This is a genomic window from Bradyrhizobium elkanii WSM2783, assembly GCF_000472865.1.
GTDB lineage: Bacteria > Pseudomonadota > Alphaproteobacteria > Rhizobiales > Xanthobacteraceae > Bradyrhizobium > Bradyrhizobium elkanii_A.
Map to the genome: position 1 here is coordinate 1 of NZ_AXAP01000010.1, position 57,077 is coordinate 57,077.

Annotated in this window: 48 protein-coding genes and 1 pseudogene; 23 read left to right on the top strand and 26 right to left on the bottom strand. The window is 63.5% G+C overall.

Annotation, left to right across the window (positions count from 1 at the left end):
• Positions 1–168: pseudogene (locus YY7_RS60240) on the top strand (IS5/IS1182 family transposase); the annotation flags it as partial.
• A 279-nt stretch (positions 169–447) separates the two neighbouring features.
• Here YY7_RS60240 and YY7_RS0111485 read toward each other — a convergent pair.
• Positions 448–1,398, bottom strand: coding sequence for an ATP-grasp domain-containing protein (locus YY7_RS0111485; protein WP_349642657.1), 951 nt, complete (start codon positions 1,396–1,398; stop codon positions 448–450).
• Between the two features lie 290 nt (positions 1,399–1,688).
• Between YY7_RS0111485 and YY7_RS0111490 the strand changes: the two genes are divergently transcribed.
• A complete protein-coding gene (locus tag YY7_RS0111490) occupies positions 1,689–2,462 on the top strand; it encodes a ferredoxin--NADP reductase (RefSeq protein ID WP_028163358.1) in 774 nt (257 codons plus the stop codon).
• 319 nt (positions 2,463–2,781) lie between these two features.
• Positions 2,782–4,407: an FMN-binding glutamate synthase family protein gene (locus YY7_RS0111495; RefSeq protein ID WP_028163359.1), complete on the top strand. Its 1,626-nt coding sequence runs from the start codon at positions 2,782–2,784 to the stop codon at positions 4,405–4,407.
• Between the two features lie 220 nt (positions 4,408–4,627).
• Here the strand turns inward: YY7_RS0111495 and YY7_RS0111500 are convergent, their stop codons facing one another.
• From YY7_RS0111500 to YY7_RS0111515, 4 genes are all read right to left on the bottom strand, one after another.
• Positions 4,628–5,941, bottom strand: a complete 1,314-nt coding sequence (locus YY7_RS0111500; protein WP_028163360.1) for an ABC transporter ATP-binding protein — start codon at positions 5,939–5,941, stop codon at positions 4,628–4,630.
• A 104-nt stretch (positions 5,942–6,045) separates the two neighbouring features.
• On the bottom strand, positions 6,046–8,046 hold the full coding sequence (locus YY7_RS0111505) for a carbohydrate porin (RefSeq protein ID WP_051396673.1): 2,001 nt from the start codon (positions 8,044–8,046) through the stop codon (positions 6,046–6,048).
• A gap of 474 nt (positions 8,047–8,520) precedes the next feature.
• Positions 8,521–8,796, bottom strand: coding sequence for a hypothetical protein (locus tag YY7_RS0111510; RefSeq protein WP_028163362.1), 276 nt, complete (start codon positions 8,794–8,796; stop codon positions 8,521–8,523).
• 119 nt (positions 8,797–8,915) lie between these two features.
• Positions 8,916–9,749 (bottom strand): creatininase family protein, encoded by an 834-nt coding sequence (locus YY7_RS0111515; RefSeq protein WP_028163363.1) that lies wholly within the window; start codon positions 9,747–9,749, stop codon positions 8,916–8,918.
• Between the two features lie 114 nt (positions 9,750–9,863).
• On the opposite strand from YY7_RS0111515, the gene YY7_RS0111520 reads away from it, so the two are divergent.
• From YY7_RS0111520 to YY7_RS0111540, 5 genes are read left to right on the top strand one after another with little or no spacing between them, the layout of a single operon-like run.
• Positions 9,864–10,883: an ABC transporter substrate-binding protein gene (locus YY7_RS0111520; RefSeq protein ID WP_028163364.1), complete on the top strand. Its 1,020-nt coding sequence runs from the start codon at positions 9,864–9,866 to the stop codon at positions 10,881–10,883.
• Positions 10,884–10,903: 20 nt separating this feature from the next.
• On the top strand, positions 10,904–11,713 hold the full coding sequence (locus YY7_RS0111525; RefSeq protein WP_028163365.1) for an ABC transporter ATP-binding protein: 810 nt from the start codon (positions 10,904–10,906) through the stop codon (positions 11,711–11,713).
• A complete protein-coding gene (locus YY7_RS0111530) occupies positions 11,710–12,498 on the top strand; it encodes an ABC transporter permease (protein WP_028163366.1) in 789 nt (262 codons plus the stop codon). The genes YY7_RS0111525 and YY7_RS0111530 overlap by 4 nt, the downstream gene beginning before the upstream one ends.
• Positions 12,498–13,484 carry a 2-hydroxyacid dehydrogenase gene (locus YY7_RS0111535; protein WP_028163367.1) on the top strand — a complete coding sequence of 329 codons (987 nt, stop codon included), beginning with the start codon at positions 12,498–12,500 and terminating at the stop codon, positions 13,482–13,484. The genes YY7_RS0111530 and YY7_RS0111535 overlap by 1 nt, the downstream gene beginning before the upstream one ends.
• Before the next feature lie 13 nt (positions 13,485–13,497).
• A complete protein-coding gene (locus YY7_RS0111540; RefSeq protein WP_028163368.1) occupies positions 13,498–14,196 on the top strand; it encodes an AprI/Inh family metalloprotease inhibitor in 699 nt (232 codons plus the stop codon).
• A 249-nt stretch (positions 14,197–14,445) separates the two neighbouring features.
• On the opposite strand, the gene YY7_RS0111545 is transcribed toward YY7_RS0111540, so the two are convergent.
• Positions 14,446–16,116: a methyl-accepting chemotaxis protein gene (locus YY7_RS0111545; RefSeq protein WP_028163369.1), complete on the bottom strand. Its 1,671-nt coding sequence runs from the start codon at positions 16,114–16,116 to the stop codon at positions 14,446–14,448.
• 318 nt (positions 16,117–16,434) lie between these two features.
• Here YY7_RS0111545 and YY7_RS0111550 point away from each other — a divergent pair, with 318 nt between their 5' ends.
• Together YY7_RS0111550 and YY7_RS51395 are read left to right on the top strand one after the other, a co-directional pair.
• Positions 16,435–16,809 carry a hypothetical protein gene (locus YY7_RS0111550; RefSeq protein ID WP_028163370.1) on the top strand — a complete coding sequence of 125 codons (375 nt, stop codon included), beginning with the start codon at positions 16,435–16,437 and terminating at the stop codon, positions 16,807–16,809.
• A gap of 483 nt (positions 16,810–17,292) precedes the next feature.
• On the top strand, positions 17,293–21,159 hold the full coding sequence (locus tag YY7_RS51395) for a DUF4082 domain-containing protein (RefSeq protein WP_051396674.1): 3,867 nt from the start codon (positions 17,293–17,295) through the stop codon (positions 21,157–21,159).
• A 60-nt stretch (positions 21,160–21,219) separates the two neighbouring features.
• Here YY7_RS51395 and YY7_RS0111560 read toward each other — a convergent pair whose 3' ends face one another.
• The 3 genes from YY7_RS0111560 to YY7_RS0111570 all read right to left on the bottom strand — a co-directional run bounded on the left by YY7_RS0111560 (position 21,220) and on the right by YY7_RS0111570 (position 22,894).
• Positions 21,220–21,651, bottom strand: coding sequence for a GNAT family N-acetyltransferase (locus tag YY7_RS0111560; protein WP_028163371.1), 432 nt, complete (start codon positions 21,649–21,651; stop codon positions 21,220–21,222).
• A gap of 81 nt (positions 21,652–21,732) precedes the next feature.
• Entirely contained in the window at positions 21,733–22,266 is a 534-nt protein-coding gene (locus tag YY7_RS0111565; protein WP_028163372.1) for an isochorismatase family protein, read from the bottom strand.
• 4 nt (positions 22,267–22,270) lie between these two features.
• Complete coding sequence (locus tag YY7_RS0111570) at positions 22,271–22,894, bottom strand: TetR/AcrR family transcriptional regulator (RefSeq protein ID WP_028163373.1); 624 nt, start codon at positions 22,892–22,894, stop codon at positions 22,271–22,273.
• Positions 22,895–22,980: 86 nt separating this feature from the next.
• Here YY7_RS0111570 and YY7_RS0111575 point away from each other — a divergent pair, with 86 nt between their 5' ends.
• A complete protein-coding gene (locus YY7_RS0111575) occupies positions 22,981–24,501 on the top strand; it encodes a 4-hydroxyphenylacetate 3-hydroxylase family protein (protein ID WP_028163374.1) in 1,521 nt (506 codons plus the stop codon).
• A gap of 28 nt (positions 24,502–24,529) precedes the next feature.
• On the opposite strand, the gene radC is transcribed toward YY7_RS0111575, so the two are convergent.
• On the bottom strand, positions 24,530–25,243 hold the full coding sequence (gene radC, locus YY7_RS0111580) for a RadC family protein (RefSeq protein ID WP_028163375.1): 714 nt from the start codon (positions 25,241–25,243) through the stop codon (positions 24,530–24,532).
• A 207-nt stretch (positions 25,244–25,450) separates the two neighbouring features.
• Between radC and YY7_RS51400 the strand changes: the two genes are divergently transcribed.
• The 4 genes from YY7_RS51400 to YY7_RS51405 all read left to right on the top strand — a co-directional run bounded on the left by YY7_RS51400 (position 25,451) and on the right by YY7_RS51405 (position 29,155).
• Positions 25,451–26,398 carry an AraC family transcriptional regulator gene (locus YY7_RS51400; RefSeq protein WP_080663674.1) on the top strand — a complete coding sequence of 316 codons (948 nt, stop codon included), beginning with the start codon at positions 25,451–25,453 and terminating at the stop codon, positions 26,396–26,398.
• Positions 26,399–26,543: 145 nt separating this feature from the next.
• Positions 26,544–27,257 (top strand): SDR family NAD(P)-dependent oxidoreductase, encoded by a 714-nt coding sequence (locus YY7_RS0111590; protein ID WP_028163376.1) that lies wholly within the window; start codon positions 26,544–26,546, stop codon positions 27,255–27,257.
• A 10-nt stretch (positions 27,258–27,267) separates the two neighbouring features.
• Positions 27,268–28,359 (top strand): NAD(P)H-dependent flavin oxidoreductase, encoded by a 1,092-nt coding sequence (locus tag YY7_RS0111595; RefSeq protein ID WP_028163377.1) that lies wholly within the window; start codon positions 27,268–27,270, stop codon positions 28,357–28,359.
• A gap of 76 nt (positions 28,360–28,435) precedes the next feature.
• A complete protein-coding gene (locus YY7_RS51405; protein ID WP_035689916.1) occupies positions 28,436–29,155 on the top strand; it encodes a DNA-3-methyladenine glycosylase I in 720 nt (239 codons plus the stop codon).
• Positions 29,156–29,227: 72 nt separating this feature from the next.
• Here YY7_RS51405 and map read toward each other — a convergent pair whose 3' ends face one another.
• Positions 29,228–30,052, bottom strand: coding sequence for a type I methionyl aminopeptidase (map, locus tag YY7_RS0111605; protein WP_028163378.1), 825 nt, complete (start codon positions 30,050–30,052; stop codon positions 29,228–29,230).
• Between the two features lie 113 nt (positions 30,053–30,165).
• Positions 30,166–31,479, bottom strand: a complete 1,314-nt coding sequence (locus YY7_RS0111610) for a mechanosensitive ion channel family protein (RefSeq protein WP_028163379.1) — start codon at positions 31,477–31,479, stop codon at positions 30,166–30,168.
• A 214-nt stretch (positions 31,480–31,693) separates the two neighbouring features.
• Between YY7_RS0111610 and YY7_RS0111615 the strand changes: the two genes are divergently transcribed.
• Positions 31,694–33,487, top strand: coding sequence for a potassium/proton antiporter (locus tag YY7_RS0111615; protein ID WP_028163380.1), 1,794 nt, complete (start codon positions 31,694–31,696; stop codon positions 33,485–33,487).
• A gap of 155 nt (positions 33,488–33,642) precedes the next feature.
• Here YY7_RS0111615 and YY7_RS0111620 read toward each other — a convergent pair whose 3' ends face one another.
• Positions 33,643–34,374, bottom strand: coding sequence for a hypothetical protein (locus YY7_RS0111620; RefSeq protein WP_155255132.1), 732 nt, complete (start codon positions 34,372–34,374; stop codon positions 33,643–33,645).
• Positions 34,375–34,476: 102 nt separating this feature from the next.
• Between YY7_RS0111620 and YY7_RS65015 the strand changes: the two genes are divergently transcribed.
• Positions 34,477–34,896 (top strand): PepSY domain-containing protein, encoded by a 420-nt coding sequence (locus YY7_RS65015; RefSeq protein ID WP_433994495.1) that lies wholly within the window; start codon positions 34,477–34,479, stop codon positions 34,894–34,896.
• Between the two features lie 180 nt (positions 34,897–35,076).
• On the opposite strand, the gene modC is transcribed toward YY7_RS65015, so the two are convergent.
• From modC to YY7_RS0111660, 7 genes are all read right to left on the bottom strand, one after another.
• Positions 35,077–35,748 (bottom strand): molybdenum ABC transporter ATP-binding protein, encoded by a 672-nt coding sequence (modC, locus tag YY7_RS0111630; RefSeq protein ID WP_028163383.1) that lies wholly within the window; start codon positions 35,746–35,748, stop codon positions 35,077–35,079.
• 2 nt (positions 35,749–35,750) lie between these two features.
• Entirely contained in the window at positions 35,751–36,446 is a 696-nt protein-coding gene (modB, locus tag YY7_RS0111635) for a molybdate ABC transporter permease subunit (RefSeq protein ID WP_028163384.1), read from the bottom strand.
• Between the two features lie 38 nt (positions 36,447–36,484).
• Positions 36,485–37,270, bottom strand: a complete 786-nt coding sequence (modA, locus tag YY7_RS0111640) for a molybdate ABC transporter substrate-binding protein (protein WP_028163385.1) — start codon at positions 37,268–37,270, stop codon at positions 36,485–36,487.
• Positions 37,271–37,478: 208 nt separating this feature from the next.
• Positions 37,479–37,988 (bottom strand): hypothetical protein, encoded by a 510-nt coding sequence (locus tag YY7_RS0111645; RefSeq protein ID WP_035689919.1) that lies wholly within the window; start codon positions 37,986–37,988, stop codon positions 37,479–37,481.
• Positions 37,989–37,990: 2 nt separating this feature from the next.
• Positions 37,991–38,197, bottom strand: a complete 207-nt coding sequence (locus YY7_RS0111650; RefSeq protein WP_028163387.1) for a TOBE domain-containing protein — start codon at positions 38,195–38,197, stop codon at positions 37,991–37,993.
• 220 nt (positions 38,198–38,417) lie between these two features.
• Positions 38,418–39,365: a penicillin-insensitive murein endopeptidase gene (mepA, locus tag YY7_RS0111655; protein ID WP_028163388.1), complete on the bottom strand. Its 948-nt coding sequence runs from the start codon at positions 39,363–39,365 to the stop codon at positions 38,418–38,420.
• A gap of 214 nt (positions 39,366–39,579) precedes the next feature.
• The gene (locus YY7_RS0111660; RefSeq protein ID WP_035689921.1) at positions 39,580–40,572 is read right to left on the bottom strand and encodes a Bug family tripartite tricarboxylate transporter substrate binding protein; all 993 of its coding nucleotides are present in this window, start codon (positions 40,570–40,572) and stop codon (positions 39,580–39,582) included.
• Positions 40,573–41,041: 469 nt separating this feature from the next.
• On the opposite strand from YY7_RS0111660, the gene YY7_RS0111665 reads away from it, so the two are divergent.
• A complete protein-coding gene (locus tag YY7_RS0111665) occupies positions 41,042–43,258 on the top strand; it encodes a putative bifunctional diguanylate cyclase/phosphodiesterase (protein ID WP_080663675.1) in 2,217 nt (738 codons plus the stop codon).
• 54 nt (positions 43,259–43,312) lie between these two features.
• On the opposite strand, the gene YY7_RS0111670 is transcribed toward YY7_RS0111665, so the two are convergent.
• A complete protein-coding gene (locus tag YY7_RS0111670) occupies positions 43,313–44,485 on the bottom strand; it encodes an acyl-CoA dehydrogenase family protein (protein ID WP_028163391.1) in 1,173 nt (390 codons plus the stop codon).
• 199 nt (positions 44,486–44,684) lie between these two features.
• Positions 44,685–46,496, bottom strand: a complete 1,812-nt coding sequence (lepA, locus tag YY7_RS0111680; RefSeq protein WP_028163392.1) for a translation elongation factor 4 — start codon at positions 46,494–46,496, stop codon at positions 44,685–44,687.
• Positions 46,497–46,701: 205 nt separating this feature from the next.
• Here lepA and YY7_RS0111685 point away from each other — a divergent pair, with 205 nt between their 5' ends.
• The 3 genes from YY7_RS0111685 (at position 46,702) to YY7_RS0111695 (ending at position 51,118) form a co-directional block, all read left to right on the top strand.
• Complete coding sequence (locus tag YY7_RS0111685; RefSeq protein WP_028163393.1) at positions 46,702–48,336, top strand: glycosyltransferase family 39 protein; 1,635 nt, start codon at positions 46,702–46,704, stop codon at positions 48,334–48,336.
• 215 nt (positions 48,337–48,551) lie between these two features.
• Positions 48,552–49,793 (top strand): MFS transporter, encoded by a 1,242-nt coding sequence (locus tag YY7_RS0111690; RefSeq protein WP_035689923.1) that lies wholly within the window; start codon positions 48,552–48,554, stop codon positions 49,791–49,793.
• A 101-nt stretch (positions 49,794–49,894) separates the two neighbouring features.
• Complete coding sequence (locus YY7_RS0111695) at positions 49,895–51,118, top strand: MFS transporter (protein WP_028163395.1); 1,224 nt, start codon at positions 49,895–49,897, stop codon at positions 51,116–51,118.
• A gap of 130 nt (positions 51,119–51,248) precedes the next feature.
• Here the strand turns inward: YY7_RS0111695 and YY7_RS0111700 are convergent, their stop codons facing one another.
• Together YY7_RS0111700 and YY7_RS0111705 are read right to left on the bottom strand one after the other, a co-directional pair.
• Entirely contained in the window at positions 51,249–51,743 is a 495-nt protein-coding gene (locus YY7_RS0111700) for a VOC family protein (protein ID WP_028163396.1), read from the bottom strand.
• A 95-nt stretch (positions 51,744–51,838) separates the two neighbouring features.
• Complete coding sequence (locus YY7_RS0111705; protein ID WP_028163397.1) at positions 51,839–52,384, bottom strand: carboxymuconolactone decarboxylase family protein; 546 nt, start codon at positions 52,382–52,384, stop codon at positions 51,839–51,841.
• Positions 52,385–52,535: 151 nt separating this feature from the next.
• Here YY7_RS0111705 and YY7_RS0111710 point away from each other — a divergent pair, with 151 nt between their 5' ends.
• Together YY7_RS0111710 and YY7_RS0111715 are read left to right on the top strand one after the other, a co-directional pair.
• Positions 52,536–53,720: an acyl-CoA dehydrogenase family protein gene (locus YY7_RS0111710; RefSeq protein WP_028163398.1), complete on the top strand. Its 1,185-nt coding sequence runs from the start codon at positions 52,536–52,538 to the stop codon at positions 53,718–53,720.
• A 181-nt stretch (positions 53,721–53,901) separates the two neighbouring features.
• Positions 53,902–55,041: an acyl-CoA dehydrogenase family protein gene (locus tag YY7_RS0111715; RefSeq protein WP_028163399.1), complete on the top strand. Its 1,140-nt coding sequence runs from the start codon at positions 53,902–53,904 to the stop codon at positions 55,039–55,041.
• Between the two features lie 257 nt (positions 55,042–55,298).
• Here YY7_RS0111715 and YY7_RS0111720 read toward each other — a convergent pair whose 3' ends face one another.
• Together YY7_RS0111720 and YY7_RS0111725 are read right to left on the bottom strand one after the other, a co-directional pair.
• Positions 55,299–56,339 carry an amino acid ABC transporter substrate-binding protein gene (locus YY7_RS0111720; protein ID WP_028163400.1) on the bottom strand — a complete coding sequence of 347 codons (1,041 nt, stop codon included), beginning with the start codon at positions 56,337–56,339 and terminating at the stop codon, positions 55,299–55,301.
• Positions 56,340–56,390: 51 nt separating this feature from the next.
• Positions 56,391–56,984: a L,D-transpeptidase gene (locus YY7_RS0111725; protein ID WP_028163401.1), complete on the bottom strand. Its 594-nt coding sequence runs from the start codon at positions 56,982–56,984 to the stop codon at positions 56,391–56,393.
• Between the last annotated feature and the right edge of the window lie 93 nt (positions 56,985–57,077).

Genomic DNA, 57,077 nt, shown 5'->3' on the forward strand with positions numbered 1-57,077 from the left:
AAGGCACAGTACCAGGCCCGCTCGATCTGCGAATGCATCCATGCCCGCTGGCGCAACTGGGACCTCAGGCAATTGACGGTGCGCGGCATCGAAAAGGTCCGAGCCGTCGTGCTCTGGTACGCCCTCACCAACAACATCCTGCAGGGACATCGCCTCGCCAACCCATAGCTGCGCCAAACCATAGCGGCGCGCAAATCCCGCCCCGCTCCACCGTCGAGGTCTTCAACATCCGCTACTTCGGATGCCGTCTACCCGAAAACCGAATTGGTTCTCAGGCTCTACGGCACTGACGTGGACGAGAGCGACGCATTCCGACCTCTCCCCTCACCCTGAGGAGGCCGCGTCGCGGCCGTCTCGAAGGGCGAGGCCTGCGGCGGGGCCTCATGGTTCGAGACGCGCGTTCCGCGCTCCTCACCATGAGGGTCTGACAGTGTCGCTGCCGCCTCGTTACGCAAACACCCTATCCAGCGCCGCTTCATACGCGGCATAAGCCAATTCCGGGTGCGAGCGGCTCAGCGCTTCCATCTTCACGCCGGCGTTGACTTCGAGGATCCGCCAGGCGCCATCGGTGCGTACGACGTCGATCGAGCCGAAGCGGATGCCGATCGCGCGGGCGGCCTTGATCGCGATCTCGATGCAGGTGTCGCGCGTCTCGCCCTGCTTCAGCAGCACCGGTCGCGCGCCGGAATCGAGGTTGTGGCGCCAGTTGAGGATGCGCCGCTCGCCCTCCGGGACGATCGCATCGAGCTCGGCCCGCCCGATCGCCGCGATCAGGCCGGACAGCGCCGTCGATCGCCGCTCGGCAGGCATGGCCGCGAGCGCAAGCTCGAGCAGCGAATGCCTGCCGTCGCCGATCACGAACGGGCGCTCCTTGCTGTAGACGACGACCGGGAGATCATCGACCAGGACAACACGAATCTCGTCCTCGATCTCGACATAGGGCGAGATGGCGAGGCTTGGGTAGGCCGCCAGGATCCTGCCCACCGCGAGCTCGAGCGCATGCTTGGTCGTCACCCGGAAGACTCCCTCGCCCGACGTGCCCTCGTTTGGCTTGACGACGAGCCCGTTGGGATGCTCGGCCAGCAGGCGGAGCATCGTTTCCCAGGAGCCGGCCGACCGCGTATAGGCCGCAAGCTTCGGCCCAAGGAACAGGGTATGGGGGATGCAGGGCACCCCAAAACATTGTAGCACCTCGGCGGTAGCCGCCTTGTCGTTGGCGATCTGGTGCGCGACCGCGCTGTTCAGCCCGACGTCATAGGCGAAGGCGAGGTGCCGCCGCTGCCCACGTTGCATGACGATCAGCCAGGCCTCCGACCGCACCTCGACCGTAATGTTACGGGCCAGGCAATATTTCGTGACCGCGTCGACAAAAATCCGCTGGCTGATCGGGATCGCCAAGTCGATTTTCCTCTCTCAATGTTACCGTGTGGAATTAATTGCTCTACCGGCATCGTTTCCGGCAAGTTAATTGCGCCGCGTCGGAAACCTTAACAACGATGTTTTGAACCATTCTGCGAAATCAATCGACAGCCATGCTGAGTTCGCAATTGCACAATGGATGAATTCCATTATGTGTGTCAGCGGCGCGACGGGCAGGCGGGCTTCCCCTTGATGTCAGTCAATTACGTGCGGTCGAGTAGCCGCTACTCGGCCTCGTTTATGTAAGGTCAATCGGAAAAACCAGACACATGAGCGCGTTCTATCGAGAGAAGGTCCTTTCTGTTCGTCACTGGACCGATACGCTTTTCAGCTTCCGAGCCACCCGCGATTCCGGCTTCCGCTTCCAGAACGGCCAGTTCGCCATGATCGGCCTCGAGATCGATGGCCGGCCGCTGCTGCGCGCCTATTCGATGGCGAGCGCGAATCACGAGGAAGAGCTCGAGTTCTTCTCGATCAAGGTGCAGGACGGTCCGCTGACCTCCAAGCTGCAGAAGATCCGGGAAGGCGACATCATCCTGGTCGGCCGCAAGGCGACCGGCACGCTGATCACCGACAATCTCATCCCCGGCAAGCGGCTGCTGCTGCTGTCGACCGGCACGGGTCTGGCTCCCTTCGCGAGCCTGATCAAAGACCCCGAGGTCTATGACCGCTACGAGACCATTGTGCTGGTCCATGGCTGCCGCCAGGTCGCCGAGCTCGCCTATGGCGAGGATCTGGTCGCCAATCTGCGCGACGACGAATTGTTCGGTCCGCTGCTCGCCGAGAAGCTGCTCTATTATCCGACCGTGACCCGCGAGCCGTTCCGCAACCGCGGCCGCATCACCGACCTGATCACGTCGGATCAGCTCTTCAACGACATCCACCAGCCGCCGCTCGATCTTGAGACCGACCGCATCATGATGTGCGGCAGCCCGGCGATGCTGGAGGACCTGCGCAAGCTGTTCGAGGGCCGCGGCTTCACCGAAGGCAGCCACAGCACGCCCGGCCATTTCGTGATTGAAAAGGCCTTCGTCGAGCGCTGATCGGCTTCGAGTTTTAAGCCAACTCTCTCGCCCGTCATTCCGGGGCGCGCGCAGCGCGAGCCCGGAATCCATTTCTCCGCGGCGTTTGTGGCCCGATGGATTCCGGGCCCGATGCTTCGCATCGACCCGGAATGACGGCGGGGGTGCCTCTTCCCCCTTTCGTTGCAGCGCAATACACCACCCCGGATCGTGTAGCGTCGGTGTCACATCCGTGAACCCGAAGACCCATTATACCGTATAGCGTGTGGCGGACGGCGCGGGATCGATTAGGCTCTCCGCCCGCCGATAACCAGTTCGGCAGGATCCGCTGAGGGGTTTCATGGCAACGCTGCTGCTTCCGTTCTCGCCGCGCTTCATCGTGCTCACGATCTGCTCGGTGGTCACTGCGCTCCTGCTCGTGTTCGGCATCGTCGACCGGAAGCTGATCGACGTCATCCTGATCCCCTTACTGATCTTCGGCGCGCTGACGCTGCTGGGTGTCCGCGACCTCATGCAGAAGCATCACGCGGTGCTGCGCAACTATCCGATCTCGGCGCATCTGCGCTTCCTGCTCGAAGAGATCCGCCCCGAGATGCGGCAGTATTTCTTCGAGAGCGAGAAGGACGGCATGCCGTTCTCCCGCGACACCCGCGCCGTCGTCTATCAGCGCGCCAAGATGGTGCTGGACAAGCGGCCGTTCGGCACCCAGGAGGACGTCTACCGCGAGGGCTATGAGTGGATGCATCATTCGGTCGCGCCGAAGCCCCATTCGAACGAGAAATTCCGCATCACCATCGGCGGCCCCGATTGCGCCAAGCCTTATTCCGCCTCGGTCTTCAACATCTCCGCGATGAGCTTCGGCGCGCTCAGCCCGAACGCGGTGCGCGCGCTGAATGCCGGCGCCAGGAAGGGCGGCTTTGCGCATGACACCGGCGAAGGCGGCGTCAGCCCGTATCACCGCGAGAAGGGCGGCGACATTATCTGGGAGATCGGCTCCGGCTATTTCGGCTGCCGTAATCTCGACGGCACGTTCAATGCGGACGAGTTCGCGCGTATCGCCACTGAGGAACCGATCAAGATGGTCGAGCTCAAGATGAGCCAGGGCGCCAAGCCCGGCCATGGCGGCGTGCTGCCGGCGGCAAAAGTCTCGGAGGAGATCGCCAAGATCAGGGGCGTTCCCCTAGGGGAAGATTGCATTTCGCCGGCCTCGCACAAGGCGTTCTCGACGCCGCTTGAGATGATGGCCTTCGTCGGCGAGATGCGCAGGCTGTCGGGCGGCAAGCCGGCCGGCTTCAAGCTGTGCATCGGCCATCCCTGGGAATTCCTCGCGATCTGCAAGGCGATGCTCGAGAGCGGGATCTATCCCGACTTCATCGTGATCGACGGCAATGAGGGCGGTACCGGCGCTGCGCCGCTCGAATTCATGGATCATCTGGGCATGCCGATGCGCGAAGGCGTCAATTTTGCCCACAATGCGCTGGTCGGCATCAATGCGCGGAACCGCATCAAGATCGGCGCCTCCGGCAAGATCGCGACTGCCTTCGACATGGCGCGCGCGATGTCGATCGGCGCCGACTGGTGCAATTCGGCGCGCGGCTTCATGTTTGCGCTCGGCTGCATCCAGTCCTTGAGCTGCCACACTGACCGCTGCCCGACCGGAGTGACCTCGCAGGACCCGATCCGCAACCGCGCGCTCTATGTGCCCGACAAGATCGAGCGCGTCTGCAATTATCACCACGCGACGCTGCATGCGCTGGCCGAGCTGCTCGCCGCCGCCGGCCTCGAGCATCCGCAGGAGTTGCGGCCGATCCATTTCACCCAGCGGACATCGACCACGGAAGTCCGCACCTTTGCCGAACTCTACCCGGCGCTGCGCCCGGGCGAATTGCTCGAAGGCACCCAGGACCGCCGCTTCCGCGACGCCTGGGCCATGGCCCGCCCCGATTCGTTCCAGCCGGCGGGGTGAGCACGTTTCCCTCTCCCCGCAAGAACGTGGAGAAGGCGAACCGCCCATCCCGGTCATTCCGGGGCGCCACGCAGTGGCGAGCTATGATGTGCAATTGCACATCAGAGAATCCATGTTTCCACCCACATCTGCTGCTCGATGGATTCCGGGCTCGCCGCTTCGCGTCGCCCCGGAATGACAGGGTTTGTTGCGGCGGCGAGGTAGGGACAGGCCGCGTCGGCTAATGCGGGTTCTCCAGGCTGAACGTCTCCGACTGTTCGTCATAGGCGAACAGCTCGGCATAGCGGCCCCATGAGACGATGGTCTTCAGCGTCTCATCCGCATAATCCTCGGACATGTAGTCCTCGAGCTCGTTGCGGAATCGCGCGGCGGGGGCCGTGTGGGACGGGCGTTCGTCAAGCACGCGTTTGATCAGGCCCATCACCGGCACGTAGCTGATCAGATGCTCGGCGAACAGTTTCTTGCGCGCGTCGGTTTCGAGATTGGCAAAGCGCAGACCGGCTTCGGTCAGCACCAGGTCGCCCTCGCTTAAGCGCGCGAACCGCAACAGCTGCAGCGCCTCGCCGAGATGCAGGATCTCGTCCGTCTCCATTTGCAGGCTGCCGGCGAGAACCGGCAGGTCGGCGTGGCCGTGATAGGGCGGCCCTGCCAGCGTCTCGATCAAGCCGGACAGTTCGTTGGACGAGACATGGCCGAGCGCCGTGCCGACGCCCGCGCCGGAAGCCGCCTCGGTTGCTGGGCTCGACTTGGCGTCGGTCCGCTGCGTCATGCGGCCATAGATGCTGTCGACGAGCTGCCGGAACGCCGGATCGAGACGGTTGCGCGGATGCGGGAAGTCGACCTTGATCTCGGTCGCCACCCTGCCGGGATTGGACGAGAACACCAGAATGCGGTCGCACATCAGCACCGCCTCCTCGATATTGTGCGTCACCATCAGCACCGATTTGATCGGCAGGCGGCCGTCGGTCCACAGATCGATCAAATCGGTGCGCAGCGTTTCGGCGGTCAGGACGTCGAGCGCCGAGAACGGCTCGTCCATCAGCAAGAGGTCCGGATGCACCACCAGGGCGCGCGCGAACCCGACGCGCTGGCGCATGCCGCCGGACAATTCCTTGGGGTAGGCGGATTCGAAACCATCGAGGCCGATCAGGTCGATCGCGGCGAGCGCGCGGGTGCGTCGTTCGGCGGCATCGATGCCGAGTGCTTCGAGCCCGAGCTCGACATTCTGCAGCACCGTGAGCCAGGGAAACAGCGCAAACGACTGGAACACCATCGCGACGCCGTTGGGGGGACCTGCGATCTTCTTGCCGCGGCAGACCGCCTCTCCCGAGGACGGGTCGACGAGGCCGGCGATGATCCGGAGCAGCGTCGATTTGCCGGAGCCGGAGCGGCCGAGCAGGCCGACGATCTCGCCGGCGCGGATGGTCAGGTCGACGTTTTCGAGCACCAGCAGGTTCTCGCCGCTGCCCTTGGGAAAGGAGCGACAGACGCCGCGGATATCGATGAGGTTAGGCTGAGCGGATTGTTCGAGCATGGCGGCTCCTCATCACCCGAGGCGAAGGCGGGACAATGGCTGTTTAAACCGACCTCCCGCACCGTCGTTTCGTGTGAGCACGATCTTGCATGGGAAGATATGCTCTAGAATTCCCCGTGCAGCCTTCCTGAGAAGATGTGCACCGGCCCACGGTCGGCGTTGTAGGCCGGGTTTGTGATGAACTGATAGTCCGCCGTCAAGGTGACCTGCTTGGTCAGGGCGTAGGCATAGTAGGCTTCGAGGATGCGCTCGCGGCGGTAGTTGAGCGCGCCGTCACCGATCAGAATGCCGAGACCCCCGGCGGCGATGAAATCGCGGTGGTCATTTGACAGCGAATTGATCGCGCCGCCAATGCCGATGACGTCATCCGGCCGGCCCCATTTGGTGCCCTTGATCGAGGCGCCCAGCGACAGCGAGGCGTCGATGTCGGTGAAGGCCATGATCTCGGTCTTGCCGTTATTCCAGCTCCAGCGGCTGAACACGCCGAGATCGTCGGAGAGCGCCTGTTCCAGATTAATGACATAGCCGTATTTGATGCGGCCGGTACGGGTCAGCGCGATGTCGAGATTGAGGGCGGGATTGTCCAGCGTCTCGCGATAGCTGCCGGAGAAGGCGCTGTTCAGCCAGGCGATCGTGCGTATCTTGCCCGGCAGCGAGAACACTGAATAGCGTCCCTCATATTCGAGCACGTAAGTTCCGCGCTCGAACACGGCTGTATCGAAGCTGTTGGCGTTCGATACCGACGGGATCAGGAAATATCCGCCGCGCAATGCCCATCGTTTCTGATTGAGCTCGGCGGTGATGCCATAGGTGAGGCCGACCTTGTCGGCGGAATAGTCGAAGGCGCCCGGCGCCCACATGGCCCAGTTCATGAAATCCTTGCGCGTGTCCTTGGCGTAGGCGTTGCCGTCGAACACGTCGAGCACGGCGAATTTGCCGGCCTGCAGTGTCAATCTTGAAACGTCGACCTTGCCGCCGAGCTGGAGCGGCCCGCTCGGCAATTCCTCCTGCTCGCCGCCGAAGCCGAAGGTCTGGCGCACGAACAGGCGCGAGGTGTTGTAATGCGGGTAGGGGAAGTTCGATTTCTGCGCTTCCCCGCTGGAAAAGCCGCCGAGACCGACGGTGTCGTTCAAGCCGAAGCCATGCAGCAGCTCGGGATTGTAATAGATCTCGCCGCCTTCCCAGAGCCGTGCATTCAGGAACAGGCTGTTGCTCCAGGTCGACTGCGCCTGCCGGGCCGGCGTCAGGCTGTTCGTGCCGCTGTAGGGCGCGTAGAACGCCGGATAGCCCTGCGGCAGGTAGGTGGTCTGGCCGTGGATCTCCCAGCGATCGGATTCGGGATCGGTGATGTCGGTGTTCGGTGTCAGGCCCGGGGCGCCCGGCCACTCGATCTTGCGATTGAGGCCGATGCGCACCGACTGGAAGTCGAGGCTGGAGGAATACCGCGTGCCCGACGGCAGGAACTGGATGTTGGCCCTGTCGAACCGGCTGTACAGATATTCGAGTCGCGCGGTCCAGTGCGGGGCGAAGGCATACTCGAATCCCGCGCCGGCAGCCCAGCCAAGGCGGACATGAATCTCCTTCTCCTCGTCGCCGATCGCCGTCGGCGTGTTGAGGAAGCGCCCGCCGGTATAGGCGAAGCCGCCGGTCACGTAAGCGAGCCATGGGCCGCTCGCATAGCCGAGGCGGCCGCGTATCGTGCCGACATAATCCCATTGCTCGACGAAGTCGGTGCGCGGCGTCGCAAGCGACGTCACCACCGAATTCGAGGGCAGATAGTTCGGAAAGCTCACATCGCCTTCGACACCCACGAGCAGGCCGGACGGCAGGCGAACATTGTAGCCCGCCTGCACCCCGCCAATCACGCCGCTCACATTGCTGCTGCTGGTGCTGACTAGGGGATCGGCCAGCACTGCATTCGAGGAGCCGAAGCCGTAGCCCGTATGCGCGCCGATATAGAGCCCGGTCCAGTCGAACAGCGGCTGTGCGTACGGCGCCTTGACCGGCAGTTTGATATCGGCCGCAACCGCCGCGCCGCTCAAGGCCAAGGTCGCGGCCGCCGCATGGCCGAGAATCTGCTCAAGGGATCGGCTGCGGCGCGGCATGGCGGAGATGCTTCCAAACTGGACGTCGCGACGGTTCGGCGTGCCCGTTCCCGAAGCGCTGCTACGACGCCTTCCCGCACACGAAATCATCACGCCGCCTTTGCCCCAGTCGCATGTCCTGATTCCCCTCCATCGCGCAGATCGGGGAAGCCACACCGTACCACAATCCTTATTGCGAATAATTCGCAATAGCAAGAAACGGCGAGTCATTACCGCTGGATGGCATCGCTCAATGACAGTTTTGCAACAGAAGGCGCGATCATCTTGTCGCGGCCAGATCCGAACGTGGATGACCCGCCCGGGGGGACAGCCGGGCGGGTCGGGGTACGACACGGGGTGGATGAGGCGCCCGTGCCGGACGCACAATCCACGGTCGACGTGTTTTCGAGCGAAGCTTGTCCCGCCTAACATCGCGGGAAGGTTTACCGGTTCGCGTCAAGAAAACGGGTCAACCAAAACCGCTCCGTCGATCGATCAGAAATTGCAGGTACGCACGCGGCCCATGTAATTGCCGAACGCATCGTACTGGCGAACCCAGCCGCAGCGGCGATAGCCGTCGTAGTAGTAGCCGTTGTTCGCGGCGATGGCGCTGCCGACAACCGCTGCGCCGACGAGGCCGGCTCCGACGCCCCAGCCCCAGTGGTGGTGGTGGAACGGCTTGGCTTGCGCTTGGGTGGTCGACGTCGCGATCGTGCCGGTGACAGCGAGCGCGGCGAGGGCGAGAGCAGCAATCTTGGTCTTGATCGACATGGATAACTCCATCCTGTTGAAGGCGGCGCCGGGATGGCCCGCACGCACCGTTGGACGGAGCCTCCGCGATTTGGGTTCGAAGCGGAGGAGGAAGGCTATGGCTGTCGATTATTTTGCTGTCAGAACAGCGGCTTAGTGGATGAGCGCGGCCCGGCTGCGAGCTTGTTCACGTCGAAGTTATCGACGTCGATAAGCAGCTCGCAGAACGCGCGTGCGCCGTGATCGAGCAGGCGCTCGCCCTTCTCCGCGGAAGCCTTGGTCGCATCGCCGACCGCGCCGCTTGCGTGCAGGTCTTGCGTTTGCCAGGCGAAAGGCGCGGGCCGTTGCGTCGATAGCCAGCGGTGATCCTTTTCGATCGCGATGCTGGCGGGATGAAAATCCGAGATCGCGCCCCTAAGCACCGTCTGCGGATAGCGCGCCAGCATGATCGAGGTCTCGACCGCGCCGCCATGAATGCCGTGACGCACTTCTTCCGCATCGAACAGCTTTTCCGCCGCGCTCAGCCGCGACCAGCTTGTGGTGACCACCAGCATCTCGTGTTGCGCACGCAGATCCTGCGCGACCAGGCTCATCGCGGCGCTGTTGCCGCCATGGCTCGTGACCATCACCAGCTTTTTGACGCCTGCGCGCGCCACGCTGTCGCCGAGCGTCGTCCACGTCTTCAATGCGACATCGGCCGGCAGCGTCAGCGTGCCAGGAAAGTCGATATGCTCGGTGGAAATGCCAACCGGCTGCAGCGGCAGGAAGGTCGCGGGGAGGCCGACGGGCAACAGCTCGCGCACGAGCGCCAGATAGGCTTCGGCGATCATGACGTCGGTGCCGAGGGGCAGATGCGGCCCGTGTTGCTCGGTCGCCGCGAGCGGCAATACCGCGATCCAGCGCGCCGGATCGGCGCCAGCGACCTCCGGCCAGCGGATTTCGGTCCAGTCGCGGGGTGGAACAGTCGAAGTCATTTCTCTGCCAAGCGTTCCTTTGCGCGGATTTGCAAGGTAATTTGCCGGCCCTGCCGCGGGCGCATTCGGCGTCCATCACCCATCATGGGCCATAACCAGCGACGGAGTCCAACCATGAAGCGGGCCTTTTTGCTGCGAGCGTTAACCATAGCCGTGTGCGCCCTGGTTGCGGCCTTTGCGCCCGCAAAGGCCCAGACCCTGGACCAGGTTTCGTTCGGCACCAACTGGGTCGCGGAGGCCGAGCATGGCGGCTTCTTCCAGGCGGTGGCCGACGGCACCTACAACAAATACGGCCTGGACGTCACCATCGTTCCCGGCGGTCCCAACAACAACAATCGCATCCTCCTGATCGCCGGCAAGATCGATTTCTTCATGAGTGCGAACTCGCTGCAATCCTTCGACGCGGTCACCAACAACGTGCCGCTGGTCGCCGTCGCCGCGATGTTCCAGAAGGATCCGCAGGTGCTGTTGACCCATCCTGACATCAAGGCAACCAAGCTCGAGGATCTGAAACCGCTGACGCTGCTCGTCTCCAAGGAGGGTATGACGACCTACTTCCAGTGGCTCAAATCCGAATACGGATTCAGCGAGAGCAAGGTGAAGCCGTACACCTTCAACCCGCAGCCCTTCATCGTCGACAAGAAGAGCGCGATGCAGGGCTATGTCACCTCGGAGCCGTTCGCGGTGGAGAAGGCCGCAAGCTTCAAGCCCGGTATCTTCCTGCTCGCCGATTACGGCTTCAACACCTATTCGACCCTGATCGAGACCCGCCGCGACATAGTCGAGAAGAAGCCCGATCTCGTGCAGCGCTTCGTCGACGCCTCCATCATCGGCTGGTACAACTATCTCTACGGCGACAATGCCGCTGCGAATGCCATGATCAAGAAGCTCAATCCGGAAATGACTGACGAACTGCTCAGCTATTCCATCGACAAGATGAAGGAATACGGCATCGTCGATTCCGGCGACTCCCTGAAGAACGGCATCGGCGCCATGACCGACGAACGGATGGCGAGCTTCTTCGACAAGATGGTGCGGGCCGGCGTCGTTCGCTCCGATATCGACTTCCGCCAGGCCTATACGCTGCGCTTCGTCAACAAGGGCGTTGGGCTCGACCTGCGGCCGAAGAACTAGGCACGAAGAGAGCTCTCGTGATGGCCGAGCCAGCCCCGAGCGAACTGGACGCCGGCTCCTCGCTTGCGGTGAGCCTGCGTGGGGTCACGAAGGTTTATGACAGCGGCGTCGCGGCGCTCGGCCCGCTCGATCTCGAGGTCAACCGGGGAGAATTCGTGACGCTGGTCGGGCCGTCGGGTTGCGGCAAATCCACCGCGCTGCGGCTGATCGCTGGCCTTGCGGCGCCGACCGCCGGCACCGTCAGCGTCTCGCATCTCGCGGCGGAAGTACGCGGCCATCACTCGATCGGCTTCGTGTTCCAGGAGCCGACCCTGATGCCGTGGGCGAGCGTGCGCGACAATGTCCGCCTGCCGCTGAAGCTTGCCCATGCGCCGACGAGCGAGGCGGATGCGCGCATCGACGAGGCGTTGGTGCAGGTCGGGCTCGCCGAATTCGCACACGCCTATCCGCGCGAACTGTCCGGCGGCATGAAGATGCGCGTCTCGTTGGCCAGGGCGCTGGTCACCGATCCCGATATTCTCCTGATGGACGAGCCGTTCGCGGCGCTGGACGAGATCACGCGTTTCCGCCTCAACAACGATCTGCTCGCGCTCTGGCGCAAGCTGCACAAGACCGTGATCTTCGTCACCCATTCGGTATTCGAGTCGGTGTATCTCTCGCAGCGCGTGATCGTGATGACGGCGCGGCCGGGGCGGATTGGCGCAGAGTTTCGCATCAGCGCGACCGAGCCGCGCAGCGAGGAATTCCGCACCTCCGCCGAATATGCCGGCTTCTGCCGCCAGGTCTCCAACGCGCTGGCGCCGGCCTATGCGGGACAGGCCGGCGCATGAAGTCCTCGCGGCATGCGGTCCGCCTGCTCTTGCCGGTCGTCGTCTTCGCGGCTGCCATCCTGCTGTGGGAAGCGATCGTTCGCGTCAACAATATCCAGCCCTATGTGCTGCCGGGGCCGGTGGCGGTGTTCCAGACACTGATTGGCGACTGGCCGGTGCTGTCGCAATCGCTGGGCGTCACGCTGCTGACCACGCTCGAAGGTTTCGTGGCGGCCGCGGTCGGCGGCATCGCGCTGGCGCTGTTGTTCAACCAGTCGAAATGGCTGGAATATTCGCTGTTCCCCTACGCGGTGATCCTGCAGGTCACGCCGGTGATTGCGATCGCGCCACTGCTTCTGATCTATCTGCAGCAACAGACCGCGGTGGTGGTCTGCGCCTGGATCGTCGCCTTCTTTCCGGTGCTGTCCAACACCACGCTCGGGCTCAATTCGGTCGACCGCAACCTCGCCGGATTGTTCCAGCTCTACGGCGCGACGCGGCTGCAGACGTTATGCTTTCTGAAACTGCCCGCGGCGTTGCCGTTCATCCTCGGGGGGTTAAGGATCGCGGGCGGCCTGTCGCTGATCGGCGCCGTCGTCGCCGAGATCGCGGCCGGCACCGCGGGCGCAGGCTCCGGTCTCGCGTTCCGCATTGCCGAGTCCGGCTATCGTCTCAACATTCCACGTATGTTCGCGGCGTTGTTCCTGCTCTCGGTCGCCGGGATTGTCATCTATGGGGTGCTGGCGCTAATTTCGCACCTGGTACTGCGGCGCTGGCACGAGAGCGCGCTTGGAAAGGAAAGCTGATGGCTGCAACTATCTCTTCTGACAAGATCGACCTTTTGGTTTACGGGCCGATCCGTCCCATTCTGCAGAATGGCTTTCCCGATCAGTTCATCCTGCACACTGCGGAAAACCGCGCCGATCTCGAACGCTTGACGCCGGAGACCAAGGCCAGGATCCGCGGCATGGCCGTGACCTATCACACCGTGTCGACCGACAGGACGGTGCTGGCGCAATTCCCGAAGCTCGAGCTCGTCGCGAGCTTCGGCGTCGGCTACGACCATGTCGAATCCGCCTATGCGCGTGAGCACAACATCATCGTCACCAACACGCCCGACGTTTTGACCGAAGAGGTGGCCGACGTCGCCATGGGCCTCCTGATCGCGACCCTGCGCGAATTCATCAAGGCCGACCGCTATGTGCGCTCCGGCCTCTGGCAGACGCAGAACTATCCCTTGAGCGTCGGCTCGCTGCGCGACCGCAAGGTCGGCATCGTCGGCATGGGGCGGATCGGGCAGGCGATTGGCCGCAGGCTCGAGGCTTCGCTCGTTCCCGTCGTCTATCATTCGCGCAATCCCGCGGCCGGCGTGTCCTACCAGCACTATCCCGACCTGATCGAGATGGCGAAGGCGGTGGATACGCTTGTCGTGATCGTGCCCGGCGGCGCCTCCACTGCGAAAATGATCAATGCCGAGGTGTTGAAGGCGCTCGGCCCGCGCGGCGTGGTGATCAACGTCGCGCGAGGTTCGGTCGTGGACGAGCCGGCGCTGATCGCGGCCTTGAAATCGGGGACCATCCTGGCCGCCGGTCTCGACGTGTTCGCCACCGAGCCGAACGTGCCGGACGAGCTGAAGTCGATGCAGAATGTCGTGGTGCTGCCACATATCGGTTCGGCTTCCGTGGTAACGCGCAATGCCATGGACCAGCTCGTGGTCGACAATCTCAAGAGCTGGTTCGCCGGCAAGCCGCCGCTCACGCCGGTTGCGGAGACCCCGGTAAAGGGACGTTGATCAGGGATCGTCGATGTCAGTTCGCCGTTTCAGCGTCGTGGCCGTGCTGCTGGCAATTGCCGGCGGCGCTGGACCTGCGTCGTCCCAGGATGCCTCGTCGCTGAAACAGGAAATGATCGGGCAGTGGGAGCTTGCCACCACTGAGCGCAGCAAGACCTGCGTCGTGACGCTAAAGGGCGATGCCACGGCGCAAGGCCTCAAGCTCGAGCTCGAGCCTTCCTGTCAGACGGCGCTGCCCTTCACCAAGGACATCGCCGCCTGGAACATCAAGGGGCTCGACATCGTGCGGCTGCAGAATGCGGCTGCCGAGCCGGTGATCGATTTCACCGAGGTCGAGAGCGGCATCTTCGAGGGGCATCGGACCGGCGAGGGCGTCTACATCCTGCAAAACCTCGCCGCGGCCCGCGCGCTTGCCAAATCGATGGACCAGATGATCGGAGACTGGTCCATGGTGCGCGGCAACGGACAGGCGATCTGCGGCCTGACGCTGACCAACACCGAAGCCGGCCAGGACAATTTCCAGGTCTTCCTGAAGCCGAAATGCGATCCGGCGGTGACCGCATTCGCGCCGACGGTTTGGCGGCTCGATCACGGCCAGATGCTGTTGATGTCGGAGAAGGGCGAGACCTGGCAGTTCGAGGCTGACGACAATGCGCAGTGGCGCAAGGTTCCCGACACCGCCGACCCCCTGATCATGCTGCGTGATCAGTAGCGGCGCCGCGGGGCGTGACGACTCTTGTTTGACTCGGCGTGACCGCCGTTGTTCACCTCTCCCACAGGGAGAGGTCGGCGCGCAGCGCCGGGCGAGGGGTTACGGTCCCTCGATGGAGTTCATCCCCCTCACCCGGATCGCATCTTGCGATGCGATCCGACCTCTCCCCGATGGGGAGAGGTAAGGCACCTCCGACGTGGTACCAACTCGCCCGATCTCGCGATCCGCGCCCGTGGCGATCCACCGCTATCACCCGATGGCGGCGGCCTCATTGGCGGCGCGCTGCATGCTCGACGACATCTCGCCGGTGACGACGCTCTGCTCCTCGACCGCGGCCGCGGTCGACGTCACATATTCTCCCACCGCCTCGATCGAGCGGCGGACCGTGCCCAGCGCAGTGACCACGTCGACCGAAATGCCATTGAGCGAATCGATCTCGACGCCGATCTTGTCGGTCGCCTGCTTGGCCTGGTTGGCGAGGTTCTTGACTTCAGCGGCGACCACCGCAAAGCCACGGCCGGCCTCGCCGGCGCGCGCGGATTCGATGGTCGCGTTCAGCGCGAGCAGGTTGATCTGGCCGGTGATGTCGCCGATCATCTGCAGGATGCCGCTCATCGAGGCGGCCGCGGCGGTCAGCCGCTGCGCCTGATGGTCGGCGGATTGCACATGGTCGGTGGCGGCCGCAGCCGTTTCCTTCGACTTGACCATCGCCTCAGAGATCTCTCGCACCGAGGCATTCAACTCCTCGGCCCCGGCCGCGACCTGCTCCATCATGCCGCGGACGCGCTCGCTCTTCAGCCGCGCGATAACCTGCGCGGTGACGTCGGAGGCATATTTGACGACTTTGAACGGCCTGCCGTTGAGATCCATGATCGGATTGTAGGAGGCCTGGATCCAGACATCACGCCCGCCGGCGCCGATGCGGCGAAATTCACCGGCCTGGTATTCGCCGCGATTCAGCGCGGCCCAGAATTCCCGATAGGCAGGCAGGTCGCGCTCGGCCGGATCGACGAACATGCTGTGGTGACGGCCCTGGATGTCGTGCAGCGTGTAGCCCAGCGCTTTCAGGAAATTCGCATTCGCCGTTTTTACCGTGCCGTCCATCGCGAATTCGATCACGGCCTGGGACTTGTCGATGGCCGCGATCTGGCCGGCAAAATCAGCATTGCGCAGCTTCTGCTCGGTCACGTCGGTTGCGAATTTGACCACCTTGAACGGCTTGCCATTTTCATCAAATACTGGATTGTAGGACGCCAGAATCCACACCTCCTTGCCACCCTTGCCGATCCGCTTGAATTCGCCAGCCTCGAACTCTCCGCGATTCAGCTTCTGCCAGAACTCCCGATAATTCGGGCTATCGCGGAACGAGGCCTCGACAAACATGCTATGGTGCTTGCCCTGGATCTCGGCCAGCGAATAGCCGAGCGCGCGCAGGAAATTCTCATTGGCGGTGATGACGCTGCCGTCGAGATTGAATTCGATCACCGCCTGGACGCGGCCGATCGCAATGGTCTGCGCGCGGAAGTCCAGGTTCTGCAGCCGGACCGATGCATCGAACCATTCCACGGCGAAGCCCGAGCGCTGTCCGTTGTCGGTCCCGAGCGGCGTTACCACGAGATCGAAGGCGCGCCCACCGAACCTGATGGTCGCCCGATGCGGCGACTTCAACTGCCCCAGCACTTGGCGCTGATGGGCGGGATTCTTGTGAAAGACGTCGATGCTGCTGCCGATCAGTTTGGCGACCGAGAAGCCCCGAAGCCCCTTGCGGATGTCGGCTTCCGCGTCGGTGAGCAGCCTGGTCACCGCACGATTCATGTAGGTGATGGTCAGTGACGCATCTGCGATCATCAGGTTGCCAGTGATGACGTCGGCGGCAGTCTTGGCAATGTCACCGGCACGCGATTTCCGGCTTCCAAACATGTCTGGGTTCCTGCGTTGGGCCAGGCGACGCAATTGTCGATCTGGTATTCATGATCGGCGAATCAAACTTCCAAATGTCACCAGAAGCTTCTCAGCATGGTGTGAACGGTCCCTTAAATATCCCGCTACCGCTGACAAAATTGCCGAGCTCCGATATTGCGTCGCGGCCGAACACACAAAACCGCGTGCTCGGCGCTTTCTTCGAGCAGTTCTTCACCCGCTCTCACCTGTCCTTGTGCTGGGACGAGGAACGCCCTTGGCGTGTGCGGCGTTGGCTGTTCATGTCTCGATCCGGCTTCTTCGGACCAGGAGCGCGCTATGGCGACGACCGTGCTTGCAATTGGCATCGATCCGGCATTCGCGGATTTCAGCGCCTTTCCGCAGCTCACGCCGGACCTCATCAGGAACTATATCGACGCGCAGATCGATCAGTTGCGCAGCCACGGCTATGAGGCGGACGCCTGCCTGGTCGATCTCGGCGATACCGCCGAGCAGGTGGTGGCCATGGCACTCGAGTCGAAGCGGTTCGACTGCGTTGTCATTGGCGCCGGCCTGCGCGAGCCCGCCGAGCAACTGCTGCTGTTCGAGAAGATCATCAACCTCGTGCACCGGCTGGCACCGGAGGCCTCCATCTGCTTCAACGCGTCGCCTGCGGACACGATGGATGCGGTGCGGCGTTGGGTCGGGCCGTAACTCTTCGGCGATGCGAACGATCCGACTGTTTCTCTCTCGAAGCCTCGCGCACAATCACGACACTGATGTACCCCGACCGGGGAATCTCGTCAGGGCGCCGAGGGATGGAGTCTGTCGATGTAGTCGGTTACCTCCTTGTATGTGACCGGCTTGGCAAGGCTTTTTATCGACGGCTCGCTACCTTTGCGAACCTCCAGGCTTTTTCCGTCACGAGCGTGCGTGACCTGATAACCGCGATACAACCAGGTTTTGCCTTCGGTCCAAGTCGGTCGTTCTTGCATCGGATCATCACTCCCTGACTGATCGGTTAACCTCTGGGGCCGGCGGTTAGTCTCTCAACAATCGAACGTGGTGTCACGGAGCCATCGCAATCGCACTAGATTGTGAACGTCGATTAATGAACGCTCGAGTAGTCGTTCGATACCAAGCTTTGCAGACGACGATTTATTGCAGTCACGTTTCCCACAGCAAAGATGCTAGCAAATGGCACCAAATCCGATCGTTATCGAAAACCAGAACACCGGCACCCCTCAAGCCGTATGGGACCTCAGCGGTCCGGCAGCCACCAATATCGAAGGCTTCGCCACCAGCATCAGCGTCAATAGTGGACGCCAGATCGGCTTCAAGATCAATACTGATTCGACGAACTACCGGATCGACATCTATCGCCTTGGCTATTACGGCGGCACCGGCGCTCGTTTCGTAACGTCCATTCAGCAGAACACCGCGTCGATCCAGCCGTCGCAACCGGACGGTGATCCGTCGATCGGTCTGTACGATGCCGCCAACTGGAACGTCACCGTCACGTGGACCGTCCCCGCGACGGCGGTCTCCGGCGTGTATATCGCAAAGCTTGTCCGTCAGGACACGACAGCCGGCGAAAGCCATATTACCTTTGTCGTCCGCAATGACGGTGTGGCGCGGGACATCGTCTTCAAGACCTGCGACACCACATGGCATGCCTATAACGGCTGGGGCGGTGCAAGCCTGTACGGAGGAAATGCGACGCAGAGTGGTGACGGGCGCGCTTTCAAAGTCAGCTACAACCGGCCCTTCGGTACACGTGACGGCATTGGGCTATATGCTGGCCCGCAGGATTTCGTGTTCAGCGCGGAATATGCAGCAATTCGCTGGCTCGAGCGAAACGGATACGATGTGACCTACATCTCAACCGTCGACGCGGGGCCGGGCAACATCCCGCTGACGAACTACAAGGTGTTCATGTCGGTCGGACACGATGAATATTGGTCCGGCGATCTCCGGACCAATGTAGAGGCCGCACGTGATGCGGGCGTGCATCTCATCTTCATGAGCGGCAACGAGGTTTACTGGAAAACGCGATGGGAAGCGGATGCGAACGGCACGGCGAACCGCATTCTCGTCTGCTACAAGGAAACCCACGCCGCCGCAAAAATCGACCCGACGCCGGAGTGGACCGGCACCTGGCGCGATCCGAGCTTCAGCCCTCCGTCCGATGGAGGACGTCCTGAAAATGCGCTGACCGGCACCATCTTCCAGGTGGATTCATTTCGCGGCGACACGATCACGATCCCCTCGGACCTCGCACAGTTCAGATTCTGGCGGAATACTGCGGTGCAAGCCGGTCAGACCAACTCTCTGGCAATCGGTATGCTTGGCTACGAATGGGACGAAGCGCCTGACAACGGCTTCCGGCCGGGCGGATTGATTGCGGTGTCATCGACGGTCCTTCCGGTGGACACCTATCTGCTCGATTATGGCAACACCACCGGCGCCCGAACTGCGACACATAATCTCGTCCTGTATCGCGCATCGAGCGGGGCAATCGTGTTCGGTACGGGAACGGTCTTCCTGTCTTTTGGCCTCGACACGACGCACGACTACTGCAACCTTGGCAGTGTGGGGCCGACGCCCGAGGATCCCAACGTACAGCAGGCCATGGTGAACGTGTTTGCGGACATGGGCGTGCAGCCGCAAACCCTGCAGACCAACCTCGTTGCCGCCAGCGCATCAACGGATCACACGCCACCGGTCTCGACGATCTCTACTCCGGCTTCAGGTGCAAGCCTTGTCCAGCAGCAAGCGGTGACGATTTCGGGCACCGCTGGAGATGTCGATGGGCTGGTTGCGGTCGTCGAGGTCTCGACCGACGGCGGAACGACCTGGCACCCGGCCACAGGCACCACGAACTGGACATACACGTGGTGGCCACTGCAGCCGGGCACATTCACCATCAGGTCCCGGGCTGTCGACGACAGCCTCAATATGGAGACACCCGCCGCCGGTGTAACCGTAAGCGTTATACCTGGAGCGGTCGTGAGCCTTTTCACGCCTGCTGATGCGCCGTTTGTGGTACTCGCCAACGATCCCTTGGCAATAGAGCTTGGTATCCGAGTGCAGATCAGCTCTGCCGGCACTGTCAGCGGTATCCGTTTCTACAAGGAGCCGCTCAACACCGGCCCGCACGTCGGCAATTTCTGGAGCGCCGACGGAACGTTGCTTGCAACCGCGGCCTTCTCCGGCGAAACGTCGAGCGGCTGGCAGCAGGTCAATTTTTCTACTCCGGTCACTGTCACTGCCGGCGCCACATATGTTGCATCGTACCACACCGCTACGGGCCTCTATTCGGCGGACTTGAACTACTTCCTCAATACGCGGAGCGCGGGTCCGCTGCGCGCACCGGCCGGCGGCACCAATGGTGTATTTGCCTATGGATCGACGAGCATTTTTCCCGCGAGCTCAAATCTGAAAGGCAATTACTGGGTCGATCTGGTATTCAACCGCGCTGGTGGAACCGGGAATCTTCCACCCATCGCGAATGACGTCGGAGGCTTTATCACCCCTCCGAACTCCGTCCTGTCCATTCCGGCCGCCTCGATCCTGGCTAATGATACGGATCCAAATGGCTACACACTATCCATCTCAAGCGTCAGCAGCCCGGTCAATGGAACTGTAAGCTACGATGCAACAACGCAAGTCGTTAGCTTCACGCCGACGACCGGTTACCTTGGGACAGCCAGTTTCATTTATACAATCACCAACGGCCATGGCGGCACCGCCTCCGCGACCGTATCGCTGACCGTGAGTGCCGGCACCGTCAGCCTGTTCGGTCCATCGACGACACCGGCAACGATCACAGTCAGCGACGCCAACCCGGTCGAACTCGGGGTCAAGTTCGAGACATCCGTTGCCGGCCAGGTCCTCGGAATTCTTTTCTACAAGGGTCCGCAAAACACAGGCACGCATGTCGTCAATCTGTGGACCTCGACGGGTACCCTGCTGGCCAGTGCAACATCCAGCAACGAAACCGCGAGTGGTTGGCAGACCGTGGGTCTGACCACACCGGTGACCTTGACCGCCAATACGATCTATGTCGCTTCCTATCACACCAACGGCTTCTATTCTGTGGACGGGAACTACTTCGCCACCGACCATACCAGTGGGCCGCTGACGGCCCCCAACAGCGCCGGCAGCAACGGCAATGGAGTCTTCTCCTACGGCGCCAGCGGCAGCTTCCCAACCAGCAGTTTCGACGCAAGCAACTATTGGGTCGATGTCCTTTTCAACCCGAGTGGCAGCGGAGACCTACCTCCCGTTGCGAACAACGACAGCGGATTTACGACGCTCCAGAATACAGTCCTTGCCATTCCGGCCGCTACGATTCTGGCCAATGACTCGGATCCCAACGGCTTTGCCCTCTCGATCTCGAGCGTCAGCGCCCCGACCAACGGAACCGTCAGCTACAATGCAACGACGCAGGTGGTCAATTTCACGCCGACCAGCGGCTACCTCGGAGCGGCGAGCTTCACATACACAATCACCAACGGCCACGGAGGGACCGCCTCGGCAACCGTCTCACTGACTGTTATCCCATCCGCTGCCATCAGCCTCTTCACCGCCACGACCACCCCGGCAAACATCACGGTCAACGATTCCAATGCGGTCGAACTCGGGGTCAAGTTCGAGACGTCGGCCGGCGGCCTCGTCTTTGCGATTCTCTTTTACAAAGGGCCGCAGAACACTGGTCCGCATATCGTCAACCTATGGACCGAGACCGGGACCCTGCTAGCCAGCGCGACATCCAGCAACGAGACTCCCGGCGGCTGGCAAACTGTCAATCTCGCTACACCGGTGGCTTTGACCGCCAACACGATCTACGTCGCTTCTTATCACTGCAACGGCTTTTACTCGGCGGACTCCAACTATTTCGCCGCCGACCATGTCAACGGCGCACTTACGGCGCCGGCCAGCGCGAGCAGCGGAGGCAATGGTGTCTATGTCTACGGCACCAGCAGCAGCTTCCCGACAAATACCTTCGGCGCCAATAACTACTGGGTCGACGTCTTGTTCGTCGTCGGCGCTGGGCCGTAAGGGTGACAAGCGGGAAATGTAAAGTGAACCGGCCGCTGGTTCAACCGATGGTACCAAGTTCTAAGCCGAGGACGCCGCGATCAAGCCCCTCTTGATCGCGGCGTCCTCGCTGCTGAAGATGGCCATCGCCGTGAGCATGTGCCGGAAACCGAGTTTCTCATAGAACGCCTCGGTGCCGGGATTGGCGTACAGGATGATCTTCCTGTGGCCGCGCGACAGATCCCGCAATCGCGTCGCGATCTCCTTGCCGAGGCCCCGCCCCTGAAAATGCGGATGGACCGCGATGTCGCAAATGTAGGAGCAATCGACACCGTCAGCGACGGCACGTCCGGCGCCGGCCAGGACGCCCTCCTCGAACGCGAAGCATTTGTACATGCTGTTTCCGAACGCGCGCTTCAGGTCCTCCGGCTTCTTGTCGCCGAGCGGAGCGATTCGATAGAGCTCCGACAGCGTATTCCAGTCGATCCGGTCCTGGTCGGATGTCCATTCCATGTCGTCACTCCTTTTCAAGAACCCAGCCGCGCGCCATCGCTGGCGCGTGTGGAGCGTATTTCCCACCGCGACGGCCAACGATCATTTAATCAACGCGATCGCATCGCGGAAATGCGGATGTTCGGCCGTTTGAAGCCATTCGAATACGACCATTTCGGTTGTGACGATCTCGGCGCCATGCCTCTCCATGCGGCGGATCGCAGTCTCCTTGTTCTCCTGATAACGCGACCCGAGCGCGTCGCGCACTACGTATACCTTTCGACCGGCATCGAGCAGGCCGAGCACCGTCTGCTGGACGCAGACGTGAGCCTCACAGCCGGTGACGACGATCTGCCGATCGGCGGGTATGCTGTCCAGGAAGCCGCTTTCCCGGCAGGCGTCGAAGAACTGTTTGTGCACCAGCCGGCCTCTGTCCACTGGCAGGTCCTCGATGGTCGGCCCGAGCCCCCTGGCGTTTTGCTCGGTGAAGACAACCGGCACGCTGACGAGGGATGCCATCTCAACAAGGCGGCGGGCATTTCTGACCGCGGCAGCACCCTGATCGATCGCCGGCATCAGGCGGGATTGGAAATCGACGATGAGGAGAAGGGACCGTTTCGGATCGACAGTCAGCATGGGTTCACTCCGCAGCCAGGTCAGCGATCCTTTCCCGGATGTAGGCATCCATCAAGTCCGGAGCCGAGGCTCCAAACATCCGGATGCGGCCGGTATGGAGCAGCAAGAGCAGGCCGGCAGCGTGCGCAAAGCAGTCGACCATCAGAAGATTTGCCTTCTGTCGCGAGGCGCCTAGCTCCTCCGCAGCCTCAGCTATAGGACGCAGCGCGGCCTCGAGTGCCGCATTAAGTTCAACGTCGCGGTCGTGGCCGAGGCCTGCAGGCTTCATGCCGCCGCGAAACAGGTAGAAGCCGAGATCCAGATCACGGGGATTTTCCGCGTAGAATCGGAAGAACGACATCGCCGCCGCCTTCAACTTCTGCTGCGGACCCCTGGACTTCGCGACCGCCAGATCGACGGCAGTGCCCAAGGAGGCGAGGGATGCCCTCAACACCTCGGCGTAAATCTCCTCTTTGGACTCGAAGTGGAAGTACAGCGCGGCCGGAGTGTAGCCCGCCCGAGTGGCGATCGCTCGCAAGCTTGCGCCTTCCAGTCCTTCGTCAGCGAATACCTGCTTCGCGGCATCCAGGATGAGTTCCCGCTTATGGCCGCTGACCGCCTGCCGACGACTCTCTCGCTTTTCGACCATGCCCCCGGATCCTTCTTGACTCCATTCTAACAGTGTTCAATATTCTAACGGCGTTAGATAAATTGAACAAGAGTCGGAGGAGTGCCATGTTGATGACGGCCGCCGATTATCGGGAATCGCTCAGGGCCTACAAACCGCGGGTGTTCGTGAACGGTCATGCCGTGCAGAGCGTCGCCGATGAGCCGTTGCTCGCGCCGGGCGTCGCCGGCGTCGGTGTCACCTACGATTTCGCGCACCGCAGGGAACATGTCCCGATCATGACGGCGCGGCAGGGTACATCCGGAAACACCGTAAATCGGATGCTGCACATCAACGAGAGCTCGCAGGACCTGCTCTACAAGCTTGAAGCCGTGCGCCTGGTCTGCAAGACGTCCGGATGCGCGCAGCGCTACCTGACCCATGACGCGCTGAACGGCATCTTTCAGTCGACCAGGCTGACCGACGATCGTCACGGCACCGACTATAGCCAGCGTTTCCTCGCCTACCTGCATGACGTTCAGGACAAGGACCTGACGCTCGGCGTCGCGATGACGGATGCCAAAGGCGATCGCTCCAAACGTCCGGGCAAGCAGCTCAACCCGGACGTCTACGTTCATATCAAGGAGCGGCGCGAGGCCGGCATCGTGATCCGCGGCACCAAGGCCATCGTCACCGGTGCGCCGTACATGCATGAGTTCCTGGTCATGCCGTGCCGGACCCACGTTCCGGAGGATAGCGAATTCGCCGTGTGCTGCGCCGTCCCCTGCGATGCGCCAGGCGTCACCATCATTGCACGTCCCGCCGGCCGTCCTGGCGAAGCGTCGGCCAAGTTCTCCGGGAAGTACGGCCAGTCTGTCGGCGTCGTGATCTTTGACGACGTTTTCGTCCCGTACGATCGCGTCTTCCTGGCCGGCGAGACCGAGGAAGGCGGCGTGCTCACGACATCCTATGCGACACATCACCGCCACTCCTGCATCGGCGCAAGGGCGGGCTTCGGTGATCTCCTGATCGGCGCAGGCGCGCTGATGATCGAAGCCAACGGGCTCGATGTCGCGCATCACGCCCATATCCGCGAAGCAATGGTCGAGCTCATCACCATCACGGAAGGCTTTTATGCGTGTGGGGTTGCTTCTTCGGTGTACTGCACAAAGGATCCGGCCGGCTCGGTGATGCCGGATGCGGTCTTCGCCAACATTGGCAAGCTGCTGCTCGCGACCAAGATCTACGACATGCACCGTTTGGCGCATTACGTCTCGGGCGGCCTGATCGTCGCTCTGCCCGGCCCGGAGGAAGACCACAATCCGGAGACCAGGGCCTCGCTCTCCGCGGTAATGCGCGGACGCCCAGACATTCCCGCCACGCAGCGTGCGGAAGTGGCGCGGCTCGTCGAAGACCTGACGGTCTCTCACGAAGCAGGCTGGTACTCCGTCATCTCGCTGCACGGCGGCGGCTCGCCGGAAGCGATGAAGCGCGAGATCTGGCGCAACTATCCAGTCATGGAGAAGATCGACTTGGTCGAAGGCTTGCTCGACCGTGGCATGCTCGACGAGGGGCGCCGCGTTTCCAGGCAGCCGGGTCGCTGCTGCACAACCGGATGCCAGGTCCCCGAGCCAGCCGGCTCGCAATGACGGCGCGAACTGAAGGCAGGATCGTGCGTTAGATCAGCCGCATCCCCTTCAAACTCGCATGCCCGTTCTTGCCGACGATGATGTGGTCGTGCACGGAGATGCCGAGCGGTTTGGCGATGTCGACGATCGCTTTGGTCATCTGGATGTCGGCCTGCGAGGGCGTCGGGTCGCCGGAAGGATGGTTGTGCACCAGGATCAGCGCGGTGGCGGACAGTTCGAGCGCGCGCTTGATCACCTCGCGCGGATAGACCGGCGTGTGGTCGACGGTGCCGATCTGCTGCACCTCATCGGCAATGAGCTGGTTGCGCTTGTCGAGGAACAAGAGGCGAAACTGCTCCTTGTCAGCGAAGGCCATGCTCGAGCGGCAATAGTCGAGCACGTCGTTCCATGACGACAGCGCCTTGCGCCGCTTCACCTCGCCCTTGGCGACGCGGCTCGCGGCGGCCGCGATCAGCTTGAGCTGGTTGACCGAAGCTTCGCCGATGCCGTCGACCTCGCGCAGGCGGGCGACGGGGGCATGGATGACCTCGGCAAACGAGCCGAAGCGCCTCAGCAATTCCTTGGCGAGCGGCTTGGTGTCGCGCCGCGGGATCGAGGCAAACAGCGCCATCTCCAGCAGTTCATAGTCGCTGAGCGCGTCGGGTCCGGCGCTATGGAAGCGCTCGCGCAGGCGCTCCCGATGGCCGTGGTAATGCGGCGTCTCGGCGGGCTGGTCGGGGCTGGCAGTTGTCTTGGCGGGCATCGGCGCCAAACATGCCGTGCCGCGCGGTTTTTGCAACCATGAAGTGCCGCGGACGCATCGAAGCCTTCGACATGCGCCAGAAGACCGGCCGGTCTTGATCGCTTCCGCGTGATGGGAGGCCAGGAATCGTTGCGATTCGGCTGCGAGCCGGCCACATTGCGGTGACTGGGGGATTGTCATCGATTGCCGGATATCGGGTCATGTCGAATGAATTCCACCCGTAAAAAGCTCAACTTCGCATCTCAACCAGAGCAGCCGGCGTCGCCAGGGGCACACGGTTTCGGAAGCTACGGCGCCTCGGGGCTTCTGGCGTCTTCCACCGATCGGGGCTGGTCGGGCATAACGGCGGAGCTTCGCAGTCACGGCAGTGGCACGATCGCCTGGAAGAGCCCGCAGCCGGACATCGAAATCTGCATCGACGTCCGCGGCAATGGGTCCGTGGTCACGCGCGAGAGGTATGGCATCACCGATCGCAGCGTCTCCGAACGTGGGACGATCTGGGTTTCGCCGCCGGTGGTCGAGCATGGCCTGATCGATTTGTCCGATCCCGTTCCGGCGGTCCTGCACATTTATCTGCCGCCGAGCCGGTTTTCGCCGGAGAGCTTTGGCGAAGGGCTCGCCCCCTGCGTTGTGACGTCGCTGCGTCATGAAAGCAGTTTTCGCGATCCGCTTCTGGCCGAGATCGCCTATGCACTCACCTCCGAGCTGGAGCGCGAGACGTCTGCCGGCCGGCTCCTCGCGGAGACGCTGGCCTCGAGTCTGGCCGCAAGATTGGTTCAAAACCATTTCGGCAAGCTATCGCTCGACTTCCTCGCACCCCGCGAGGGACTTGACCGGCGCAGGCTGGCGCGTGTGCTGGATTACATCGAGACGAATTTGGAGGGCGAATTGACGGTCGGCCATCTGGCATCGATCGCGTGCCTGAGCCAGTTTCATTTCGCCCGCGCGTTCAAGGCAGCCGTCGGCCGATCGCCGCATCGTTACGTCGGCGCCCGGCGGCTCGAACGTGCCAAGGAATTGCTGGGACAAAGGGAGCAGCCGCTGGCCGATATCGCGCTCAGGCTCAGATTTTCGTGCCAAGCCAATTTCACCCGCGCGTTCAGGCAGGCAACCGGCCTGACGCCCGCTCAGTACCGCCGCAGCGTCGTGGTCTGATTTGTTACGGATGTAACCGATCTGCGTCCGCTGATCCTGACAGCGGCAAGAAATGACAAAAGCTGAGCAACCGAGGCAAAGCCGCGTCCGCTCGCATGGTGCATCTATCGCTCCGATAAACCCCAAGCAATTGCGAGGAGCGAACATGACATCAGAGCGAAAGGTCGTCATCATCACCGGCGCGTCACGCGGCATTGGCGCGGAATTGCTGAAAGCCTATCGCGAAAACGGCTACCGCGTCGTGGCCACCGCCCGTTCGATCGGCAAGAGCGATGATCCGTCGGTCCTCATGATCGAGGGCGACATTGCACACCCCGAGACGGCCGAGCGCATCTTTAAGCTGGCGATCGAGCGTTTCGGGCGCATAGATACGCTCGTCAACAATGCCGGCGTGTTCATTGCCAAGCCTTTTACCGAATATTCCGCCGCCGATTTCGCAAAGATGGTCGCGGTCAATCTCGCCGGATTCTTTCATCTGACCCAGAAGGTCGCAGCGAGAATGCTGCAGACGGGTTCTGGCCACATCGTCAACATCACCGCCACGATCGCCGAACAGCCGATGACATCGCTCGCAGCGGGTCTTGCAGCGCTGACCAAGGGCGGGCTCAACGCGATCACGCGCTCGCTCGCGATCGAATATGCGCCCCGCAATATCCGGGTGAATGCCGTTTCGCCGGGCGCGATCAGCACGCCGATGCATTCGCCGGAGGCGCATGGTTTTCTCGCAGCGCTGCAGCCGATCGGTCGGATGGGCACGACGCAGGAGGTCGTCGATGCCGTGATGTATCTGGAGAAGGCAGCCTTCGTCACCGGCGAGATCCTGCATGTCGATGGCGGCTGGTCCGCCGGTCGCGGCTAGGAGATGCGAGATGTGGTCCGACCGTCGTCTGCTTGAATTGTTTGGAATCGAGCACCCGATCGTGCTGGCACCGATGGCGGGTTTCGCAACGGTTGAGCTCGCTTCCATCGTCGCCGATGCCGGCGGCCTCGGCTCGATCGGCTGCGCAACCATGGACCCGCAGCGCGCCGCCGACGCGATCACACAGATGCGGCGGCTGACCAGCAAGCCGGTCAGCCTCAATTTCTTCTGCCACGAGCCGGCGAAGGCCAATGCGGGGCGCGAGCGTGCGTGGCACGACCGGCTGTTGCCCTATTATCGCGAGCTCGGAATTGACGATGCGACACCGCCGCCGCGCACCGATCTTGCGCCGTTTGGCACTGCGATGTGCGAATTCGTCGAGGACGCGAGGCCGGAGGTGGTGAGCTTCCATTTCGGCTTGCCTGCACCGCCATTGCTGGCACGGATCAAGGCGGCAGGCTGCAAGGTGATCTCGTCGGCGACGACGGTTGCGGAAGCGCGCTGGCTGGAAGACCATGGCGCGGATGCAGTCATTGCCCAGGGCTATGAAGCCGGCGGCCACCGGGGCACGTTCCTCGATCGCGACCGGAACTGGGCGGTCGCTTCGCAGCTCGGCACCTTTGAGCTGGTGCCGCAGGTCACTGACGTGGTCAGCGTGCCCGTGATCGCCGCCGGCGGCATCGCCGATGGGCGCGGTATCGCCGCCGCTCTTGCCCTCGGCGCCTCCGGAGTCCAGATCGGGACCGCCTTCCTGCTTTGCCCCGAGGCGGCGACGCCGCCGCTGCACCGCGATGCCTTGCGGCAGGCGCGCGAGCTCGGCACCGTGGTGACGAACGTGCTCTCCGGCCGACCGGCGCGCGCCATGGTCAACCGCTTCGTCGCCGAGGTCGGCCCTCTGTCCGGCGCTGCACCGGATTTTCCGTTGCCGATGGGCGAGCTGGCACCGCTGCGGGCCGCGGCGGAGCGGAAGGGAAGCCGCGACTTCACCCCGATCTGGGCAGGACAGGGCGCTGCGCTGGCCCGCGAGCTCCCGGCCAAGGCGCTGATGCAGACCTTGGTGAAGGAGGCCGTCGAGCGTCTGAAGCATATCAGGGGCGGCTGAGATCCGCCGCATTGGCATCACGGCGTGCATCACGCTATGATCGTCCGTCCCTGCCAATGCAAAGAGGTCTCGCCGCGTGACGTCGTTTAGGGCTATTCGGGCGCGGGCCGAGAAGCGCAAGGGCGGCGCGAAAGCGCTGGAGAAGCTGCTGCCGCCGGCGCCGAACGCGAAATCTCTGGCTAAGCTGAAAGACGATCGCGTTCTCGCCGAGATGACGAAGCGGGTGTTCTGCGCCGGCTTTGCCTGGAGCGTGATCGACGCAAAATGGCCGGGCTTCGAGGAGGCCTTCCTCGGTTTCCAGGTGGAGAAGCTCGCCTTCGAGCCGGACGAATTCTGGGAGCGGCTCACGAGCGATGCGCGCATCGTGCGCAACGGCGCCAAGATCATGTCGGTGCGTGACAACGCCCGCTTCGTGCAGGAGATCGCGGCTGAGCACGGCAGCTTCGGCAAATTCTTGGGCGATTGGCCGTCCTCCGACGAAATCGGGCTGTTGAACCTTCTGGTCAAGCGCGGCAGCCGGCTCGGCGGCAATACCGGCCAGATGCTGCTGCGTTTCCTCGGCTGGGACGGCTTTGTCACATCAAGGGATGTCGTCGCCTGCCTGCGCGACGCCGGCCTCGATATCGCGGAAGAGGTGAAGTCGAAAGGCGATCTCGCCAAGGTGCAGGCGCAGTTCAACGCCTGGGCCAAGGAGACCGAGCTGCCTTATGTGCATCTCTCCCGCATCTGCGCGATGTCGATCGGGGAGAACTACGAGCCGGCCGAGCTCACGCGCCGCATGGGCGGCGACGAATAGCGTGTGCTCGTTGGATTGTGTTTGCCGGGGGTGCTTCGCCTCTCCCCGACGGGGAGGTGAAGAAGAGTCCGATCACACCACCGTCCACGGCTTCTCGCCGCTCCGCTGCGACAGCGTGAAGATCTCCACGCCATCGGCGGTCACGCCGACCGAATGTTCGAACTGTGCCGACAGCGAGCGGTCGCGCGTCACCGCGGTCCAGCCGTCGGACAGGATCTTCACATGCGGTTTGCCGAGATTGATCATCGGCTCGATGGTGAAGAACATGCCTGGCTTCAACGCCACGCCTTCGCCGGGCCGGCCGACATGAATAATGTTCGGCTCGTCGTGGAACATGCGCCCGAGGCCGTGGCCGCAGAAATCGCGCACCACGCTCATGCCCTGCGGCTCGACATAGCTCTGGATCGCATGGCCGATGTCGCCGGTGGTGGCGCCGGGCTTCACCGCGGCGATGCCCCGCATCATCGCCTCATAGGTCACCTCGATCAGCCGCTCGGCTTTGCGCGCGATCGGCCCGACCGCATACATGCGGCTGGAATCGCCATACCAGCCGTCGACGATGAAGGTGACGTCGATATTGACGATGTCGCCTTCCTTCAGTGGGCGGTCGCCGGGCATGCCGTGGCAGACCACATGGTTCAGCGAGGTGCAGGTCGAATAGCGATAGCCGCGATACATCAGCGTCGCCGGATAGGCGCCATGGCTGAAGGCGAACTCGCGCACGAACTGGTCGATCTTGGAGGTCGGGATCCCCGGCTTGACGATGTCGGTGAGCTCATCGAGGCATTTCGACACCAGCGCGCCCGCTTTGCGCATGCCGACAAAGCCGCTTTGTCCGTGCAGCTTGATCTGGCCGGTCTTGCGTAGGGAGGTGTCGGTTGCTTCGATATAGCTCATGTTCGGGTCATTTGGCGGGGTCTGTCGGACGGGCGATAATTCACCTAATTTAATGATCGAGGCGGCCAGCGCAAGCCAAGGTTGGGGCCGAAATGGCCTTTCCTGCCATGGATTTAGCTGGAAGTCTCGATCACGGTCTCGACCGGAAGGGCGCCGCGGACCCGAAGTTCCCGCACCGGATAGGGCACGCGGATGCCCTCGCGCTTGAAGGCGTCCCACAGCGCCAGCATCACGTCGCTTTTGACGTTGTCGAGGCCATCGGGATCGCCAATCCAGAAGGTCAGCGAGAATTTCATCCCGGCTTCGGCGAATTCGGTCAGGATGCAGTTTGGCGGCTTGCCTTTCAATGCCCGCGGCGCCGCGGCGGCGATCTCGATGGCGAGCTTGCACACCAGCCGCGGATCGGCCTCGTAATTGGTGCCGAAGGGGATTTTGACCAGCGTGTTCTTGTCGGTATAGGTCCAGTTGACGACCTTCTGCGTCACCAGGTCCTCGTTCGGGATCAGGAATTCGCGGCCGTCGCCGGCGGCTACCGAGATGTAGCGGGTTTTCATCGCGCTGATGCGCCCCGAATTGTCGCCGATGGTGACGAGGTCGCCGGGCTTCACCGACTTGTCGGCGAGCAGGATGATGCCCGAGATGAAGTTGGCGACGATCTTCTGCAGGCCGATACCGATACCGACACCGACCGCGCCGGAGAACACCGCGAGCGCCGAAAGGTTGATGCCGACCGCGCTGAGCGCGATCGCGATCGCAACCACCATCAGCCCGATCCGAATGATCTTGATCAGCAGGACCTGGACCGACGGCGTCAGGTCGGTGGCGCGGTTGATGCGGCTCTCGACGAAATTGCTCGCGATGTTGGTGAGCCACAGCGCCAGGATCACCAGCGCGCCGGCTTTGATCAGGAGCAGCGGCGTCAACCGCAGGCCGCCGACCTCGATCGCGACCGAATCCAGCGTCTCGGCCGTCGCATCGAGCTGGCCGATGATGCTGAGCGCCGCGACGATCCAGGCCCCCACCGACACCAGGCGGACGATGAAGGCGTTGCGGATGACCGACGCCACCAGGGAGATGACGAGCCAGGCCAGCGCCAGCTTGGCCGAGACTACGATCAGGTAGCTGCGGCTCGGCCAGGTCGAATGCGCCATGATGATGCGCGTCGCGATCATCAGGAGCGCGAACACCGCGGTCGAGGCGCTGCCGACCAGCACGCGGATGAAATGCCTGAGCGGCAGCGGCAGGTGCGACGCCAGCGAATCCATGTCGACCCGTAGGCGGATCGCGGCGTCGGCCGCATAGGCGATGCCGGCGGCCGCCAGGATGATGCCGAACTGCAGATAGAACCAGGGCGAGGTGACCTCCGCTCCGACCGACCGTGCGGCCATCTGCAGGGTCTCGATGACGTCCTTCAGCTCCATTTCCATCGGCGAAATCTCATGAAGTGCAGATTCAAGCGAATTTGATTCGAACGGTCGGCACGATCCCACAAACGCGACGCGCGGACCATCGCCACAACTGGCGTGCGATGTGAGGCTGGGCGCAAAACCAGAAGTCTGACGCCATCTTCAGAAAATGGGTTGGCGTCGAACTGTGGCGACGGTAAGGATGCATTGCAACTCTTCTCTTTCCCTACGGCGTATGGCTTCTCTCGATCAGGTCAGCATAGCCATCCTGCTTGGCGCAGTTCTCGTGATGGCCGGCATCCTGTCGAGCCTTTTGGCGCTGCGCTTTGGCGCCCCCCTGCTGCTGGTCTTCCTCCTGATCGGCATGCTCGCGGGCGATGCCGGTCCCGGCCACCTGCAGTTCGACGACGTCCGCACCACCTATCTGGTGGGCTCGGTGGCGCTGGCGCTGATCCTGTTCGATGGCGGACTACGCACGCGCTTCCAAAGCATCCGTGCCGTGCTGGCGCCCTCGATGGTGCTCGCGACCGCCGGCGTGCTGTTGACCGCGCTGATCACGGCGCCGGTGGCCAAATATATGCTCGACCTCTCCTGGACCGAGGCATTGCTGGTCGGGGCCGTGGTGGCCTCGACCGACGCCGCTGCGGTATTTTTGCTGGTCCACACCCAGGGGTTGCGCCTGCGCCCGCGCGTCGGCGCCACGCTGGAGGCCGAAAGCGGCACCAACGATCCTTTCGCGATCTTCCTGACGCTGATGCTGGTGGAATTCATCTCCCTCGGAGAAAGCTCGGCGTCGCACATCGTCCTGGAGTTCGTCCGCGAGGCCGTGCTTGGGGCGATCGTGGGCGTGATCGGCGGCCGGCTGGTCGTGATCGCCATGAACCGCGTCGCTCTGCCGCAGGGCCTGCACGCGCCGTTCGTGACCACGGCGGCGCTCGTGATCTTCGGCGCGGCGCAGATCGCCCATGCCTCCGGCTTCCTCGCCGTCTATCTCGCCGGCATCATCATCGGCAACCGCCCGACGCGCGCGCACAGCTCGGTGGTCGCGTTCCTCGACGCCGCGACCTGGCTCGCGCAGATCGTGATGTTCGTGCTGCTCGGGCTCCTGGTGTCGCCGCACCGCGTGCTCAGCAGCCTGGGTGCTTCGGTCGTGGTGGCGCTGGCGCTGATGCTGCTGGCGCGGCCGCTTGCGGTATTCGCCTGCATGGCGCCGTTCCGCTTCAACTGGCGGGAGAAGGTGTTCATTGCCTGGACCGGGCTGCGCGGTGCGGTTGCGATCTTCCTTGCCTCGATCCCGATGCTGGTGGGCCTGTCGAAGGCCTATCTCTATTTCGATGTCGCCTTTGTCGTCGTCATCATCTCGCTTTTGCTGCAGGGCTGGACCCTGGCGCCGGCGGCGCGTCGGCTGCACGTGGCGCTGCCGCGCGTCGACCGCGGCCCGCGGCGCGTCGAACTGGACCTGCCCGGCCAGCTCGAGCAGCAGCTCGTCGGCTATCCCGTCGGTGCGAAGAGCCTGTTTTTCCGCCGCGGATTGCTGCCGTCCTGGTCGAAGCCGACACTGGTGATCCGCGACGAGAACATTCTCTCCCCCGCCGAGGCCGACCCGATCGCGCCCGGCGACTACCTCTATCTGCTGGCGCCGCCGGAGCGGGCGGAAGCGCTCGACCGCTTCTTCGTCGACATGCCGCCAAGCACCGCGCCGGACCCGCATCTGCTCGGCGACTTCGTCGTCTCCGGCGAGCATACGCTTGGCGAGCTTGCCGAGATCTACGGCGTGACCGTCGATGAGGACCAGAAGAAGCTGACGCTGTCGGATTATTTCGACATCCATCTCGACCGCGCGCCGAAGGAAGGCGCGGAGCTCGCGCTGGACAGCATCGTCCTGGTCGCGCGCAGCCTCGGTGGCGGCAGGGTCAATGTCGTCGGCCTGCGCCTGCCGGAGGAAGAGGAGCCGGTCGTGCCGGCGACCCGGCTGCAGCAGTTCAAGCGCAAGCTCGCCGGGATCTGGACATCGGTCGCAGGCGTCTAAAGTCGCGCCCCCGAAAGAGAGCGTAGCCCGGGTGGAGCGCCCGCGTAACCCGGGACCGCTTGCAAACGTTGATGGAGATGTCCCGGGTTGCGCTTCGCTTCACCCGGGCTATGCGGCTGTTTCGCGGGGACGGTCGTCGTGGGCTGGGAAAGGGCTTATCTTCGAAGGAAGCCCGCATCGCCCGCGAACTGCTTGATCAGTTCGTTGAGGTCGTCGTCAGCCGGCCCATCGTTTCCATCTTGCGGATTCGATTCGGTACGAATCTCGGGTGCGGCCGGCGGTACCACAGCGATCTTCGGCGCGTGGAGTTTCACAGCGCGGCGATCCAGCTTGACCTCTGCGCGCGGCGATCTCGGCTCCCGATTTGCATCGATCGATGCTTGATGCACTTCGGGCGATGCCGCCGGCGTGGATTCCTTTCGTGCGGCTTTCGCGATGATCTCGTTGACGATCGCACCGAGGCGGCCCTTGTCGGGCTGGGCGAGATAGCTATTGGCGAATTCATCGACATAGTGCTGGCCGTAGTCGGACAGCACCGCGGCCAGTCGCGCCAGATCGGGATCGCTCTCGACCAGGCGGCGCCATACTTCCTTGTCGTAAGCGGAGGCGTCGGCGCTCGAGGTCGTTTGCGGTGCCGGCAAGGGGGGAGGTTCCGGAGTGATCGGAACAGTTTCTGCGTGGGCCGGAGGCACTTCGGCAAGTGCGGTAGCCGGCTTCGGACGCGCATCGAGGGCGGCCTCCGTCTTCTCGGACTTTCGCCGCTTCCGCTCGGCGACCTGAAGCGACACGAGGCCGATGCCCATCAACAGAAACCCGAGAGCGGCCCAGGCCACCGTGAGGCACAGGACGAATCCTGTGAGCAGCAAAACCCAACCAGCAATACGCATGGCACGCCTTTCTTCCGGCAACAATTTGGCGCGCTCGGGCGGATTTGGCAAATCGACAAGCTTTGTCCTTAAAGCAAACGAATCTGTGAACGAGTCGACCCGATGTCTTTTGCCGAGCACCGCGGGGAACCGTCACATTGTCGCCAATCGGCGGTCAACAAGCGGTTGCAACCGCTGCGGATCACCCAGTTTCGCTGTGAAATGGGAACCAATGCGCCTCGAGGGCTGTTGGTGCCTGCCGTAACGAACCTTCACCAGGAGTGGCACATGCGAAAATTCATCCTCCCGATGATCGTGGTTATGACCCTTGGGATTGCGACGCACGCCAGGGCTTATGATTCTGGCGATCTCATATCGATGCAGAGAGCACTGGCGATCGCGACCGATCTCGGGCTCGTAACCGTATCTCACACTGAATTTGCCGGCTATGAATGGCAAATCGAGGGGCGGGATCTCGAAGGCCGGTACATGGAAGTCGATGTCGACGCCCGCACCGGTGCGGTGCTCAACGTCGATCGATAAACCTGCGAGGTGCTGCTTGATGCGCCCTCGCCCCTTGTGGGAGAGGGCTACTCCGGCGTCAGCACGAACTCGCTTGGGTGAGGGGTCTCTCTCCGCGCGCACCGTGCCCGCGGCGACGACCACTCATCCGGCGCTTCGCGCCACCTTCTCCCGCAAGGGGAGAAGGGAAGGTGACCGAAATCACTTCGAGCCTCCCGTCAGCACCTTTACGCCGCCGAACGCAGTCACCTCGCCACGACGCAGCATCACGATCTGGGTCGCGAGCTGGCGCAGTTCGGCGGCGTCGTGGCTGACATAGACCATCGGAATGCCTTCGTCGCGCAGCCGGATCAGATAAGGGAGGATCTCCACCTTCCGCCCTTCGTCCAGCGAGCCGAGCGGCTCGTCGAGCAGCAACAGGCGCGGCTTCGACAACAGCGCGCGTCCGAGCGCGACGCGCTGGCGCTCGCCGCCGGAAAGTTTACCCGGACGACGGTCCATGAGATGGCCGATGTCGAGCAGGTCGGTGACGCGTTTGCGCTGCGCCGGATCATCCGGCAGGCGATTCATGCGGCGTCCGTAATCGAGGTTCTGCCGCACGTCGAGATGCGGGAACAGCCGCGCGTCCTGGAACACATAGCCGATGCGGCGCCGGTAGGGCGGCACATGCACGCGCGCTTCGGTGTCGTCGAGCGTCTCGCCATCGAGCGAGATGATGCCGCGGTCGGGCTTCAGCAGTCCCGCGATCATGTTGATCAGCGAGGTCTTGCCGGCGCCCGACGCGCCGAACAGGCCGGTGACGCGGCCCTCGCTGGTGAACGACGCAGAGAGCGTGAATTCGCCAAGGTGCTTGGTGACGTCGACACGGAGCATGGTCAGTTTCCGTGCAGCCGCTTCGTCGCGCGCCGCGCGAACCACTCTGATGCAACAAGCGCGCTCATCGCAAGCACGATGGAGATGATGACCAGCCGCGCCGCCGCAAGGTCGCCCTCGGGCGTCTGGATCAGCGAATAGATCGCCGACGAGATGGTCTGGGTCTCGCCTGGAATGTTGGAGACGAAGGTGATGGTCGCGCCGAACTCGCCGATCGCCTTGGCGAAGCCGAGCACCATTCCGGCGAGCACGCCCGGTAGCGCCAGGGGCAACGTCACGGTCAGGAACACCTGCCATGGCGCCGCGCCCAGCGTTCCGGCCGCCTGCTCCAGCCGCCGGTCGACGGCCTCGATCGACAGCCGGATCGGCCGCACGAGCAATGGAAAGGCCATCACGCCGCAGGCGAGCGCCGCACCGGTCCAGCGGAACGCGAAGACGATGCCGAGATGATCGGCAAGCCATGCCCCGACGAGGCCGCGCCGTCCAAACGTGAGCAATAGCAGATAGCCGGTGACAACGGGCGGCAGCACCAGCGGCAGATGCACGAGCGCGTCGAGCACCGATTTGCCCCAGAAGTCACGGCGCGCCAGCAGCCACGCCAGCGCGATCCCTAAGGGGGTCGCGACCAGTGTTGCGACGATGGCGACCCGCAACGACAGCAGGATCGCCGTCCACTCGGTCGGCGAAATCTCGAACACGTGGGCTCAGATCATGCTTCCGCTTTTCCGGATCATGCTCAGGTCGTCGGCGTGATCAGGAACTTGAAGCCGTACTTCTCGAGGATCGTCTTTGCCGCCGACGATTTCAGGAAGTTGAGGTACTCGGCGGTCTCGGGTTTGGCCGTCGTCGTCGCCGCGACCGGATAGATGATCGCGGGATGGCTGTCGGCCGGGAAGGTGCCGACGATCTTGACGCCGGGCTCGACCTTGGCGTCGGTCGAATAGACGATGCCGAGCACGGCCTCGCCGCGGGCGACCAGTGTCAGCGCCGCGCGAACGCTTTCGGCCATCGCGAATTTCGGCTCGGCCGCTTGCCAGGCGCCGAGCTTCTCCAGCGCCGCCTTGGCATATTTGCCGACCGGCACGGCCTTGACGTCGCCGGTCGCGATCCTGCCGTCACCGGCGAGCTTGGCGAGGTCGAAGCCGCCGCCGATATTGACGTTGTCGATCTTGGAGTCCTTCGGCGCGATCAGCACGATGCTGTTGCCGAGCAGATTGACCCGCGTCGCCTCGTTGATGTTCTTCTGCTTGACCGCGTAGTCCATCCAGTCGGTGTCGGCGGAGACGAACACGTCGGCCGGCGCGCCCTGCTCGATCTGCTTTGCCAATGCTGAGCTGGCGGCATAGCTCGCATTGACCTTGACGCCGGTCTTGGCGGTGTAGGCGGCGTCGATGTCGTCGAGGGCGTTCTTCATCGAGGCGGCCGCGAACACGGTCAGGGTCTTTTCCTGCGCGTTCGCAGGTAAGGTGGCTGAAGCCAGCGCAAGGACAAAGGCGGCGACAATTCCGGCAAGGCGGTTCATGGCAGGCGCTCCATCACGTCCGCATGCACGCGGACCGCGCGCACTTCGGGCGTTGGTTGAATCGATGAGATCTGCGACAGACGGAAGCGCCGTTCCGGTGATCCCAACGGACTGACGGTCGGTTGGGATATCGCTACGTTCAGACAATAAACAGGCTGGCCGTCCGGGTAAAGACGACGCGTTGTCTATTCGCCGGCCTATGTACCGCTCATTCCGCCGGCAGGATCGCGACCGAGATCGAATTCTCTTTGACCCCGCTGATCTGCAGTACGAATGGGCTGGCGGAAAGCTCGAATTTTACCGTCTTGCGGATACCGTCGCAGTCGGTGGCGCCGCTGAATGCCTTGGGCTTGAGGAAGTGACCATCCTGCACCACGTCCAGCCAGGCGCCGGACGACAGGCTGATCGTGTAAAGGCCGGCCTTGGGCGTAGTCTTGAAGCTGGTGAAGCCGGCAAAAGTGCCGTCCTTCGGCGCCCGCTCCGGCGGCGTCGGCAGTTTTGCATCTGCCGGTGCCACCAGGGTCAGCGTGAATCCGCTGGCGGGCAAGGCCGCAAACTCGTTGCCTGAGGTCAATTTGGCGCGATCTGGCGCGGTCAGCGCGGCGCGCTCGCGATCGATCGGCCATTTGAACTTGTCGCAACCGCTCGGTTCTTCCGCCGCAAGAGCAGGCGCACTGCCGAGCAGCAGCAACGCAACCAGAACAGATGTCCGCCGCATGACTATTCCACCGCGATCATGACATCGGAGGCCTTGACCACCACGATCACCTTGCCGCCAACCTTGATGCCGAGATCATCGACCGCCTCGTTGGTGATCGAGGACGTCATGACGGTGCCGCCGATATCGACGCGGACATGGGACGTGGTTGCGCCCTTCTTCACCTCGACGACGGTGCCCTTGATCTGGTTACGTGCACTGAGACGCATGATCGCTCCTCGCAATGGTTGAATGCGCGCAGTCGTGCTGCGCCTATGTGGCTTTTGGTTGAAACGAGCGGGACCGTCGTCCCCGGCGGACGCCTTGCGCTTGCGGCGCTGGCCGACGCGACAATAGCCCATCACGCCGCCGCGGGAATAGCGTCCTGACGAAGATGTTATCCTCGCGGGGCAATGCGTAGCCCGGATGGAGCGTCCATCGAAGAAGATGTTACTGCTTCGCGTCCGGCGCGTTCAGCACCGCTTTGCAAGCGGCCGGCATTTGCGCCAGGGTCATCGGCGGCTTCGGCTTTGGCGGTATCGGCGGCGGCTTCGGATGCAGCACCGCATCGGAGAACCAGAAGTCGAAGTCGGAAGGCTTGCAGCCTTCATCCTCCGACTGCGACGGCTGTCCCTCGCATTCGCTGGCGCCGGCCGGGCAGCGCATGCGGATGTGGAAGTGATAGTCATGGCCCCACCACGGTCTGATCTTGGCGAGCCAGCTACGGTCGCCCTTGGCCTCGCGGCACAATGCCTTCTTGATCGCGGCGTTGACGAAGATCCGCTGCACGGCGGGCTCCTGCGCGGCGTCGCGCAGCACCAGCACATGGCCGGGGGTGAACACTTTGGGATCGACGTCGAGCCGGTCCGGCCGCACCATCATCACCGCCGACATGTCCTCGCGTTCTTCGCGCGACAGCCTGCGGTCGGGCATCGGCGTCAGCCAGACGTCGGCATCTAAACCGATCTGGTGACTGGCATGGCCGCTCAGGGCGGGCCCGCCGCGCGGCTGCGCGATGTCGCCGACCAGGATACCCGGCCAGCCGGCATCCTTGTGCGCCTTGACCGACAGGCGCTTGAGCAGCGCGATCATGCCGGGATAGCCCCAGTTGCGGTTGCGCGACAGCCGCATCACCTGCCAGGTCTCGCCACTGATCGGCATCGGCGCCGCGCCCGCGAGACAGCCTTTGGAATAGGAGCCGATCACCCGCGTCGGCGTCGCCGTCGGCAGCACCTTGCGCGCGAACAATTCCTTGGCGCCGAGCTTGGGATCGTTGGGATTGGCGAGCGGCGGCAGCGGCTTCGGATTGACCGAGCCTCTGTCCTGCGCCGACGCCGCGTCGGCACCAAGCGATAGAGCTGCAAGAACCAGCAGGGTCAATATCGGGCGGGACGTCATGGGATTCACTCGAAGGGCAGTCAGCGTAACATGGATTCGATGGTCCGCGAGCCGCCGTGACATCGCAATTGGTTGATGGAGCTAACTCCCTCTCCCGCTTGCGGGGGGGCGAGGTGGGGGTATCTCCGCGATTCGGACTCTTCGTGTGGAGAGGGCCCTCACCCGGCGCTTACGCGCCGACCTCTCCCGCAAGCGGGAGAGGTGGGACGAGCCTTCACTGCATCTCGATCTTGGCCGACTTGATCACCGTGCTCCAGCGGTCGACCTCGCTGCGCAGATATTGCGACGTCCGCTCCACCGAGCCCCCATAGATTTCCGCGGAGAGCTTTCGGAAGTTGGCCTGGATATCGGGCCGGGCCAGCACTTCGTTGACGTCGGCATTGATCTTCTCGACGATCGCCTTCGGCGTCCCTGGCGGCGCCACCATCGCAAACCAGGCGACCGCTTCGAAGCCCGGCAGCGTTTCGGCGATCGTCGGCACGTTGGGCATGGATGGCAATCGTTTCGGCGAGGCCACCGCCAGCAGCTTGAGCTTGCCGGCCGTCACCAGCGGCAGCGTGACGCCGAGATTGTCGAACATCAGGTCGACGTCGCCGGCGAGCAGGCCCTGCAGCGCCGGCACGGTGCTGCGATAGGGAATCTGGCGCAGCTTCACCTTCGCCATCGTCTCGAATAATTGGGAGCTCAGATGCGACGTTGTCCCGCTGCCGAGCGTGGCGGCTGTGAGCCCATCGGGGTTTGCGCGCAGATGATCGATCAACTCCGCCACGCTGGACGCCTTGATGCCGTTGGGGCGGACGAAGATCGCGTTCGGCACCTGCGCCATCACGACGATCGGCTCGAACCTCGCCGGATCAAAGCGGAGCTTGCGGAAAAGGTTCTGGTTGATGACGAGCGGCGGCGGTGGCGCGGAGAGAAGGGTATAGCCGTCGGGGTCGGCATTGTAGACCTCCTCGGCCCCGACGTTGCCGGCTGAACCGATCCTGTTCTCGATTACGATCGGCTGGCCCCATTTGCGCGACAGCCAATCCGCCACCAGCCGCGGGACCGCATCCGCGGTGCCGCCGGCAGAGAATGGCACGATGATCCTGACGGTGCGGTCCGGGTAGTCTCCGGCAGCGCCGGGACCACACGTCAGCAGCAGCGCCAGCGTCGCCGCCAAGAGAGTGCTGATGGTGAGAGATCGATTGTGCGTGCTCTGGCGCATCGGGTCCCCTCCCCAAGGCGATGCTTGCGCCTCGTCCGCCGTCCGCAACTTGGCGTCCCCTGGAACGGAGGATAGCCTGAACCGGCGGGCGCCCGAAGCATTTTTGACGACAGCAGATGCCCACTCTGATCGCGACCTCCTGATTTGCTCGATCCAAGCTCGCGGCTTAACCGGGTACTAACCCTGTCGCGTAATGACGCAATTTCGTGCGGAATACGCGCCATTGGTGCATCCGCAGCATCGCTACCCGGATCGCGGGAAAATTGGCTCCGCGCGCCTGGTTGATTTGCCCGTTGGATTTGCTTCTCAGCCCCTCCGAGCCGCCCGCCGGTATTCAGAGATGCGGACGTCCGCCTCCTAAACAGGCAGCTCGGGTCCGGCTCTATTCTGGAAACCGGCGGAATACACCATTTTTTCAGACACTTATCGGAGAACCATCCGCGGCGGGAGTGCGTGTGGCGGAAAGTCGATGCCGAAGATGCGGCCAAAAACGGTGAAGAAACTAAGGCGCAGGGCGGCGGCGAGAATTCCCGGCCGTCCGGTCAAATCCGATCCGAAACTTTCAGGCGGCAAGCGGCGCGTTCCGTCCGAGATCGGCGAGATCGTGCGCAAGCGCGCCGAGGCTGAGGCGGCGATCGCCGATGCGCGCCGCTCCAACGAGCGCCTGCGCGAGGCGATCGACATCCTGCCGCAGGGCATCGTGTTCCTGGACGCCGAAGGCCGCTACATCCTCTGGAACAAGAAATATGCGGAGATCTATCGCCGCAGCTCCGACCAGTTCGAGCACGGCGCGCGGCTGCAGGATACGCTCCGGGTCGGCGTCGCGCGCGGCGACTATCCCGAGGCCATCGGCCGCGAGGAGGCGTGGATCGCCGAGCGGCTGAAGAAACTCTATCAGCCCGGCGAGCGGCATGAGCAGAAGCTTGCCGACGGCCGCGTCGTCCTGATCGAGGAGCGGCTGACCTCGGATGGCGGCGTCGTCGGCCTGCGCGTCGACATCACCGAATTGAAGCAGCGCGAGGCCTCGTTCCGCCTGTTGTTCGACGGCAATCCGGTGCCGATGATCCTCTGCTCGCTCGACGGCGAGCGCATCCTCTCCGTCAACGACGCCGCGGCCGAACATTATGGCTTCAGCCGTGCCGAATTCGAGAAACTGACCATCCGCAGCCTGCAGGCGTTCGATACTGAACTGCCGTGGATCGGCGGCCGCGGTGGCGACGAGCAGGCGGCGCGGACCTGGAAGCATGTGCGGGCCGACGGCACGCTGATCGATCTTGCGATCTATTCGCGCGAATTGATGCATGGCAACCAGCCCGCGGTGCTGCTGGCGCTGATGGACATGACCGAGCGCAAGCGCGCCGAGGCGCGGCTTGCCTTCATGGCCCAGCATGACGGGCTCACGGCGCTGCCCAATCGCAATCTGCTCCGCCAGCAGATGGACGACATGCTGCTGCACACCCGCCGCAGCGCCGAGAAGGTCGCGGTGCTGGTGCTCGGGCTGGACAATTTCAAGGCCGTCAACGACACGCTCGGCCATGGCGTCGGCGACAAGCTCCTGCGCGGGGTCGCAAAGCGCCTGCGCTCGACCTTGCGCGAGGAAGATGCGCTGGCCCGTCTCAACTCCGATGAATTCGCGATCGTCCAGAGCGGCGTGTCGCGTCCGGAGGATGCGGTGCTGCTCGCGAAGCGCCTGCTGGAAGCGATCGGCGAACCCTATCTGCTCGACGGCCATTCCATCGTGATCGGCGCCAGCATCGGCATTGCGATGTCGCCCGGCGACGGCGACGAATCGGAGAAACTGTTGAAGAGCGCCGACATGGCGCTATCGCGCGCCAAGAGCGAATTCCGCGGCACCTTCTCCTTCTTCGAGGCCGAGATGGACGCGCGCGCCCAGACCCGCCGCAAGATCGAGATGGATTTGCGCGACGCGATCCAGAACGACGGCTTGCGGCCGTTCTACCAGCCGCTGGTCGATCTCTCGAGCGGCCGCATCACCGGCTTCGAGGCGCTGGTGCGCTGGCCGCATCCCGAGCGCGGCATGATCTCGCCCGGCGAGTTCATCCCCGTGGCGGAAGAGACCGGCCTGATCAATCCGCTCGGCGGCTTGATGCTGCGGCGCGCCTGCATGGATGCCGCGCATTGGCCCGACGATGTCCGCGTCGCCGTCAACCTGTCGCCGCTGCAATTCCGCACCGGCAATCTGTTGGCGCAGGTAACGGAAGCGCTGAAGTATTCCGGTCTGCCGGCGCGGCGGCTCGAGCTCGAGATCACCGAGACGCTGCTACTAGAAAAGAGCAGCCAGGTGCTGGCCACGCTGCACGCGCTGCGCGCGCTCGGCGTGCGCATCTCGATGGACGATTTCGGCACCGGCTATTCCAGCCTCAGCTATTTGCGCAGCTTTCCGTTCGACAAGATCAAGATCGACCAGTCGTTCGTGCGCGACCTCGGCTCCAACCGCGATGCGCAGGCGATCGTGCGTTCGATCATCAGCCTCGGCAAGGGCCTCGGCGTCACCATCACCGCGGAGGGAGTCGAGACCGAAGCCGAGCTGAGCTGCCTGCGCGCCGAAGGCTGCCACGAAGGCCAGGGTTTCCTGTTCAGCCGCGCCAGGCCCAATGCCGACATCGTCAGCCTGCTGCAGGCGCAGCGCGGCGGGACGAACGACGAAGCCGCGCTGGTAGCGTGAGCCGAGTTTTTCAGTGGTAGGGTGGGCGCGTTTCGCTTTGCCTACCCTACGTGCTCACCGCGTCGTTGGCGATCCCGCGAGATTGCCTGAGAGGATCGCGCGGCCGGCGTCCTCGTAATTGACGTCGCGGGCCTGGATCTGCTGCGCGATCGCGTGCATGTCGCGGAAGCGGCGCTCGAACTTGTTGGCGGCGAACACCGCCGTGGCGCCGGCCATGTGATAGGCGGTATCGACCACGGATGCCGATTGGTGGATGGTCCAGGTCGAGGCGACGCGCAGCGCCACGCGATGGCCTTCTGTCAGGGAAACGCCGCGTTCCAGATCGCGCCAGACGTCCGCAGCAGTCGTATAGAGATAGGCACGCGCAGCGCGCAGGCTTGCCTCGGTGCGGCCGATCAAACCCTGCACCGCATTGTTCTCGCGCATCGCCTTCAACCCTTGCGGCGTCTTGCCGCGCGAAAGCTCGATCGCCGCATCGAGTGTGGCGCGCGCGACGCCGAGCGCGGTCGCGGCAAAGCCCATGCCGAACACCATGTTGGTGGAAAGCTTGTACAGCGGGCCCCCTTCGCGCAAGGCCGAAGGATCGTCGCGCAGCGCGGCGAACTTCTCCTGGATGAACAGATTCTCCACCGAGTAGGAATCGGTGCCGGTGCCCTTCAGCCCGATCACGTCCCAGACGTCGTGCATCGTCGCGCTCGTCGCCGGAAACAGGATGGTGCGGATTTCCGCCGAGCCGTCAGCTTTCCTGCGGGGCGAGCCATCCTGTTCGACCACGCGCACATGCGCGCCCAGCCAGCTTGCCTGCCGTGAACCGCTCGCAAAATCCCAGCGCGCATTGGCGAGATAGCCGCCCGGCACCGCCTTCACCTCATGCGCGATCGCGCCCCAGGCGAGGATTCCCGGCGCGACGTTGAAAATCTCGTTCGCCGCATCAGGCTCGAGATAGGCCGCGGTCATCGCGCAGACGGTGCATTGGCCGAGGCACCAGGCGGTGGAGGCATCGGCCTTGGCGATCTCCTCCTGCATCTGCATGAACGCTTCCAGCGTCGCCTCGCTGCCGCCGAAGCGTTTCGGCAGCAGCGCGCGATAAAGCCCGTTGTCGACCAGCGCCGCTGTCACCGCGCCCGTCAGCCGCCGCGTCCGTTCGATCTCGTCCGCATCTTTTGTGATCAACGGCGCCAGTGCACGCGCCTTCCCGGCGAGATCGAACTCTTCCGGCTTGCTCATGCGTTTCCTCGCTGTTGTTGTTCTATCGAGCGGGAACGCGATGGTGGCCTATCCGTGGAGAGAGGGCAAGCTAGTCGAAGCACTCGCGGCCGTCATTCCGGGGCTCGCGTAGCGCGAGCCCGGAATCCATTTCTCCGCCCGTGCCTGTAGCCCGATGGATTCCGGGCTCTCGCTTCGCGAGCCCCGGAATGACAGCGCCTCAGCTATCCACCTTCAGCGCGGCAATGAAAGCTTCCTGCGGGATGTCGACCTTGCCGAACTGCCGCATCTTCTTCTTGCCTTCCTTCTGCTTCTCCAGAAGTTTTCGCTTACGCGTGATGTCGCCGCCGTAGCACTTGGCGGTGACGTCCTTGCGCAGCGCGCGGACGGTTTCGCGGGCGATCACCTTGCCGCCGATCGCCGCCTGGATCGGGATCTGGAACATGTGCGGCGGGATCAGTTCCTTCATCTTCTCGACCATGGCGCGGCCGCGGCCCTCGGCGCGGGTGCGGTGCACCAGCATCGACAGCGCGTCCACCGGCTCGCCATTGACCAGGATCTGCATTTTGACGAGATCGGCCGGCTTGTAGTCGGTCAGATGATAGTCGAACGAGGCGTAGCCCTTGGAGACCGATTTCAGCCGGTCGTAGAAATCGAACACCACTTCGTTGAGCGGCAAATCGTATTTCACCATCGCGCGGGAGCCGACGTAAGTCAGCTCCTTCTGCGAGCCGCGGCGGTCCTGGCACAGTTTCAGCACGCTGCCGAGATATTCGTCCGGGGTGAGGATGGTAGCCTCGATCCAGGGCTCATCGATCTCGGCGATCTTGACCACGTCCGGCATGTCGACCGGGTTGTGGATCTCGATCTCGCTGCCGTCGGTGAGTTTCATCTTGTAGATGACGCTCGGCGCAGTCGCGATCAAATTGAGATCGAACTCGCGCGACAGCCGCTCCTGGATGATCTCCAGGTGCAACAGCCCAAGGAAGCCGCAGCGGAAGCCGAAGCCCAGCGCGGCCGAGGTCTCCATCTCGAACGAGAAGCTGGCATCGTTGAGGCGGAGCTTGCCCATCGCCGCGCGCAGGGTTTCGAAATCGTCGGCGTCAACAGGGAACAGGCCGCAGAACACCACCGGGATCGCCGGCTTGAAGCCCGGCAGCATTTCCGACACCGGCTTCTTGTCGTCAGTGATGGTGTCGCCGACGCGGGTGTCGGCGACTTCCTTTATCGCGGCGGTGATGAAGCCGATCTCGCCGGGGCCGAGCTCGTCCACCTGCTGCATCTTCGGCGTGAAGAAGCCGACGCGCTCGATGTCGTAGGCTGCGCCCGTGCCCATCATGCGGATGCGGCTGCCCTTCTTCATCACGCCGTCGACGACGCGGATCAGAACGACCACGCCGAGATAGACGTCGTACCAGCTATCGACCAAGAGCGCCTTCAAGGTGGCATCCTTGTCGCCCTTCGGGGGCGGCAGGCGGGTGACGATGGCCTCCAGCACATCAGGCACGCCGAGGCCGGTCTTGGCCGAGATCATTACGGCGTCGGAAGCGTCAATGCCGATCACGTCCTCGATCTGCTGCTTGACCTTCTCGGGCTCGGCCGCGGGCAAGTCGACCTTGTTCAGGACCGGCACGATCTCGTGGTTGTTATCGAGCGCCTGGTAGACATTGGCGAGCGTCTGCGCCTCGACGCCCTGGCTGGCGTCGACCACCAGCAGGGAACCTTCGCAGGCCGCCAGCGATCGCGAGACCTCGTAGGCGAAGTCGACATGGCCGGGCGTGTCCATCAGGTTGAAGATGTAATCCTTGCCGTCCTTGGCGCGGTATTTCAGCCGCACCGTCTGCGCCTTGATGGTGATGCCGCGCTCGCGCTCGATGTCCATGGAATCGAGCACCTGTTCCTTGCCCGCCATCTCGCGATCCGACAGGCCGCCGGTCATCTGGATCAGGCGGTCGGCCAGCGTCGATTTGCCATGGTCGATATGGGCGACAATGGAGAAGTTGCGGATGTTCGGAATAGGGGCGGTCGTCATGGGGCGCGAGATAGCATTCGCACCCCGAAGCGGCAACCACATTGCGGAATTTTGAGCCGGTTTTGGTTGGTTTTGGCGGGTGTTTTTCCCGATTGTGGGAAGGTCGCTGCGGCAAACGGCAGCGGCGGGGAAACTTGCGGCGCCGGTCTCCCATAGTCACGCCAAGCTGATTTCATTCGCCCGTAAAACAGGCTAGGCAGGGCCCATGGCGACTGCATCAATCCTGCCCGCGGCGGCGCGCGCAAAACGGAAATTGTCGATCTCGCGCCTGGCGGCGTGGCTGGTGGCGCGCGCAACCGATCCTGTCACCGGATTATGGTTCGTCACCGGCTTTGCGCTCGCCCATGCCGTGCTGTGGACGCTGATCCTGGTCAATCTGAAGTCCGCGCAGGACATCCATATGGATGTCGCGGAGGCCTTTGCCTGGGGCCAGAAATTCCAGCTCGGCTATGGCAAGCATCCGCCGCTGTCCGGCTGGGTCGCCGGCCTCTGGTTCCGCATCTTCCCGGTGACGGATTGGGCGACATATGCGCTGGCGATGGCGGTCATCGCCGTGAGCCTTATCGTCTGCTGGTCGATCGCGCTGCGTGTGGTCGACCGCCGCCGCGCCTTCTTCGTCGTGGTGACGCTCGCGCTCTATCCGATCTTCAACTTCAAGGGCTACAAGTACAACGCCGACCTGTTGCAGCTTGCGACCCTGCCGCCGGTCGTGCTCGCCTATCTCTATGCGTTCGAGAAGCGCACCGTCATTTCGGGCGTCTGGCTTGGCCTTGCCGGCGCGCTGGCGCTGATGACCAAATATTGGGTGCTGACCATGATCGGCGCCATCGGGCTTGCGGCGCTGATCCATCCCGAGCGCCTTCGCTTCCTGGCTTCGCCGGCGCCGTGGGTTGCGATCGCAACGATGATCGTGGCGATGATTCCGCATATCGTCTGGCTGAGCGAGACCCATTTTGCGCCATTGACCTATGCCGGGGATGTCTACAGCATCGACAATCGCGCGGTCAGTCTGTACCTCGTCAACGGCTACATCGCCCACAATCTCGGATTGCTCGCCGCCTGTATCGTGCTGGCGGCCCTCGCGCTCGGCTGGGGCGCGCTGGTGCGGCGGCCGTCGACCTTGTTCACGCGCAACTGGTCGCTGGGGCCGAATCCCGGCGTCAATCTCTCGCTGGCGCTGAACGTCTGGATCATCCAGATCATCGTCGCGATCGGACCGCCGCTCGGCGCGCTGTTCTTCGAGATCTATATCAAGACCGACTGGGGCATCTCGCTGTTCTTCCTGACGCCGCTCGCGCTGGTCGCGATCCCCTGGCTGCGGATCCCCAGAATGGCGCTGTTTCGGATCAGCGCGATCTGGCTCGTGATCACCATCGCCATGCTGTTCGCGTCGCCGACCATTGCCGAGCGCGAGCTTGCCGCCGATCCGAACAGCGTCGCGAAATACGGCGCGCGCGCCGAGCTTGCGCGCGAGCTCACCGAAGCCTGGCACCGCAAAGCCGCCTCGCGCTGGGCCGTGGTGGCGGGCACCACGGAGGTGATCATGCCGCTGGTGTTCTACAGCCCTGATCATCCAGCGCCGTTCACGCCGGGCGAGGTCTGGGGCGCGGGCCTCACCAGCGAAGCGGAAGCCAAGCGCCTCGGCTTCATCGGCGTGTTCGACCCCAATGACGGACGCCTGCCTGCGTTCGAGAGCTGGATCGACAAGAACGCGCCGCACGCCGAGCGCCTGATCATGACCACGCGCCGCTTCGTCCACGGCCACCCCGGCCCCTCTGTGAGCTGGAAAGTCTACATCGCGCCGCCGGTGCCCTCTGTGCCCGATCGCCCGAAATCGTAGGATGGGTAGAGCGAAGCGAAACCCATCATTCGCATTGCTTGCTCCGTCGCGATGGGTTTCGCTTCGCTCTACCCATCCTATGGGCCTTGCTGTTTGCACGGCGCCCCCCGCATAACCTCGGTCCATTTGCGCTGGTTGATCGGGCGGCGTCCACTCTCCATAGTGCGCCGGCAACAGCGAGGTTCCCTGCCGGGCGCCTTGGAATGGGAACGTCGATGAGTGCCATATCCAGCGATGAGATCGCCGACGACGCGCGGGCGCGCGCCAATGTGCTGCGGCTGGCTGCGGCGCAGGCGCTGACCGGCGCCAATTCGGCCGTCATCTTCGCGACCGGCTCGATCGTCGGCGCGACGCTGGCGCCCGACGTTTCGCTCGCGACCGTGCCGCTGTCGATGTATGTGCTGGGGCTTGCCGCCGGCACGCTGCCGACCGGCGTCATCTCGCGCACCTATGGTCGCCGCACGGCGTTCATCATCGGCACCGGCTGCGGCGCGCTGACCGGCGCGCTCGGCGCCTTCGCCATCCTGCACGGCGCTTTCTGGCTGTTCTGCCTTGCGACCTTTCTCGGCGGGCTCTATGGCGCGGTGGCGCAATCCTATCGCTTCGCCGCCGCCGACGGTGCAAGTCGCGCGTTCCGGCCCAAGGCCGTATCCTGGGTGATGGCGGGCGGCGTATTCGCCGGCGTGCTCGGTCCGCAACTCGTGCAATGGACCATGGACATCTGGCCGCCTTATCTGTTCGCCTTCAGCTTCCTGATGCAGGCGTTCGTCGCCCTGGTCGCGATGGCGGTGCTGGCCGGCGTCGATGCGCCAAAGCCGGCCGCGATCGACCTGCATGGCGGCCGGCCGCTGCTCGAGATCGCGCTGCAGCCGCGTTTCATCGCCGCCGCGCTGTGCGGCATCATCGCCTATCCCATGATGAACCTGGTGATGACGTCGGCGCCGCTCGCCATGAAGATGTGCGGCCTTTCCGTCAGTGATTCCAATTTCGCGATCCAGTGGCACATCATCGCGATGTATGGCCCAAGCTTCTTCACGGGCTCGTTGATCGCCCGCTTCGGCGCATCGCGCATCGTCGCGCTCGGCCTGCTCCTGGAGGCGCTCGCGGCGGCGATCGGGCTCTCGGGCCTGACCGCGCTGCACTTCTGGGCGACCTTGATCGTGCTCGGCGTCGGCTGGAATTTCGGCTTCGTCGGCGCCTCCGCGCTGGTGCTGGAGACGCACCGGCCGCAGGAACGCAACAAGGTGCAGGCGTTCAACGATTTCCTGGTGTTCGGGACGATGGCGATCGGCTCGTTCTCGTCAGGCCAATTGCTCGCCAATTACGGCTGGTCGGCGGTGAATCTCGTCGTGTTCCCGCCGGTGGTTCTGGGGCTTGTCGTGCTGTGGATCGCCTCGTTCGCGAAGCGGCGGGCGAAATTGCGCGCCGTCGATGAGTTTCCGGAACCGAGTCTTTGAGAACTTGCTGACAACTGCTGACAGTTCGGTCGTGGTCGAAGTGATGACCGCGCCATTTTGCTAAACGGTACGACCGCGTAACAGGCAAGAAGCAGCGACCCGTGGACGCATCGACTTACAACAGCACCGACGAGGCCTCGCTCCGCTACGACGGCTGGCGCATCGTGTTGGTCTGCTTCCTACTCGCGACGTTCGGCTGGGGGCTCGGCTTCTACGGCCAGAGCGTCTATGTCGCCGAGCTGCAGCGCCTGCACGGCTGGCCGGCATCGCTGATCTCTTCCGGCACCACCTTCTTCTATCTCGCGGGTGCGGGTCTGGTCGTCTTCGTCGCCGAAGCGATCAAGGCGTTCGGTCCGCGGAGCTGCCTGGTCGCGGGAACGATCGCGATGGCTGCGGCGGCGGTCGCGATCGGGCAGGTGCGCGAGCCCTGGCAGCTCTATCTTGCCGACGCCGTGCTCGCCTTCGGCTGGGCCGGCACCAGCCTCGGCATGATCACCAACACACTCGGCCTGTGGTTCGACAAGAAGCGCGGCATGGCCATCAGCCTGGCGCTGAACGGCGCGAGCTTTGGCGGCATCGTCGGCGTTCCGCTGCTGATCGCCGGCATCGGCTATTTCGGTTTCTCCGGCGCGATGACGGCGGCGGCGATCGCGATGGTCGCGCTGATGGTGCCGGTGATCCTGGTCTTCGTCGGCCGGCCGCCGGCGCATATCGGGGCGGTGGCATTGTCTGCTGCGGGAGGGCCGTCACCGACGCAGATCCGCGCGCGTGCGCTTCGCGATCTCGGTTTCCTCTCGGTCTCGATTGCATTCGCCCTGGTGCTGTTCGCCCAGGTCGGCTTCATCGTGCACCTGATCTCATTCCTGGATCAGGTGATCGGCCGCGAGCGCGCAGCGGTGGCGATGGCGCTGCTGACCGCGATGGCGGTGGTCGGGCGCGTGAGTTTCTCCTTCGTGATCGACCGGCTCAATCAGCGCTTGGCGTCGGCGCTGTCCTTCGTCAGCCAGGCCGTGGCGCTCCTCGTCATCATCAACCTGCGCAGCGATTGGGTGCTGATTGCGGCCTGTGCCGTATTCGGCTTTTCGGTCGGCAATCTGATCACGCTGCCGGCCCTGATCGTGCAGCGCGAATTCGACCCGCGCTCGTTCGGCGTATTGGTGAGCCTGGTCACCGCCATCAACCAGATCACCTATGCCTTCGGTCCAGGCGTGGTCGGCCTGCTGCGCGATATGTCGGGGAGTTACGCGCTGCCGTTCTACGGCTGCATCGTGCTCGAACTCATCGCGGCCGTGCTGATCATGCTGCGGGGACGCGCCAATGCGTAGCTACACGCACCACGCACGCCGACCTCATCCTGAGGAGCGGCCTTCAGGCCGCGTCTCGAAGGATGGGCCACGGGTGACATAGGGGCCTCATGGTTCGAGACGGCGCTGCGCGCCTCCTCACCATGAGGGGTTAGATTTCCCGTTGCCGCAGCAAATCCTCGAGATCGAGCCGCTTGGTGAACATCGCAAGCTTGCCGTCCGGCGTGCGCGGCCATTGCTCTTGGGGTCGGTCCCAGTAGAGCTCGACGCCGTTCTCGTCGGGGTCGCGCAGGTACAGCGCCTCGCTGACGCCATGGTCGCTGGCGCCGTCGAGTGCGATACCAGCGCTGAGCACGCGGTGGAGCGCGTCCGCGAGCGCAGGGCGGGTGGGGTAGAGGATCGCGGTGTGGTACAGGCCGGTCGTGCCTGATGGCGGCGGGTGTCCGCCTTTGCTCTCCCAGGTGTTCAGCCCGATGTGGTGATGGTAGCCGCCCGCCGAAATGAACGCAGCGCCGGAGCCCAGGCGCTGCTGCAACTCGAAGCCGAGCACGCCGCAATAGAAGCCGAGCGCGCGATCGAGGTCGGCGACCTTCAGGTGCACATGCCCGATCCGCGTGCCGGCGATGATGGGAGGATTTTGCGCCATGGTGCTGCTCCGGTTAAAGCCAGTATGTAGCGACGATTCGAACCACGCGGAACCGGCCTGTCCGGAAACCCTGTGTTTCCGGCGGCGCTCCTGGCTCACGCCAGCTCCGACACCTCGCCGTCGGGCAAGCCGAATTCGAACGTGTTCAGCGTCATCGACACCATCGTGTAGTAGCCGCAGAGCCCGATGATCTCGACCACGCCACGCACGCTGAGCGTCTCGACGGCCTGATCATACAGCGCCTGCGACAGCCCATGGCCTTCATGCAGCGATTTCGCCACGTCGTAGATCATCCTCGCCTTGGGGTCGTCGAATTCGGGTGTGCGGCGGTCGCGGATGGCATCGATGATGTTCGGGTCGAGGCCGCCCTTCAGCGCGAGGCGTTTGTGTGCCCACCATTCGTAATGCGCGGTGAAGTGGCGCGCGTTGACGAGGATCGCGATCTCCGAAAGTTTTGGCGGAAACATCGTGTTGAAGCGCAGCATCTCGCCGAGCCGCGCGCCGTGCCGCGCCATTTCCGGGCTGCTCAGCCAGGCCATCATCGGCGCCGGCGCGGAGCCGCGCTTGCCGGCGATCGCCTCGTCATAGGTCTGTTTTTGCGCCTCGTTCATTTCGCCAGGCGAAAGCAGCTTCAGCCTCATGTCCGTTTCCTCTTGTTTTTCAATCGTTAGGCCAGCAAGCGAATACACCCGTTCCGGCCTCGCGGCCACCGGCGCCAGGCGCAGGGAGATATTGAATTCCACGGTCCGGCGGCTAAGGTCGTTTCAACAATTCGTCAGATGGAAACGCGCCATGGCCGATCTTGAGAAATTCCGCAGCGAAACCCGCGCCTGGCTGGAGCAGAACTGCCCGCCGGAGATGCGCAAGCCCATGACCTCGGACGGTGACACGTTCTGGGGCGGCCGTAATGCAAAGTTCTCCTCCGAGCCGCAGCGGGTCTGGTTCGAGCGGATGCGCGACAAGGGCTGGACGGTGCCGCATTGGCCGAAGGACTATGGCGGCGGTGGGCTCGATGGTGAGGAAGCCAAGATCCTGCGCCAGGAGATGACGGCGATCGGCGCGCGGCAGCCGCTGACCTCGTTCGGCATTTCCATGCTCGGGCCGGCGCTCCTCAAATACGGCACGGAGGAGCAGAAGAGAGAGCATCTGCCGAAGATCACGGCCGGCCTGATCCGCTGGTGCCAGGGCTATTCGGAGCCGAATGCCGGCTCCGACCTCGCCTCGCTGCAGACGCGGGCCGAGAGCGACGGCGATGATTTCATCATCAACGGCCAGAAGATCTGGACGTCCTATGCCAACTATGCGGATTGGATCTTCTGCCTGGTGCGCACCGATCCCGCTGCGAAGAAGCATGACGGCATCAGCTTCATCCTGTTCGACATGACCTCGAAGGGCGTGTCGACCAAGCCGATCCTGTTGATCTCAGGCTATTCGCCGTTCTGCGAGACCTTCTTCGAGAATGTGCGGGTGCCGAAGTCGCATGTTGTCGGCACCATCAACCGCGGCTGGGACGTTGCAAAATATCTGCTGCAGCACGAGCGCGCGATGATCTCGGGGATGGGCGAGCGCGGCGTCGGCCGTCCGCTCGGCCAGATCGCGGCTGATTCCATCGGTGCCGACGCGCAGGGACGGCTGGACGACGCGGTGCTGCGCAGCCAGATTGCGAGCTTCGAAGTCGATGAAGCAGCACTCGCTGCGGCCGCCGAGCGCGCGGTTGATCTCGCCAAAGCGGGGCAGGCGCATCCGGCATTTTCCTCGGCGATGAAATATTACGGCACCGAGCTCAACAAGCGCCGCTACGAGATCCTGATGTCGGCCGGCGGCATCGATGCGCTGGAATGGGAAAGCGAGCGCTCCCGCGGCGGCGCGCGGCCGCGCGCCTGGCTGCGCACCAAGGCCAATTCGATCGAAGGCGGCACGTCGGAGGTGATGCTCGGCATCGTCGCCAAGCGCATCCTCGACCTGCCGGGAGCTTAACTTCACCTCTCCCTGAAAGGGAGAGGTCGGCGCGCTCGGCAGCGCACTTGCGCGCCAGAGCGCGACGGGTGAGGGTCAGCCACAGACACGGAGCAAGCGGCAGACCCCCACCCAACCTCCCCCTTGCAGGGGGAGGAGTGCAACGGAAACATTCATCGTCTCAGGTTTTCGGATTCAGTCTATGGCCCTCATCCTCACCGAAGAACAATCCATGCTGCGCGACAGCGCGCGCGGCCTCATCAGCGACAAGGCGCCGGTCTCGCATCTGCGCCAACTCCGCGACAGCAAGGACGAAACCGGCTTCTCGCGCGAACTCTGGAAGACCTTTGCCGAGATGGGCTTCTCCGGCCTGTTGGTATCAGAACAATTCGGCGGCAGCGGGCTCGGTGCGGTCGAGGCCGGGATTGTGATGGAGGAGATCGGGCGCACGCTGATGCCGTCGCCGTTCCTTGCCACGTCCGTCCTCGCCGCCTCGGCGCTGTCGCGCGGCGGCAGCGAGGCGCAGAAAGCGCAGCATCTGCCCAAGATCTCCGACGGCTCGCTGCTCGCCGCGCTCGCGGTCGACGAGGGCGCCAAGCATCGCCCGCTGCAGACCAGCATGCAGGCGGTACGCAGCGGCAACGGCTTCAAGCTGACTGGCGACAAGGCGCTGGTGGTCGACGGCCACACTGCGGGTCTGTTGATCGTCGCGGCCCGCACGGCCGGCAGCGCCGGCGAGAAGAACGGGGTGACCCTGTTCCTGGTCGATCCCAAGGCAAAGGGGATTGCGACCGAGCGCACCATCATGGTCGACTCCCACAACGCTGCGCGCATCGTGTTCGACAATGTCGAGGTCAACGCCGACAGCGTGCTAGGGGAGGTCGATCAAGGTTATCCGCTGCTCGAAGGCGTGCTCAATGTCGGCCGCGGCGCGGTCGCCTCCGAAATGGTGGGTTTGAGCGAGGAGGTGTTCGGGCGAACCGTCACTTACCTCAAAGAGCGGAAGCAGTTCGGCAAGCCGATCGGCGAATTCCAGGCGCTGCAGCACCGGGCCGCCCAGCTCTATATCGATATCGAGATCACGCGCGCCGCGGTGCTGAAGGCGTTGCAGGCGCTCGATGCCGATCCCGCCAATGCCGGCAGCGCGGTCGCAGTTGCAAAAACGCGCGCTGGCACCACGGCAACGCTCGCGGTGCAGGAAGGCGTGCAGATGCATGGCGGCATGGGCATGACCGATCAGTTCGACATCGGCTTCTTCATGAAGCGCGCCCGCGTCTGCCAGGAGCTGTTCGGCGACAGCAATTTCCACGCCGATCAGTTGGCGAGGGCGAAGGGGTATTGATGGAGTTACCCTCATTGCAATGAGGGTGGGAGCCAATGCTTCGGTGCGCGTTGATGTGCCCTCGCCCCTTGTGGGAGAGGGCTGCTCCGCCGTTAGCAACTGATACGTTTGGGTGAGGGGTCTCTCTCGACGCACGCCGACGTTCGCGGAGGCAACCCCTCATCCGGCGCTTCGCGCCACCTTCTCCCACAAGGGGAGAAGGGAAGCGCGAGACGTCGATGCGGTTCGGAAGCTCGCATTGACGGCGTGCGAGACCTTTACCGGATCGGAGGCGCGTATTGGATGCCGCCGGCGTTCCAGAGCTGGTTGAGGCCGCGCGGGATCTTCAGCTTCGACTCGCTGCCGACATTGCGGTCGTAGATCTCGCCGTAATTGCCGACGTGGCGGATGATGCGGGCGGCCCAGTCCTTGGTCAGGCCGAGGTCCTCGCCATAGGAGCCTTCGGTGCCGACCAGCCGCATTACCTCGGGCTTCTTCGATTTCAGCGCCTCATCGATGTTCTTCGACGTGATGCCGAGCTCCTCGGCGTTGATCATCGCATACAGCGTCCATTTCACGATCATCATCCAGTCGTCGTCGCGCAGCCGCACCACGGGCGCGAGCGGCTCCTTGGAGATGATGTCGGGCAGGATGATGTGATCGTTCGGCTTGGAGAGGTTGAGCCTGAGCGCATAGAGCTGCGAGGCATCGGCCGTGATGGTGTCGCACTGCCCGCTGTCATAGGCTTTGACGACATCCTCGAGCTTTCCGAACTTCATCTCCGTATATTTCATATTGTTGAGACGGAAATAGTCGGCGAGGTTGAGCTGCGTCGTGGTCTCCCCCTGCACGCAGACCTTGCTGCCGTTCAAGTCGAGTGCGGAGTCGATGTTGCGCGAGCGCGGCAGCATGAAGCCTTCGCCGTCATAATAGGCGACGGCGGGGAAATAGAGGTCGTAATTGGTCTCGCGCGACATGCTCCAGGTCGAGTTGCGCGAGAGGATGTCCACCTTCCGGCTCTGCAACTCCTTGAAGCGTTCGCTGGCATCGAGCGGGATGAATTTCGCCTTGGACGGATCGTCGAAGATCGCGGCCGCCACCGCGCGGCAGAAATCGACGTCAAAGCCGGTCCAATTGCCCTTCTCGTCGGGGATCGAGAAGCCCGGCAGGCCCTTGTTGACACCACACAGCACCTCGCCGCGGCGGACGGTGCGCTTCAAAGTCTTGGTGTCGTATCGCTCATAGGTGATGGCCGCGACTGCAACCAGGGCCGCGACCGCGAGCCCGATCAGCAGGCCGCCTCGAAATGTGCGCTTCATTATTTATTTCTCACCAGGTGTAGGTGTCAGGAAGGGAAAGCGGGCGGGCGGTTACAGTTCGGGCTTCTGCCGGACGATGACCTTGGTGCCGACCGGGACGCGATCATAGAGATCGGCGACGTCGGCGTTGACCAGCCGGAAGCAGCCGGAGGAGATCGCGGTGCCGATGGTGTTGGGCTGGTTGGTGCCGTGGATGCGGTAGACGGTGGTGCCGAGATACATCGCGCGCGCGCCGAGCGGGTTGCCGGGGCCGCCGGCCATGAAGCGGGGCAGGTAGGGTTGGCGTGCGATCATTTCCGGCGGCGGCGTCCAGTCCGGCCATTCCGCTTTACGGGTGATGTTCAGGAGACCCTGCCACTGGAAGCCTTCACGGCCGACGCCGATACCGTAACGGATCGCGCGGCCGTTGCCCTGAATCAGGTAGAGATAGCGTTCCTTGGTCGAAATGATGATCGTGCCGGGCGCCTCGTTGGTGCGGTAATAAACCACCTGCTTGCGCCATTCCGGATCGAGCTCGACATTATCGTCGGGGACGAGACCTGGCTGATCGCCGACATCGTTGCTTTGGGCCTGGCTCTGTGAGACCGAAAGCATCAGGCCGCCTGCGGCAATGACCATCCAGATCAGGTGGCGAAATTTCGTCATACAAAGCTCTCCTGTGGCGCGCGGCCAAATTCACTAGTGCTCCACCCAAATCAGGAACCATCAAATCTCAGTGGCAGCTTGATGGCAAGTTTG

Excerpts from the sequence above, each read along its gene's own strand:
- YY7_RS0111570 (WP_028163373.1), bottom strand. The coding sequence starts at position 22,894 with ATGGTCGAAAAGCGAGAGAGTCGTCGGCAGGCGGTCAGCGGCCATAAG.
- radC (WP_028163375.1), bottom strand. The coding sequence starts at position 25,243 with ATGCCCGCCAAGACAACTGCCAGCCCCGACCAGCCCGCCGAGACGCCG.
- YY7_RS65015 (WP_433994495.1), top strand. The coding sequence starts at position 34,477 with ATGTCTTTTGCCGAGCACCGCGGGGAACCGTCACATTGTCGCCAATCG.
- YY7_RS0111615 (WP_028163380.1), top strand. The coding sequence starts at position 31,694 with ATGGCTTCTCTCGATCAGGTCAGCATAGCCATCCTGCTTGGCGCAGTT.
- YY7_RS0111725 (WP_028163401.1), bottom strand. The coding sequence starts at position 56,984 with ATGACGAAATTTCGCCACCTGATCTGGATGGTCATTGCCGCAGGCGGC.
- YY7_RS0111650 (WP_028163387.1), bottom strand. The coding sequence starts at position 38,197 with ATGCGTCTCAGTGCACGTAACCAGATCAAGGGCACCGTCGTCGAGGTG.
- modC (WP_028163383.1), bottom strand. The coding sequence starts at position 35,748 with ATGCTCCGTGTCGACGTCACCAAGCACCTTGGCGAATTCACGCTCTCT.
- YY7_RS0111545 (WP_028163369.1), bottom strand. The coding sequence starts at position 16,116 with ATGTTTGGAAGCCGGAAATCGCGTGCCGGTGACATTGCCAAGACTGCC.
- modA (WP_028163385.1), bottom strand. The coding sequence starts at position 37,270 with ATGAACCGCCTTGCCGGAATTGTCGCCGCCTTTGTCCTTGCGCTGGCT.
- YY7_RS51400 (WP_080663674.1), top strand. The coding sequence starts at position 25,451 with ATGAATTCCACCCGTAAAAAGCTCAACTTCGCATCTCAACCAGAGCAG.
- YY7_RS0111620 (WP_155255132.1), bottom strand. The coding sequence starts at position 34,374 with ATGCGTATTGCTGGTTGGGTTTTGCTGCTCACAGGATTCGTCCTGTGC.
- YY7_RS0111560 (WP_028163371.1), bottom strand. The coding sequence starts at position 21,651 with ATGGAATGGACATCCGACCAGGACCGGATCGACTGGAATACGCTGTCG.
- YY7_RS0111660 (WP_035689921.1), bottom strand. The coding sequence starts at position 40,572 with ATGCGCCAGAGCACGCACAATCGATCTCTCACCATCAGCACTCTCTTG.
- YY7_RS0111535 (WP_028163367.1), top strand. The coding sequence starts at position 12,498 with ATGGCTGCAACTATCTCTTCTGACAAGATCGACCTTTTGGTTTACGGG.
- YY7_RS0111645 (WP_035689919.1), bottom strand. The coding sequence starts at position 37,988 with ATGCGGCGGACATCTGTTCTGGTTGCGTTGCTGCTGCTCGGCAGTGCG.
- YY7_RS0111525 (WP_028163365.1), top strand. The coding sequence starts at position 10,904 with ATGGCCGAGCCAGCCCCGAGCGAACTGGACGCCGGCTCCTCGCTTGCG.
- lepA (WP_028163392.1), bottom strand. The coding sequence starts at position 46,496 with ATGACGACCGCCCCTATTCCGAACATCCGCAACTTCTCCATTGTCGCC.
- YY7_RS0111595 (WP_028163377.1), top strand. The coding sequence starts at position 27,268 with ATGTGGTCCGACCGTCGTCTGCTTGAATTGTTTGGAATCGAGCACCCG.
- YY7_RS0111520 (WP_028163364.1), top strand. The coding sequence starts at position 9,864 with ATGAAGCGGGCCTTTTTGCTGCGAGCGTTAACCATAGCCGTGTGCGCC.
- YY7_RS0111575 (WP_028163374.1), top strand. The coding sequence starts at position 22,981 with ATGTTGATGACGGCCGCCGATTATCGGGAATCGCTCAGGGCCTACAAA.
- YY7_RS0111510 (WP_028163362.1), bottom strand. The coding sequence starts at position 8,796 with ATGTCGATCAAGACCAAGATTGCTGCTCTCGCCCTCGCCGCGCTCGCT.
- map (WP_028163378.1), bottom strand. The coding sequence starts at position 30,052 with ATGAGCTATATCGAAGCAACCGACACCTCCCTACGCAAGACCGGCCAG.
- YY7_RS0111715 (WP_028163399.1), top strand. The coding sequence starts at position 53,902 with ATGGCCCTCATCCTCACCGAAGAACAATCCATGCTGCGCGACAGCGCG.
- YY7_RS0111610 (WP_028163379.1), bottom strand. The coding sequence starts at position 31,479 with ATGGAAATGGAGCTGAAGGACGTCATCGAGACCCTGCAGATGGCCGCA.
- YY7_RS0111565 (WP_028163372.1), bottom strand. The coding sequence starts at position 22,266 with ATGCTGACTGTCGATCCGAAACGGTCCCTTCTCCTCATCGTCGATTTC.
- YY7_RS0111500 (WP_028163360.1), bottom strand. The coding sequence starts at position 5,941 with ATGCTCGAACAATCCGCTCAGCCTAACCTCATCGATATCCGCGGCGTC.
- YY7_RS0111720 (WP_028163400.1), bottom strand. The coding sequence starts at position 56,339 with ATGAAGCGCACATTTCGAGGCGGCCTGCTGATCGGGCTCGCGGTCGCG.
- YY7_RS0111665 (WP_080663675.1), top strand. The coding sequence starts at position 41,042 with ATGCCGAAGATGCGGCCAAAAACGGTGAAGAAACTAAGGCGCAGGGCG.
- YY7_RS0111685 (WP_028163393.1), top strand. The coding sequence starts at position 46,702 with ATGGCGACTGCATCAATCCTGCCCGCGGCGGCGCGCGCAAAACGGAAA.
- YY7_RS0111705 (WP_028163397.1), bottom strand. The coding sequence starts at position 52,384 with ATGAGGCTGAAGCTGCTTTCGCCTGGCGAAATGAACGAGGCGCAAAAA.
- YY7_RS0111590 (WP_028163376.1), top strand. The coding sequence starts at position 26,544 with ATGACATCAGAGCGAAAGGTCGTCATCATCACCGGCGCGTCACGCGGC.
- YY7_RS0111700 (WP_028163396.1), bottom strand. The coding sequence starts at position 51,743 with ATGGCGCAAAATCCTCCCATCATCGCCGGCACGCGGATCGGGCATGTG.
- YY7_RS51395 (WP_051396674.1), top strand. The coding sequence starts at position 17,293 with ATGGCACCAAATCCGATCGTTATCGAAAACCAGAACACCGGCACCCCT.
- YY7_RS0111540 (WP_028163368.1), top strand. The coding sequence starts at position 13,498 with ATGTCAGTTCGCCGTTTCAGCGTCGTGGCCGTGCTGCTGGCAATTGCC.
- YY7_RS0111495 (WP_028163359.1), top strand. The coding sequence starts at position 2,782 with ATGGCAACGCTGCTGCTTCCGTTCTCGCCGCGCTTCATCGTGCTCACG.
- YY7_RS0111505 (WP_051396673.1), bottom strand. The coding sequence starts at position 8,046 with ATGCCGCGCCGCAGCCGATCCCTTGAGCAGATTCTCGGCCATGCGGCG.
- YY7_RS0111515 (WP_028163363.1), bottom strand. The coding sequence starts at position 9,749 with ATGACTTCGACTGTTCCACCCCGCGACTGGACCGAAATCCGCTGGCCG.
- YY7_RS0111690 (WP_035689923.1), top strand. The coding sequence starts at position 48,552 with ATGAGTGCCATATCCAGCGATGAGATCGCCGACGACGCGCGGGCGCGC.
- YY7_RS0111530 (WP_028163366.1), top strand. The coding sequence starts at position 11,710 with ATGAAGTCCTCGCGGCATGCGGTCCGCCTGCTCTTGCCGGTCGTCGTC.
- mepA (WP_028163388.1), bottom strand. The coding sequence starts at position 39,365 with ATGACGTCCCGCCCGATATTGACCCTGCTGGTTCTTGCAGCTCTATCG.
- YY7_RS0111490 (WP_028163358.1), top strand. The coding sequence starts at position 1,689 with ATGAGCGCGTTCTATCGAGAGAAGGTCCTTTCTGTTCGTCACTGGACC.
- YY7_RS0111670 (WP_028163391.1), bottom strand. The coding sequence starts at position 44,485 with ATGAGCAAGCCGGAAGAGTTCGATCTCGCCGGGAAGGCGCGTGCACTG.
- YY7_RS0111550 (WP_028163370.1), top strand. The coding sequence starts at position 16,435 with ATGGCGACGACCGTGCTTGCAATTGGCATCGATCCGGCATTCGCGGAT.
- YY7_RS0111710 (WP_028163398.1), top strand. The coding sequence starts at position 52,536 with ATGGCCGATCTTGAGAAATTCCGCAGCGAAACCCGCGCCTGGCTGGAG.